Source organism: Micromonospora sp. SD12 (assembly GCF_052068495.1).
Classification (GTDB): domain Bacteria; phylum Actinomycetota; class Actinomycetes; order Mycobacteriales; family Micromonosporaceae; genus Micromonospora; species Micromonospora echinofusca.
The window spans coordinates 110,811-165,793 of sequence record NZ_JBQHDF010000013.1 but is presented as its reverse complement, the minus strand read 5'-3'; the positions used below and the strand labels follow the sequence as shown (position 1 = coordinate 165,793).

General features: G+C 73.2%; 40 protein-coding genes and 3 pseudogenes (1 of these 43 only partly in view). 25 read left to right on the top strand and 18 right to left on the bottom strand.

Annotated features, from left to right (window positions below; translation table 11 throughout):
* Positions 1-322: 322 nt before the first annotated feature.
* Positions 323-940 carry a DUF4126 domain-containing protein gene (locus tag ACTMS2_RS22275; RefSeq protein WP_441177110.1) on the bottom strand — a complete coding sequence of 206 codons (618 nt, stop codon included), beginning with the start codon at positions 938-940 and terminating at the stop codon, positions 323-325.
* Positions 941-1,011: 71 nt separating this feature from the next.
* On the opposite strand from ACTMS2_RS22275, the gene nucS reads away from it, so the two are divergent.
* The gene (gene nucS, locus ACTMS2_RS22270) at positions 1,012-1,671 is read left to right on the top strand and encodes an endonuclease NucS (protein ID WP_357723580.1); all 660 of its coding nucleotides are present in this window, start codon (positions 1,012-1,014) and stop codon (positions 1,669-1,671) included.
* A 44-nt stretch (positions 1,672-1,715) separates the two neighbouring features.
* On the opposite strand, the gene ACTMS2_RS22265 is transcribed toward nucS, so the two are convergent.
* Together ACTMS2_RS22265 and ACTMS2_RS22260 are read right to left on the bottom strand one after the other, a co-directional pair.
* Positions 1,716-2,393 (bottom strand): methyltransferase domain-containing protein, encoded by a 678-nt coding sequence (locus ACTMS2_RS22265; protein WP_441177109.1) that lies wholly within the window; start codon positions 2,391-2,393, stop codon positions 1,716-1,718.
* Positions 2,394-2,461: 68 nt separating this feature from the next.
* Positions 2,462-3,958, bottom strand: a complete 1,497-nt coding sequence (locus tag ACTMS2_RS22260) for an aldehyde dehydrogenase family protein (RefSeq protein WP_441177108.1) — start codon at positions 3,956-3,958, stop codon at positions 2,462-2,464.
* A 264-nt stretch (positions 3,959-4,222) separates the two neighbouring features.
* Here ACTMS2_RS22260 and ACTMS2_RS22255 point away from each other — a divergent pair, with 264 nt between their 5' ends.
* The 6 genes and pseudogenes from ACTMS2_RS22255 to ACTMS2_RS22230 all read left to right on the top strand — a co-directional run bounded on the left by ACTMS2_RS22255 (position 4,223) and on the right by ACTMS2_RS22230 (position 9,342).
* Positions 4,223-4,744: an FHA domain-containing protein gene (locus tag ACTMS2_RS22255; protein WP_441177107.1), complete on the top strand. Its 522-nt coding sequence runs from the start codon at positions 4,223-4,225 to the stop codon at positions 4,742-4,744.
* Positions 4,745-4,833: 89 nt separating this feature from the next.
* Positions 4,834-5,892, top strand: a complete 1,059-nt coding sequence (locus tag ACTMS2_RS22250; protein WP_441177106.1) for an alpha/beta fold hydrolase — start codon at positions 4,834-4,836, stop codon at positions 5,890-5,892.
* 167 nt (positions 5,893-6,059) lie between these two features.
* Positions 6,060-7,877 carry a 3-hydroxyacyl-CoA dehydrogenase family protein gene (locus tag ACTMS2_RS22245; RefSeq protein WP_441177105.1) on the top strand — a complete coding sequence of 606 codons (1,818 nt, stop codon included), beginning with the start codon at positions 6,060-6,062 and terminating at the stop codon, positions 7,875-7,877.
* A gap of 40 nt (positions 7,878-7,917) precedes the next feature.
* Positions 7,918-8,090, top strand: a pseudogene (locus ACTMS2_RS22240) (sigma factor); the annotation flags it as partial.
* Positions 8,091-8,139: 49 nt separating this feature from the next.
* On the top strand, positions 8,140-8,466 hold the full coding sequence (locus tag ACTMS2_RS22235) for a hypothetical protein (RefSeq protein ID WP_357870721.1): 327 nt from the start codon (positions 8,140-8,142) through the stop codon (positions 8,464-8,466).
* Between the two features lie 66 nt (positions 8,467-8,532).
* Positions 8,533-9,342 (top strand): alpha/beta hydrolase, encoded by an 810-nt coding sequence (locus tag ACTMS2_RS22230; RefSeq protein WP_441177104.1) that lies wholly within the window; start codon positions 8,533-8,535, stop codon positions 9,340-9,342.
* A gap of 93 nt (positions 9,343-9,435) precedes the next feature.
* On the opposite strand, the gene ACTMS2_RS22225 is transcribed toward ACTMS2_RS22230, so the two are convergent.
* From ACTMS2_RS22225 to mce, 5 genes are all read right to left on the bottom strand, one after another.
* On the bottom strand, positions 9,436-10,734 hold the full coding sequence (locus ACTMS2_RS22225) for an AI-2E family transporter (protein WP_441177103.1): 1,299 nt from the start codon (positions 10,732-10,734) through the stop codon (positions 9,436-9,438).
* Positions 10,735-11,007: 273 nt separating this feature from the next.
* A complete protein-coding gene (locus tag ACTMS2_RS22220) occupies positions 11,008-13,353 on the bottom strand; it encodes a hypothetical protein (protein WP_441177102.1) in 2,346 nt (781 codons plus the stop codon).
* A 185-nt stretch (positions 13,354-13,538) separates the two neighbouring features.
* Entirely contained in the window at positions 13,539-14,801 is a 1,263-nt protein-coding gene (locus ACTMS2_RS22215) for a cell division protein DivIVA (RefSeq protein ID WP_101412527.1), read from the bottom strand.
* Between the two features lie 310 nt (positions 14,802-15,111).
* Positions 15,112-16,467, bottom strand: coding sequence for a crotonyl-CoA carboxylase/reductase (ccrA, locus tag ACTMS2_RS22210; RefSeq protein ID WP_441177101.1), 1,356 nt, complete (start codon positions 16,465-16,467; stop codon positions 15,112-15,114).
* Between the two features lie 284 nt (positions 16,468-16,751).
* On the bottom strand, positions 16,752-17,225 hold the full coding sequence (mce, locus tag ACTMS2_RS22205; RefSeq protein ID WP_363899270.1) for a methylmalonyl-CoA epimerase: 474 nt from the start codon (positions 17,223-17,225) through the stop codon (positions 16,752-16,754).
* Positions 17,226-17,285: 60 nt separating this feature from the next.
* Between mce and ACTMS2_RS22200 the strand changes: the two genes are divergently transcribed.
* From ACTMS2_RS22200 to ACTMS2_RS22175, 6 genes and pseudogenes are all read left to right on the top strand, one after another.
* Complete coding sequence (locus ACTMS2_RS22200) at positions 17,286-18,485, top strand: acetyl-CoA C-acetyltransferase (RefSeq protein ID WP_441177100.1); 1,200 nt, start codon at positions 17,286-17,288, stop codon at positions 18,483-18,485.
* A gap of 102 nt (positions 18,486-18,587) precedes the next feature.
* A complete protein-coding gene (gene meaB, locus ACTMS2_RS22195; RefSeq protein ID WP_441177120.1) occupies positions 18,588-19,523 on the top strand; it encodes a methylmalonyl Co-A mutase-associated GTPase MeaB in 936 nt (311 codons plus the stop codon).
* Positions 19,524-19,616: 93 nt separating this feature from the next.
* Positions 19,617-20,030, top strand: coding sequence for an Asp23/Gls24 family envelope stress response protein (locus tag ACTMS2_RS22190; protein WP_441177099.1), 414 nt, complete (start codon positions 19,617-19,619; stop codon positions 20,028-20,030).
* Positions 20,031-20,138: 108 nt separating this feature from the next.
* Positions 20,139-21,827 (top strand): acyl-CoA mutase large subunit family protein, encoded by a 1,689-nt coding sequence (locus ACTMS2_RS22185; protein ID WP_357723613.1) that lies wholly within the window; start codon positions 20,139-20,141, stop codon positions 21,825-21,827.
* Between the two features lie 225 nt (positions 21,828-22,052).
* A complete protein-coding gene (locus ACTMS2_RS22180) occupies positions 22,053-22,970 on the top strand; it encodes a tetratricopeptide repeat protein (protein WP_441177098.1) in 918 nt (305 codons plus the stop codon).
* A gap of 110 nt (positions 22,971-23,080) precedes the next feature.
* A pseudogene (locus tag ACTMS2_RS22175) lies at positions 23,081-23,996 on the top strand (arginase family protein); the annotation flags it as partial.
* A gap of 1,396 nt (positions 23,997-25,392) precedes the next feature.
* Here the strand turns inward: ACTMS2_RS22175 and ACTMS2_RS22170 are convergent.
* Positions 25,393-27,354, bottom strand: a complete 1,962-nt coding sequence (locus ACTMS2_RS22170) for a penicillin-binding transpeptidase domain-containing protein (RefSeq protein WP_441177097.1) — start codon at positions 27,352-27,354, stop codon at positions 25,393-25,395.
* A 286-nt stretch (positions 27,355-27,640) separates the two neighbouring features.
* On the opposite strand from ACTMS2_RS22170, the gene ACTMS2_RS22165 reads away from it, so the two are divergent.
* Positions 27,641-32,707 (top strand): NAD-glutamate dehydrogenase, encoded by a 5,067-nt coding sequence (locus ACTMS2_RS22165; RefSeq protein ID WP_441177096.1) that lies wholly within the window; start codon positions 27,641-27,643, stop codon positions 32,705-32,707.
* An 86-nt stretch (positions 32,708-32,793) separates the two neighbouring features.
* Here ACTMS2_RS22165 and ACTMS2_RS22160 read toward each other — a convergent pair whose 3' ends face one another.
* Both ACTMS2_RS22160 and ACTMS2_RS22155 read right to left on the bottom strand, forming a co-directional pair.
* On the bottom strand, positions 32,794-33,510 hold the full coding sequence (locus tag ACTMS2_RS22160; RefSeq protein WP_441177095.1) for a class F sortase: 717 nt from the start codon (positions 33,508-33,510) through the stop codon (positions 32,794-32,796).
* Positions 33,494-34,582, bottom strand: coding sequence for a hypothetical protein (locus tag ACTMS2_RS22155; protein ID WP_441177094.1), 1,089 nt, complete (start codon positions 34,580-34,582; stop codon positions 33,494-33,496). The genes ACTMS2_RS22160 and ACTMS2_RS22155 overlap by 17 nt, the downstream gene beginning before the upstream one ends.
* Positions 34,583-35,151: 569 nt before the next feature.
* Between ACTMS2_RS22155 and ACTMS2_RS22150 the strand changes: the two genes are divergently transcribed.
* Positions 35,152-36,939 carry a glycoside hydrolase family 6 protein gene (locus ACTMS2_RS22150; RefSeq protein WP_441177093.1) on the top strand — a complete coding sequence of 596 codons (1,788 nt, stop codon included), beginning with the start codon at positions 35,152-35,154 and terminating at the stop codon, positions 36,937-36,939.
* Between the two features lie 112 nt (positions 36,940-37,051).
* Here ACTMS2_RS22150 and ACTMS2_RS22145 read toward each other — a convergent pair whose 3' ends face one another.
* From ACTMS2_RS22145 to ACTMS2_RS22125, 5 genes are all read right to left on the bottom strand, one after another.
* Positions 37,052-37,423, bottom strand: a complete 372-nt coding sequence (locus ACTMS2_RS22145; RefSeq protein WP_363899298.1) for a hypothetical protein — start codon at positions 37,421-37,423, stop codon at positions 37,052-37,054.
* Between the two features lie 93 nt (positions 37,424-37,516).
* Positions 37,517-37,825: a hypothetical protein gene (locus tag ACTMS2_RS22140; RefSeq protein ID WP_441177092.1), complete on the bottom strand. Its 309-nt coding sequence runs from the start codon at positions 37,823-37,825 to the stop codon at positions 37,517-37,519.
* Positions 37,826-37,840: 15 nt separating this feature from the next.
* Positions 37,841-39,499, bottom strand: coding sequence for a sodium:solute symporter family protein (locus ACTMS2_RS22135; RefSeq protein WP_441177091.1), 1,659 nt, complete (start codon positions 39,497-39,499; stop codon positions 37,841-37,843).
* 293 nt (positions 39,500-39,792) lie between these two features.
* Positions 39,793-40,758 carry a hypothetical protein gene (locus ACTMS2_RS22130; protein WP_441177090.1) on the bottom strand — a complete coding sequence of 322 codons (966 nt, stop codon included), beginning with the start codon at positions 40,756-40,758 and terminating at the stop codon, positions 39,793-39,795.
* A 10-nt stretch (positions 40,759-40,768) separates the two neighbouring features.
* Positions 40,769-41,362: a hypothetical protein gene (locus ACTMS2_RS22125; RefSeq protein ID WP_441177089.1), complete on the bottom strand. Its 594-nt coding sequence runs from the start codon at positions 41,360-41,362 to the stop codon at positions 40,769-40,771.
* Positions 41,363-41,536: 174 nt separating this feature from the next.
* Here ACTMS2_RS22125 and ACTMS2_RS22120 point away from each other — a divergent pair, with 174 nt between their 5' ends.
* The 9 genes and pseudogenes from ACTMS2_RS22120 to ACTMS2_RS22080 all read left to right on the top strand — a co-directional run bounded on the left by ACTMS2_RS22120 (position 41,537) and on the right by ACTMS2_RS22080 (position 52,523).
* Positions 41,537-41,956, top strand: coding sequence for a Fur family transcriptional regulator (locus tag ACTMS2_RS22120; RefSeq protein ID WP_441177088.1), 420 nt, complete (start codon positions 41,537-41,539; stop codon positions 41,954-41,956).
* Between the two features lie 32 nt (positions 41,957-41,988).
* Entirely contained in the window at positions 41,989-43,479 is a 1,491-nt protein-coding gene (locus ACTMS2_RS22115; RefSeq protein ID WP_441177087.1) for a catalase, read from the top strand.
* Positions 43,480-43,711: 232 nt separating this feature from the next.
* Positions 43,712-46,117: pseudogene (locus tag ACTMS2_RS22110) on the top strand (sensor histidine kinase); the annotation flags it as partial.
* Between the two features lie 254 nt (positions 46,118-46,371).
* The gene (locus ACTMS2_RS22105; protein WP_357723646.1) at positions 46,372-46,791 is read left to right on the top strand and encodes a roadblock/LC7 domain-containing protein; all 420 of its coding nucleotides are present in this window, start codon (positions 46,372-46,374) and stop codon (positions 46,789-46,791) included.
* Entirely contained in the window at positions 46,781-47,170 is a 390-nt protein-coding gene (locus ACTMS2_RS22100; RefSeq protein ID WP_363899319.1) for a DUF742 domain-containing protein, read from the top strand. The genes ACTMS2_RS22105 and ACTMS2_RS22100 overlap by 11 nt, the downstream gene beginning before the upstream one ends.
* Positions 47,151-47,753 (top strand): GTP-binding protein, encoded by a 603-nt coding sequence (locus ACTMS2_RS22095; protein WP_441177086.1) that lies wholly within the window; start codon positions 47,151-47,153, stop codon positions 47,751-47,753. Before ACTMS2_RS22100 ends, ACTMS2_RS22095 begins: the two co-directional genes overlap by 20 nt.
* A 134-nt stretch (positions 47,754-47,887) precedes the next feature.
* Positions 47,888-48,925, top strand: a complete 1,038-nt coding sequence (locus ACTMS2_RS22090) for a lactonase family protein (RefSeq protein WP_441177085.1) — start codon at positions 47,888-47,890, stop codon at positions 48,923-48,925.
* 142 nt (positions 48,926-49,067) lie between these two features.
* Positions 49,068-50,828, top strand: coding sequence for a substrate-binding domain-containing protein (locus tag ACTMS2_RS22085; protein ID WP_441177084.1), 1,761 nt, complete (start codon positions 49,068-49,070; stop codon positions 50,826-50,828).
* A gap of 213 nt (positions 50,829-51,041) precedes the next feature.
* Positions 51,042-52,523, top strand: a complete 1,482-nt coding sequence (locus tag ACTMS2_RS22080; RefSeq protein WP_441177083.1) for a sugar transferase — start codon at positions 51,042-51,044, stop codon at positions 52,521-52,523.
* Positions 52,524-52,529: 6 nt separating this feature from the next.
* Here ACTMS2_RS22080 and ACTMS2_RS22075 read toward each other — a convergent pair whose 3' ends face one another.
* Positions 52,530-53,660: a PP2C family protein-serine/threonine phosphatase gene (locus ACTMS2_RS22075; protein WP_441177082.1), complete on the bottom strand. Its 1,131-nt coding sequence runs from the start codon at positions 53,658-53,660 to the stop codon at positions 52,530-52,532.
* A 96-nt stretch (positions 53,661-53,756) separates the two neighbouring features.
* On the opposite strand from ACTMS2_RS22075, the gene ACTMS2_RS22070 reads away from it, so the two are divergent.
* The gene (locus ACTMS2_RS22070) at positions 53,757-54,290 is read left to right on the top strand and encodes a MarR family winged helix-turn-helix transcriptional regulator (RefSeq protein WP_441177081.1); all 534 of its coding nucleotides are present in this window, start codon (positions 53,757-53,759) and stop codon (positions 54,288-54,290) included.
* Between the two features lie 100 nt (positions 54,291-54,390).
* On the opposite strand, the gene ACTMS2_RS22065 is transcribed toward ACTMS2_RS22070, so the two are convergent.
* Positions 54,391-54,983: the end of a SpoIIE family protein phosphatase gene (locus ACTMS2_RS22065; RefSeq protein ID WP_441177080.1), read on the bottom strand. The gene runs 1,078 nt beyond the window's last position; 593 of the gene's 1,671 nt are visible here — the last part of the coding sequence; its start codon lies beyond the right edge, outside the window; its stop codon occupies positions 54,391-54,393.

Genomic DNA, 54,983 nt, shown 5'->3' with positions numbered 1-54,983 from the left:
GGCCTCAAGCAGGTCGACGGGTGGCAGGACATGCCCCTGACCAAGGCCGCGCAGACCGTGCAGGTGTCGGCCTACCCGGACCACTACGCCCAGTGGGAGCAGCAGGCCGCCGACCTGGTCGCCGAGTACTGGAACAGCTGACCACCACCACACCACAATTCGTGAGCAAGTGCGTCTGGCCGGCACCCGACTCGGGTGCCGGCCAGACGCATGTCCGGGACCGGGGCGGGCGTTCGGCGGGCCGTGGCCAGTTCGCCAACGTGCCGGGTGAAGAGCAGCACCGCGCCACCGGCGGGCAGGAGGCGGTCGGGGCGTACGCCGGTCAGACGCGGAAGCCGGCGGCCCGCGCCGCCTGACGTTCCCGGCGGCGTTCGGAGCGGCGGCGCAGGAACCAGAAGAGGAAGACGACCAGCCCGAGCAGGAACGCCAGCACCAGCACCGGCAGGATGATCGCCACCACCGACATGACGACGCTGGTGGCGTCCTCGGCGGTGCTGGCCACCGGCGCTCCGACGCCGGCCGTGGTCGCGTTGATGACCGGTCGCGCGGCGGACTTCAGCAGGTGCACGCCGAGGGCGATCAGCACACCGGTCACCACGGGGACCCACTCGCTGGACGAGAAGAAGCTGCCCGGGTCGCTCACCGTCACCGTCTCCGACGACGAGCCCGCGCCGAACGCCAGGCCGCCCGCCGTCGGCCGGACCACGGTCTGCACGACGTCGTTGACGTGGTCGACCACCGGGACCTTGTCGGCGACGACCTCGACGACCAGCAGCACCGCCAGGATCGCGATCACCCAGCCGTTGCCCAGCCACTGCCACCCGCCGGGCAGGTCGATCAGGCTGGTGTAGCGGGCCAGCAGGCCCATGGTGAGCAGGGGGATGTATGCGTTCAGCCCCGCCGAGGCGGCGAGACCCGTACCGGTGAGAACTTCGAGCACCGTCTCAGCATGGCACCGGCACGCCAGTGCCGCTCGCTGGCGTGGGTCGGGGTCTCGGCTACCCTCGTCGGGTGCGGTTGGTCATTGCGAAGTGCTCGGTGGACTACGTCGGACGGCTCTCGGCCCACCTGCCGCCGGCCACCCGGTTGCTCATGGTGAAGGCGGACGGGTCGGTGTCGATCCACGCCGACGACCGGGCGTACAAGCCGTTGAACTGGATGAGCCCGCCCTGCCGGCTGGAGGAGGCCCCCGGCGTCTGGCGGGTCGTCAACAAGGCGGGCGAGGAGCTGCGGATCACCCTGGAGGAGATCTTCCAGGACACCTCGTACGAGCTGGGCGTCGATCCGGGCCTGCGCAAGGACGGTGTGGAGGCGCACCTCCAGGAGTTGCTGGCGGCCAACCCGGAGACCCTCGGCGAGGGGTTCACGCTGATCCGCCGGGAGTACATGACGGCCATCGGCCCGGTCGACCTGCTCTGCCGGGACGCCGCGTCCGGCACCGTCGCCGTCGAGGTGAAGCGCCGGGGCGAGATCGACGGTGTGGAGCAGCTCACCCGCTACCTGGAACTGCTCAACCGCGACCCGCTGCTCGCGCCGGTCGCCGGGGTCTTCGCCGCGCAGGAGATCAAGCCGCAGGCCCGGGTGCTCGCGATGGACCGGGGCATCCGCTGCGTGGTCGTGAACTACGACAAGCTGCGCGGCATCGAACGCGACGAGCTGACCCTCTTCTGAAGGTCGCCCGCGGCGGGTGCCGCGGAGGCCGGAGACACGACCTGTCAGTGCGGCGGGGCCGAGGGGCCGTCCGCGCGGACCGCGATCAGCGACTTGGGCAGCCCGGCCACCCGCTCGACGAGGATCCGCGAGTCGGGGAAGTAGTGCCGCATCTGTGAGCGGTCGAGCAGCTCCGTCCAGAGCACCTGGTGGATGGCGGCCTCGTGGGTGCGGGTCGGCTTGTGCCCGAGCGGCCAGCGGCGGGCGAACGCCGTCCGCAGCCGTACGGGGAGGAACTGCATCCCCGGCGCGATCCAGTGCGGCTCGATGGGGAAGTAGCGGTAGGGCGTCTGCACCCAGTGCCGGTCGCCGAGCCCGCGCACGGCGTCGGCGAAGCGCAGCCGCCGCTCGTGGCCACCGACGTGCTCCAGCACGGAGTTGGAGAAGACCAGGTCGTAGCGGCGCGAGGTGATCCGGGCCGGCAGGTCGCAGGCGTCGGCCCGGTCGACCTGCGCCCAATCCGGGACGTCCGCGGGCGGCCGCTCCAGGTTGACCACGTGGACGCGTGCCGGCCGCACGTCGGCGCGGGTCCAGGTGCCGAGCCGGCCCCCGAGGTCGATGACGTGCATCTTCTCCAGGTCGGGAAAGGTGCGGGCCAGCCAGTCGGCGCGTCGACGTCGCTGCCGGGCACTCCACGACCGGTCACTGTCGACGAGGTGGAAGCGCAATCGATGGGGGCGCATTTAACGCAATGTACCGCTCCCACCACGTTGGACACACGTGGGGACCTTCATGATCGGTTATCCGACACTCACCTGCCGTACATGACCTTGATGGCCTTCACGAGCCGCGCGACGTCGGCCGGCGTCCGCTCGAAGGTCGTCGAGGGCAGCAGCGACCGGGCCCGCCGCCGCGTGACGGCCTTGGCGCGGCTGAACTCCCGAAGCCCGTCCTCGCCGTGGATGCGCCCGAAGCCGGAGTCGCCGACGCCGCCGAACGGCAGCGTGGACATCCCGGCGAAGGTCAGCGCCGAGTTCACCGACGCCATGCCCGAGCGCAGCCGCCGGGCGATCGCCACCGCGCGCCGCCGACCGAAGACCGAACCCCCCAGGCCGTACGACAGGGCATTGGCCCGGTCGACGGCCTCGTCGGCGTCGCGGACCCGGTTGATGGTCAGGGTCGGGCCGAACGTCTCCTCGCGTACGGCGGCGGAGTCCTCCGGGACGTCCACCAGCACGGTCGGCCGCACGTACGGCGGCTGCACGGCGTCCGCGCCGCCGAGCACGGCCCGACCGCCCCGCGACAGCGCGTCGTCGATGTGCCGGCGGATCACGTCGAGCTGGCTGGGCATGGTGATCGGGCCGATGTCCGCGTCGTCCGGGCCGACGGTCAGCCGGCCGGCCCGCTCGACGACCTTGCCGACGAAGGCGTCGAAGACCGGCTCGACCGCGTAGACCCGTTCGATGCCGATGCAGGTCTGCCCGGCGTTGGTCAGCGCGCCCCAGACGCACGCCTCGGCGGCGGCGTCCAGGTCGGCGTCGGAGTCGACGATCATCGCGTCCTTGCCGCCGGCCTCCAGCAGCACCGGCGTCAGCGACTCGGCGCAGGCCGCCATCACCTTGCGCGCCGTGGCCGACGAGCCGGTGAAGGCCACCTTGTCGGCCCCGGAGCGGCACAGCGCCGCCCCGACGTCGCCGAGCCCGTGCACCGCCGTGAACACCGGCTGCTCGGGCACGACCTCGGCGAAGGTGTCGACGAGCCACTGGCCGACGACGGGGGTGTATTCGCTGGGCTTCAGCACCACCGCGTTCCCCGCCGCCAGCGCGTACGCGGCGGAGCCGATCGGGGTGAAGACGGGGTAGTTCCACGGGCCGATCACGCCGACGACCCCGTACGGCTGGTATTCGAGGTGGGCGGAGAACTCGGCCAGGACGAGCCGCGAGCGGACGCGGCGGGGGCCCAGCACCCGGCGCGCGTTGCGGGCCGCCCAGTCGACGTGCTCGACGGCGGTGACGACCTCGACGACGGCGTCGGCGACCGGCTTGCCGCCCTCGGCGTGCACCAGCTCGGCGATCTCCTCGATCCGCCGGGCGAGCAGGCCGCGCCAGCGCAGCAGCCGTTCCCTGCGCCCGTCGAAGCCGAGCGCGGCCCACCACTCGCCGGCCCCGCGGGCCCGGTCCACGGCCCGCCCGACGTCCTCGGCGGTGGCGACCGGCAGGCGCCCGGCCTCCGCTCCGGTCGCGGGGCTCGTCGAGACCAGCCGACCGTCCTCGATGACCGGGGTGCCCGGGACATGCACAGCCGTCATGGCGGAAGTCTAGACCCGAGGATTACTCGCCGGTAGGGGCGCGGGCGGCGGTCCCGTCCGCCGGACCGGCCGCACAGGGCACGGAACGGGGTGGACGGCCCTCGGTCGGACTTGTGATGATTCTTGGGCCGATACGCGCCGAACCGCTGAACGCGGGGTGTCCGGCCGGGGGCGCGTAGGTGACCAGGCGGCGGTGGAGGGCGACTACCGTGTGCTGGCAGGCTGACGCACGGGGTGACCGTGCGGGGTGGAGGCTGACTGTCCATGGAGGAACATCCGGAACTGAGACCGTTGTTGACGGTGGCCGGCGGGGCGATGCGGGGACTGAGCTTCCGGGTGGGTCCTGAGCGGCAGGTCATCGGTCGGGCGCCGACCGTCGACGTCGTGGTGCACGACGCCCACCTGAGCCGCCGGCACGCCGAGGTGTGGCTGACGGGGGAGGGGGCGGCCCTGGCCGACCTGGGCTCCACCAACGGCACCTGGCTGAACGACCGGCGGATCACCGGCGTGGAGCGGCTGGCCGACGGGGACGTGATCCGGCTCGGCCGCACCGAACTGCGCGTCTACGACCCGGGTGTGGCGCGCACCGACCCCGTGGGCTTCAGCTTCAGCTTCAACCCGCCGCGCCGCGACCGTCGCCCGACCCTGCCGTTGCCGCTCGCGACCCCGGCCGTCGGCCCGGCGCCGCCGCCGGTGGTCCCGGCCGTCGACCCGGTGGCGGTGGCGGTCCCGGCCGTCGACCCGGCGCCGGGGGCGGTTCCGGCGGTGTCGTCCGCTCCGTCCTGACCGGGGCCGCCGGCACACACCGTACGGTGCCCGAAGGTGGCGGGCCGGCCCATGGACGCGTCCGGCGTCGCCGTGGCAGCATCCGGCGGATGGAGACCGGACAGCGGCTGGTGTCGGCGAACGGGGTCACCCAGGCGGTACGGGTGGCCGGGCCGCCGGACGGCGCTCCCGTACTGCTGATCCACGGCAACTGCTCGTCGGCGGCCTTCTGGGAGCCGCTGGTGCGGCGGCTGCCGGCGACCCTCCGGGTGGTCGCGCCCGACCTGCGCGGCTACGGGCTGAGCGACACCGTCGGGGTGGACGCGACCCGGGGGCTCAGCGACTTCGCCGACGACGTCGCGGCGCTGCTCGACGACCCGTCCCTCTTCCCGTCCGGCGCCAGGCCGGTGGTCGTGGGCCACTCGCTCGGCGGCGGGGTGGCCATGCGGCTGCTCGTCGACCACCCCGACCGGGTGGGCGCGCTGCTGCTCGCCGCTCCGGTCTCGCCGTACGGCTACGGCGGTACCCGGGACCTGACGGGCACGCCGACCACCCCCGACTTCGCCGGCACCGGCGGCGGCACCGGCAACCGTGACTTCGTCAAGCGGCTGGCGGCCGGCGACCGGGGCGTGGACGCCCCGACCAGCCCGCGCGCCGTGCTGCGGGCGACCTACGTGGCGGACCCTGCCTCGCTCGGCGACGACGAAGAACTGCTGCTGGACAGCCTCCTCTCCACCGCCACCGGCGACGACAACTACCCCGGTACGGCGGTGGCCTCGGCGAACTGGCCCGGCACCGCCCCCGGCCGGCGCGGCGTGCTCAACGCCCTCTCGCCGGCGTACTTCCGCGTCGCCGACGAGCTGGTCGCGGTGGCCGGCAAGCCGCCGATCACCTGGATCCACGGGGACGCCGACGTGATCGTCTCGGACACGGCGATGATGGACCTGGCCCACCTGGGCTCGCTGGGCGTGCTGCCCGGCTGGCCGGGGGAGGCGGCCTGCCCGGCGCAGCCGATGGTGGGGCAGACCCGGGCGGTGCTGGAGCGGTACGCGGCGGCCGGCGGGTCGTACCGTGAGGTGCTGCTGCCCGGCTGCGGGCACAGCCCGCACCTGGAACGGCCGGCCGAGTTCGTCGCCGAGCTGCTGAGGCTGACCAACCCGGCGGGCTGACCGACGCGGCGCGGGCTGACCGACGGCGCCGCCCGACCGGTGCGCAGGCCCGCTGGGCTCGTGAAATTTCCCACGGCGCCTCGACAACTCAGCGTCAGGTGGCAGACTCGCGCGCATAACCTTAATGGTCGTTCATGCGGCCGTGCGGAGCATCGAGGAGGCTGGCCGTGGCGCGCGATTTCACCAGCGTGGGCGTAGTGGGTCTGGGCACCATGGGTGCCGGCATCGTCGAGGTGTTCGCGCGCAACGGGGTGGACGTCGTCGCCGTGGAGGTCTCCGAGGACGCGCTCGAACGCGGGCGGGCCATCCTCACCGGGTCGACGGACCGGGCAGTGGCCAAGGGCAAGCTCGCCGAGGCCGACCGGGACGCGCTGCTGAGCCGCGTACGGTTCGCCGTCGGGCTGGACGCGCTGCACTCCGTGGACCTGGTCATCGAGGCGGTGCCCGAGCACCTGGACCTGAAGCAGCGGATCTTCGCCGAGCTGGACCGGGTCTGCAAGCCCGAGGCGATCCTCGCCACCAACACCTCGTCGCTCAGCGTCACCGAGATCTCCGTCGCCACCAGCCGGCCCAACCAGGTCATCGGCATCCACTTCTTCAACCCCGCCCCGGTGATGAAGCTGGTCGAGGTGGTGCGGACGGTGGTCACCTCCGCCGACGTGGTCGCCGACGTGGAGGGGCTGTGCAAGCGGCTCGGCAAGGTCGACGTCACCATCAGCGACCGGGCCGGCTTCATCGCCAACGCGCTGCTCTTCGGCTACCTCAACCACGCCGTCGGCATGTTCGAGTCGCACTACGCCACCCGCGAGGACATCGACGCCGCCATGAAGCTCGGCTGCGGCCTGCCGATGGGCCCGCTGGCGCTGATGGACCTGATCGGCGTGGACACCGCGTACGAGATCCTCGACACCATGTACCGGCGCGGCGGGCGGGACCGCCGGCACGCCCCGGTGCCGCTGATCAAGCAGATGGTCACCGCCGGGCTCCTCGGTCGCAAGTCCGGCCGGGGTTTCTACACCTACGAGCGGCCGGGCTCCCCGGTCGTCGTACCCGACGAGCAGACGCCGGTGACGGCGGACGCCGCGCTCGGCGACGGCACCCGCGCGGGGGGAGAGTCTGCCGGCCCCGCCGCCGTGAGCAAGATCGGTATCGTCGGCTCCGGGACGATGGCCACCGGCATCATCGAGGTCTTCGCGAAGGCCGGCTACGAGGTCGTCTCGGTGACCCGGGGTGCCGAGAAGTCCGCCAAGGTCTTCGAGGCCGTCAAGACCTCGCTCAACAAGGGCGTGGTGCGCGGCAAGCTCAGCGAGGCCGACCGCGACGCCGCGCTGGGCCGGATCAACTGGTCGGCCACCCTGGAGCACCTCGCCGACGTCGACCTCGTCGTCGAGGCCGTGGTCGAGGAGCTGAGCGTCAAGAAGGCCCTCTTCGCCAGCCTCGACGAGATCTGCAAGCCGGGCGTCGTGCTCGCCACCACCACCTCGTCGCTGCCGGTGATCGACGTCGCGATGGCCACCCAGCGGCCCGCCGACGTGGTCGGGCTGCACTTCTTCAACCCGGCGCCGCTCATGCCGCTGGTCGAGGTCGTGGAGACCATCCGCACCTCGGCGGAGACCACCGCCACCGCCCGCGCCGTCTGCGCCGCGCTGGGCAAGACGGGCGTGGTCTGCGGCGACCGGTCCGGCTTCATCGTCAACGCGCTGCTCTTCCCGTACCTCAACGACGCGGTGAAAATGCTGGAGGCGAGCTACTCGACGGCCGACGACATCGACCACGCCATGAAGCTGGGCTGCGGGTACCCGATGGGCCCGTTCGAGCTGCTCGACGTGGTCGGTCTGGACGTGGCGCTGGCCATCCAGCGGGAGCTCTACCTGGAGCTGCGCGAGCCGGGCTTCGCCCCCGCCCCGCTGCTGGAGCACCTGGTCACGGCCGGCTACCTGGGCCGCAAGAGCGGCCGGGGCTTCCGCGACCACACCCGCCGCTGACCGGGTCAGCGCCGCGCGCCGGTGACGGCGTCTGCATGGTGTGACCTTCGAGGAGTACGTCAGCAGCCGAGGCCCGCCCTGATGCGGTTGGCCCGGCTGCTGACGGGCGACGAGCACCGGGCCGAGGACCTCACCCAGGACGTGCCGGCCCGCGCGTACGTGCACTGGCGGAAGATCGCCCGGGTGGACCGGCCGGACGTGTACGTGCGCCGGTCCGCCCGCCCCGGGCCGCCCCCGCCGTCGGCCCGTACGCTTGGCAAGCGTGAGCCCCCGTCGCAACCGACCCCGCCGCGATGACGCCGCGCACCTCGACTCCGACCGGGTCCGCCAGGGCGTCGCCTCGGTGCAGCAGTGGCGCGACGGCGACTGGCAGGTACGCGGGATCAGCGGCGGCGCCTCCACCAAGACGTACCGCTGTCCGGGCTGCGACCAGGAGATCCGGCCCGGCGTGGCGCACCTGGTGGCGTGGCCGGCGGACGGGCGGGGCGACCTGACCGACCGGCGGCACTGGCACAGCGGGTGCTGGCGGGCCCGGGACCGGCGCGGGCCCGCCGTGCAGCGCGGTCGCGGCGCTCCCCGCTACGGCTGAGCGATCTGGATCACGCTGTTTCCGCCCCGCCCGGCGGTTCCCGGCCGTACCGGCGAGACTGGTGGGGTGAGCACACCGATCCGCGCGTCCTCCATCCTGCCCGGCCACCGCGAGGACATCGAGCTGCACACCGCCGACGGTCTGCGGCTGGTCGGCGAGCTGGCCCGGCCCCTGGACCGTGAGCCGGTGGGCACCCTCGTCTGCCTGCACCCGCTGCCGACGCACGGCGGGATGATGGACAGCCACGTGTTCCGCAAGGCGGCGTGGCGGCTGCCGGCCCTGGCCGACCTGGCGGTGCTCCGCTTCAACACCCGGGGCACCAGCAGCCTCCGCGGCACCAGCGAGGGGGCCTTCGACAACGCGGTCGGCGAGCGCTTCGACGTCGCCGCCGCCATCGAGTACGCCGAGTTCCACGAGCTGCCGAACATCTGGCTGCTGGGCTGGTCGTTCGGCACCGACCTGACCCTCAAGTACGGCTGCGACCCGGCCGTCGCCGGGGCGATCCTGCTCTCCCCGCCGCTGCGCTTCTCCGCGCCGGCGGACCTGGAGCACTGGGCGGGGTCCGGCAAGCCGCTGACCGCGCTGGTGCCCGAGTTCGACGACTACCTGCGCCCCGACGAGGCGCGGGAGCGTTTCGCGGCGGTGCCGCAGGCCGAGGTGGTCGGGGTGCCCGGCGCGAAGCACCTCTGGGTCGGCGACGCCGAGACCGTGCTGGACGAGGTGGTCCGCCGGGTCAACCCGGCCGCCGCCGTGCCGCTGCCGACGACCTGGGACGGCCCGATGGAGACCGGCGACGTCAGCGCGTACGCCGACCGCACGGTGGCCTCCTTCGCGGACCGCCCGGTGCCCGGCCCGCCCGCCGGCCAGGCCGGCTGACCGACCCTCCGCCCCGCGCTCCCGTCGCGGACCCGGCCGACCGGTGCACCGGAGCCCGACCTGTCCAGCGCTGGCCGGCCGGGCCGGGCGGGGTCAGCGGGACTCCTGCCGGGGCAGGACCACCTCCCGCAGGATGAGCTGGAGCGCGGCCACCGCCGGGATCGCGATGAGCGCGCCCACCACACCCAGCAGGGAGACGCCGAGCAGGGCGGCCACCAGGGCGGCCACCTCGTTGACCGACACCGACCGGCGCATGATCTTCGGGTAGATCAGGTAGTTCTCGACCTGCTGGTAGATCAGGAAGAACACCGCGCAGGCGATGCCGACCGGCAGGTCCGTGGCGAACCCGACCAGGCTGACGATCACCGCCCCCAGGGTCGCGCCGATCTGCGGGATCAGGTCCGTGACCGCGACCACCACGGCCAGCGCGAACGGGTACGGCAGCCCGACGATCAGCGCGAAGACGTACGTGGAGATCCCCGCCAGCACCGCGATGCTGAGCGCGCCCACCATGTAGGCCCCCACCTTGGTCAGGATCTCGTCCCCGATGAGCTGCACGCGCTCCCGGCGCGATCGGGGCACCAGCGAGTAGCCCAGGTCGCGCAGCCGGTCGAAGTAGGCCAGGAAGTAGATGGTCAGCACCAGCACGGTCAGCCCCCGGAAGACCGTGCCGAAGAGCAGTTGGGCGCCGCCGAGCACCCCGCCGAGGGCCTGCCCGACGGTGTCGGCGTTGGCCGCGTTCTGCAACCGTTCCATGAGGTCGTACCGGACCACCAGGTCGTTGACCGTCTCGTTGCGGCGCAACGCCTCCAGGTAGCTCGGTAGCTGCTCGATGAACTGCCCGCTCTGGGTGACGATCGGCGGCACCAGGGCGAACACGCCGCCGCAGAGCAGCAGCACGACCGTCAGCGCGACCACCGCCACGGCGATGCCGTGCGGCAACCCCCAGGAGCGCAACCGGACCACTGCGGGGTGCAGGCCGACCGCGAGGAAGAGCGCGATGACCACCAGGACCAGGATGCCGGCCGCGTTGCGCAGGCCCAGATAGAGGGCGTACGCCAGCAGCACCCCCGCCGCGCCGGTGAAGCCGACCAGGAAGCTGCTGCGCTTCAGCGGCCGCCCCGGCGTACCGAACCGGCTCGACCCGTTCGCCCCCGGCCTGCTCCGGTCCGTGGCGCCCGCCGCCGTCCCGCCGCCGTCCGTGGCACCGGTGGCCCGCTGGCCGTGGTCCGTGGCGCCCGCCGCCGTCCCGCCGCCGTCCGTGGTGCCCGACGGGCGGGTGCTGTGCTCGGGCGCGGTGGCGTGCTCCGGCTTCCGGCTCCCGTCGCCCGGTCCCGGGCTGCTGCCGGGCTCCGGGTTCCCGCTCGACGCCGTCGGTCCGTCGTCCGCCATCGGACCTCCCCTGATCGACTTCCGCCGGCGGCCCCACCACGGGTTCGCGTCGACGGATCCCACCCGGGAGCGTACGCCGCAGGCCCGACCCGCCCCCGCAGCCCGCCCGACCCACTTGGCCGGCCGACCCACTCTGGCCCGCCCACACACCCCGCTGGGGTGTGGGGCAGGCCCGGATCTTGAGATCTTGGTAGGAACGGGCCCCTCCGGGGGCCGCTTCGTACCAAGATCCGCCCGACGACCCAGGCCGTCGGGCGGTGCCGTGCGCAGGGGTCAGTCCTTGTCGACGACCACCTTGCTCGGCTTGGCGCTGCGTTCGTCGGTGGTCGGCTTGGCCGGGCGCTTGCCGTTCTCGCCCGTGCTGGTGATCTTCGTCGGGGTCGCGCCCCGGCCGCCCTCGCCGGGTACCGCCGCCACGGTCGGCTCTCCGTCCACGCCGGCACTGGCCGTGCCCCCGTCGACGGTGGTCACGGTGGCGACCTTGCCGTTGGTCGGCTGCCCGGTGTCCGCCGGCTCGATCCGGCCCTTGGCCGGCTGCCCGGCGTCCTCGGGCTCCACCTTGCCGGCAGCGGGCTTCTCACCCGAGGAGGCCGCGCCCTCCGCGGCGCCTGTCGTCCCGACGCCCGCGCCGCCCGGGGCCTTGTCCGCCGCGCCCACGCCCGCCGGAGCCTTGTCCGCGCCGACCGGGGCCTTGTCCGCGCCCGCCGGAGCCTTGTCCGCGCCGACCGGGGCCTTGTCCGTGCCGACCGGGGCCTTGTCCGCCGTGCCCGCCTTGGCCTTGTCCGCGCCGACCGGGACAGCGCCCGCGTCGACCGTGGCCTTGTCGGCGGCGTTCCCGCCGGCCGGGGCCGCGTCCGCCGGGGTCTTGGCCGCGTCGGGACGGGGCTTGCTGCCGTTCGCCGTGGCCGGCGCGGGCTTGCCGCCCGCCACGACCGGGGCGACGACGCCGTCCGCTCCGCCCGGCCGGTCGGCCGCGCCGAGTACGCCCAACCGCAGCTCCGCCACCTGGCGCTGGAGCTCGTCGGACTCCTGCCGGGACTTCCAGGTCTCCTGCCGCAGGTCGGCCAGCTCCTGCTGGGCCTGGGCGATCTCCAGCATCACCTGGGCGAGCTGCTGGCGGCTCGCGGCGGCCTCCTGCTGGGTGGCGGCGAGATGCTGCTGGGTGGTGGCCAGGTGCTGCTGAGTCGTGGCCGCGTACTCCTCGAACTGCCGGCGCGACGTCGCCACGTGCTCGTCGGCCCTGCGGCGCTTCTCGGCCGCCTCCGACTCGGCCCGGCCGAGCAGCGCCGCGGCCTCCTCCTCGGCCCGCTGGCGCATCGTCAGGGCGTCCTGCTCGGCGGCCTTGCGGACGGCGGTGGCACTCTGCTCGATCTCGTTCCGGCGGGCGGTGTACTCCGTCTCCAGGGCGGTGCGGCGCGCCTCGAACTCCGACTCCAGCTCGTCGTGCCGGCTCGTGTGCTGCTCGTCCAGCTCGGCGAGGCGGGTCTTGTACTGCTTCTCCAACTCGTCGCGGCGCGCGGTGAACTCCTGCTCGGCCTTCGCGCGGCGCTGGGTCAGCTCGCGGTCCGCGGCCTCGCGCCGGTTGTTGACCTCCTGCTCCACCCCGGCCCGCCAGGCGCCCAGCTCCTGCTGCGTCTGGGCCCGGGCGTGCTGCACGTACGCCTCGGTCTCGGTGCGCATCCGCTGCACGTACGCCTCGGTCTCGGCGCGGTTGCGCTTGGCGGTCTCGGCCGCCTGAGTGGTGAGCCGCTCCGCCTCCTGGCGGGCCTTCTCCCGGGTGGCCCGCCCGGCGCCGGCGGCGTCGTCGATGATCTGCTTGGCGTCGCGCTGCGCCTTGGCGTGGGTGGCCCGGCCGGCCTCGGTGGCCTGGTCGACCAGGCGCTTGGCCTCCTGCTGGGCCTTGGTGTGCACCTCCTTGGCGGCCTCACGCAGCTGGGTGGCCTCCTGCTGGGCCTTGGCGTGCACCTCCTTGGCCGCCTCGCGCAGCTTGGTCGCCTCCTGCTGGGCCCGCTGGTGGATCTCCTTCGCCGCGTCCCGCAGCTGGGTGGCCTCCTGCTGGGCCTTGGCCAGCGCGTCCTGGGCGGCCTTGCGCAGCCGGGTGGACTCCTCCTTGGCCGCCCTGACCGCGGCGTCCGCCTCGGCCCTGCGGGCGGCGCTGTGCCGCTCCTCCTCCGTCCGGCGGGCGGCCAGCGCGATCTCGAAGTCCTTGAGGGCGGTGGCGGCCTGCTCGCGGGCCTCGTCCACGATGTGCTCGGCGGCGGCCCGGCGAGCTTCGATCTCCTCGTTGGCGGCGGCCAGGATCGCGTCGGCCTGCTCCTCGGCGATGGTGAGGATCTGCTCGACCCGCGGGCCCAGGTGCCGGTAGGAGACGTTCTCCAACGCCCCGGACGACCTGCGGGCCTGGGCGAGGTCGCGTTGGAGCACCTCGACCTGGCCGGCCAGCTTGTGGATCTGTGTGTAGGCCTGTTCCCGCTCGGCCGCCAGGGCCGCGATCTCGTGCTCCGCGCGAGCGACGTACCGGTCGACCTGTCGTTTCTCGTACCCCCGCAGAGCGGACTCGAAGCTGGGCTCCGTGGTCACGTCCCCGCCGAGAGCGAACAGTTCCTCGCCGTGCGACATGCCCCCATCCTCACACGCCTCCAGTCCGGCTGGGGCGATACGGACGCCCCGGATAGGACCTACTTCACTGCCGACACGCCCGGGCAATTCGTCCGGCGCGAAAAAGCGTACGGCGCGGGGCGCACCGGTCACCCGGTGTCACCCCGCGCCGTCGATCATGCCCCGGTCGGGTGGGTCGGTCTGGGTCAGTTGGACGTCTCGGCGGTCACCCGCTCGTCGGTGCTGTCGGCCTTCTTCGCCTCCGGCTTGGGTTGCGCGGCGGGCGGCGTGGCGGGCACGCCCGGCACGATGCCGGCGAGACCGGAGAGCATCTGGCCGAGCTGCGAGGTGACGGCGTCCTTCTGCCGGGTGAGGTCCTCGACCTCGCGGCGGGCCGCCTGGGTGGTCAGCTCGGCCTCGGTGCGCGCCTCGGTGAGCAGGCGCTTCGCCTCGGCCTTCGCCTCGGTGAGCGTCTTGTCGGCCAGCGCCTTGGCCTTGTCGACCGTCTCGTTGGCGGTGCGCTCGGACTCGACCCGGCGGGCCTCGGCGCGCTGCTCGATCTCCTTGGCCCGCTCCTGCGCGGCGTGGGCGCGCTGCTCGGCCTCGCTGACCAGCTTCTGGGTCTGGGCGACCTGCGCGGCGTGCCGCTCGGACTCCTCGCGCTCGGCCTTCTCCCGGCGCTCGGCGAGCTGGAGCTCGAGGGCCTGGAGGTCCTTGTCGCGCTTGTCGCGGGCGTCGGTGAGCAGCTTGGTCGCCTCGGCGCGCTTCTCCTCGGCCTCGCGGGCGGCCTTCGCCCGCTGCTGGGTGATCTCCCGCTCGGCGGTGGCCCGCAGGGTGGCGACCTCACGCTCGACGGTGGACTTCAGCTCGGCGACCTCGTGCGCGGTCACCGTACGCAGCTGCTTGGTCTCCCGGTCGGCGTCGGCGCGCAGCGTGTCGGCCTCGCGACGGGCCTGGACGCGGACCTCGGCGGCCTCGCGCTCGGCGGCGGTGCGGACGCTGCCGGCCTCCCGCTCGGCGTTGGCCTTCATGGCCGCCGCCTCGGCGCGCGCCTTGTCGGTGATCTCGCGCGCCTCGAGGCGCGCGGCGGAGAGGATGCCCTCCGACTCCCGCTTGGCCTCGTTGCGGTGGTCGTTGGCCTGCTCCTCGGCCAGCCGGAGGATCTGCTCGACGCGGGTGCCGAGGCCCGAGAGGGTGGGTCGGCTGTTCTCCTCGAGCTGCTTGTTGGTGTCGGCGAGCTTCTGCTCCAGCGCGCTCATGCGCTGCTCGGCCTGGCGCAGGCGGCGCTGGGCGTCGTTCATCCGCTGCTCGGCCTCGGCGCGGGCCTGCTCGGACTGGGTAAGCGCGGCCGTCATCCGGCCGATGAAGTCATCGACCTGGTGGGTGTTGTAGCCGCGCAGGCCAACGGTGAAATCGGGCTGCGAGTTCGCGTTATCGAAGAACGCAAGAGGGGAGGACTGCTGGGGCATTGGGACATACTCGCAGACCCCCCAGGGTGCTTCGCAAGAGCGGTCCCGAGCTTTCGTGTCCTCTTTACATGGTCAACTACAGCTCCGTCCACGGCGGGACGGATCGCCGATCTTGGCAGGTCCCGGGCGGGTCGGACGGCACGGAGAGTGACAGGGGAGAGGGCACGGAGCGTGACATGGAAAAGGGCCGCGGGAGTACCCCGCGGCCCTTTGTCGCGCCATGGTCGGCATCACTCGAATGAGTGTCCGACACCCGGCGGAAAGGCAATCGCCGTTCACCGCAATGGTCGGCCCCGCCTCATCCGCCGGGTCAGTGGCCCCGGAACCGGTTGATCGCGTCCTCGTGCCGGGAGCGGAGCTCGCGGTCGCGTACGCCGAGGCCGTCCGACGGGGCGAGGCAGCGCACGCCGACCTTGCCCTGGTGCGCGTTGCGGTGCACCTCGTACGCGGCCTGGCCGGTCTGCTCCAGCGCGTAGGTCCTCGACACGGTGGGGTGGACCTTGCCCAACGCCACCAGGCGGTTGGCCTCCCACGCCTCCCGGTAGTTGGCGAAGTGGCTGCCGATGATCCGCTTCAGGTGCATCCAGAGGTAGCGGTTGTCGTACTGGTGCAGGAAGCCGCTGGTGGAGGCGCAGGTGACGATGGTGCCGCCCTTCTTGGCCACGTAGACGCTGGCGCCGAAGGTCTCCCGGCCGGGGTGCTCGAAGACGATGTCCGGGTCCTCGCCGCCGGTCAGCTCGCGGATGCGCTCGCCGAAGCGGCGCCACTCGTCCTGGTCCTGGGTCTGCTCGTCCTTCCAGAAGCGGAAGCCCTCGGCGGTGCGGTCGATCACCAGCTCGGCGCCCATCTTCCGGCACAGCTCCGCCTTCTCGGGCGAGGAGACCACGCAGACCGGGATCGCGCCGCCGTTGAGCGCCATCTGGGTGGCGTAGCCGCCCAGGCCGCCGGAGGCGCCCCAGATCAGCACCACGTCGCCCTGCTTCATGTTCGCCCCGTGGTGCGACACCAGCTGCCGGTACGCCGTCGAGTTGACCAGCCCCGGGCTGGCCGCCTCCTCCCAGCTCAGGTGGCGCGGCTTGGGCATCAGCTGGTTGGCCTTGACCACGCACAGCTCGGCCAGGCCGCCGAAGTTGGTCTCGAAGCCCCAGATCCGCTGCTGCGGATCCAGCATGGTGTCGTCGTGCCCGGCCGCGTCCTCCAGCTCCACGGAGAGGCAGTGCGCGACGACCTCGTCGCCGGCCTTCCACTTCGTCACCCCGGGCCCGGTGCGCAGCACCACGCCGGCGGCGTCGGAGCCCACCACGTGGTACGGCAGGTCGTGCCGGCGGGTCAGCTCGGAGAGCCGGCCGTAGCGCTGGAGGAACTTGAAGGTCGGCAGCGGCTCGAAGATGCTGGTCCAGACCGTGTTGTAGTTGATCGCGCTGGCCATCACCGCCACCAGCGCCTCGCCCGGCCCCAGCTCCGGCGTCGGCACCTCCTGCACGTGCAGCGCCTTGCGCGGGTCCTTGTCCCGGGTGGCCAGGCCGTCGAACATCCGGGTCTCGTCGGCGCGCACCACCACGCCGCGGTACGTCTCGGGTACCGGCAGGCCGGCGATCCCGGCGAGTTCCCGTGCGGGTTGGTCGGATCCCTCCGCCGCCATGATCGCTTCGAGGATGTCCTGCACGTCGACCTCCCGTTCGTCCGCACCCCGCCCACGCGGGCCTGGGTGCTGCCATCGTCGGCGCCGGTGCGGCCGACCGCCATGTCGGTGTCCGACACAACCGGCACCGGCCGCGCTCCTGTGGGCCGGGACGTTACTGAACAGTAGGTAGGGCCGGAAGTCCTCTGTGAAAAACTGCATTGGCCGATGAGTGGAGGTGTCCGGGCGGTGGTGGAACCGCGCAGCGGCGCGCTCGGCGGGGCGGTGGGCGCCGGCCCCCGCGCAGGTGACGGGGGCCGGCGGTGGGGTCAGTGCCCGGCGGCGGGCTCGACGAGTTCGACCAGCACCCCGCCGGCGTCCTTCGGGTGGACGAAGTTGACGCGCGAGTTGGCGGTGCCGCGCTTCGGGGTGTCGTAGAGCAGCTTCACGCCCCGCTCGCGCAGCTTCGCGCAGGCGACGTCGATGTCCGCCACGGTGTACGCCACCTGCTGCACGCCCGGGCCCTTCTTGTCGAGGAACTTGGCGATGGTCGATTCCGGGCTCAGCGGGGCGAGCAGTTGCACGCAGCCGCCCTCGGCGTCCGGGCCCACGGCCAGCATCGCCTCGCGTACGCCCTGCTCGTCGTTCACCTCGGTGTGCACGCAGCGCATCCCGAAGGTGCGCTGGTAGAAGTCGATCGCGGCGTCCAGGTCGGCGACGGCGACCCCGACGTGGTCGATGCGGCGCAGGCCGATGTCTGTGACATAGTCGGCAGCGGTCTCGACGGGGGAGTTCTCAGCCATGGCGCTAGTCTGACCGAACAATCGTTAAGGCGTACAGGTCGGCACCCCTCGGAGGCAGGCATGGCTTCGGTGATCGTCAGCGGCGCGCGGACCCCGATGGGGCGCCTGCTGGGCAACCTCAAGGACCTCCCGGCGACCAGGCTCGGTGGCGTCGCGATCAAGGCGGCGCTCGAGCGGGCCGGCGTCGCCCCCGAGCAGGTCCAGTACGTGATCATGGGGCAGGTGCTCCAGGCCGGCGCCGGGCAGATCCCGGCCCGCCAGGCGGCGGTCGAGGCCGGCATCCCGATGTCCGTACCGGCGCTGACCGTCAACAAGGTCTGCCTCTCCGGCCTGGACGCGATCGCCCTGGCCGACCAGCTGATCCGCGCCGGCGAGTTCGACATCGTCGTCGCCGGCGGCATGGAGTCCATGACCAACGCCCCGCACCTGCTGCTGGGCCAGCGCGGCGGCTACAAGTACGGCGACGTGGTGGTCAAGGACCACATGGCGCTCGACGGGCTCACCGACGCCTGGGACAGCTGCGCCATGGGGGAGTCCACCGAGCGGCACAACGGCCGGCACGGCATCACCCGCGAGGAGCAGGACGCGTTCGCCGCGACCAGCCACCAGCGGGCCGCCGCCGCGCAGAAGAACGGCCACTTCTCCGAGGAGATCACCCCGGTCGTCATCCCGCAGCGCAAGGGTGACCCCCTGGTGATCAGCGAGGACGAGGGGATCCGGCCGGACACCACCGCCGAGTCGCTGGCGAAGCTGCGCCCGGCGTTCGCCAAGGACGGCACGATCACCGCCGGCAGCTCCTCGCCGATCTCCGACGGCGCCGCCGCCGTGGTCGTCATGAGCAAGGCCAAGGCCAAGGAGCTGGGGCTGACCTGGCTGGCCGAGATCGGCGCGCACGGCAACGTCGCGGGCCCGGACAACTCCCTGCACTCGCAGCCGTCCAACGCGATCCAGCACGCGCTCAAGAAGGGCGGGCTCGGCATCGAGGACCTGGACCTGATCGAGATCAACGAGGCGTTCGCCCAGGTCGGCATCCAGTCCACCCGTGACCTCGGGGTCAGCCCGGACAAGGTCAACGTCAACGGCGGGGCGATCGCGCTGGGCCACCCGATCGGCATGTCCGGCGCCCGGCTGGTGCTCACCCTCGCCCTGGAGCTCAAGCGCCGGGGCGGCGGCACGGGCGCGGCGGCGCTCTGCGGCGGCGGCGGCCAGGGCGACGCCCTGATCATCCACGTCCCGGCCCCCGGCGAGAGCGGTCACTGACCGCGGTCCGGCCGACCCCGTAGAGGCAGCACAGTGAGCGAGATCGTCGACGACGTCCCGGCGGCGGGCGCACCCCCGGTGCGCCGCAGCCGGGACGTGCCGATGCTGGTCGAGCGGGCCCGGGCGGGCGATCCGCGCGCGGTGGCCCGGCTGATCACCCTGGTCGAGTCGGGCGACGAGACGCTGCCGCGCATCGCGGCGGCGCTCGCCCCGTACGCCGGTCAGGCCCAGGTGGTCGGGCTGACCGGCTCGCCCGGGGTGGGCAAGTCGACCACCACCAACGAGCTGGTCCGGGCGCTGCGTGCCCGCGGCCACCGGGTGGGCGTGCTGGCCATCGACCCGTCCAGCCCGTTCACGGGCGGGGCGATCCTCGGCGACCGGGTCCGCATGCAGGACCACGCCACCGACCCGGGCGTCTACATCCGGTCGATGTCCAGCCGGGGCCACCTCGGCGGGCTGTCGGCGGCGACGCCGCAGGCCGTGCGGGTGCTGGAGGGCGCCGGCTGCGACGTCGTGCTGGTGGAGACCGTGGGCGTCGGGCAGGCCGAGGTGGAGGTGGCCTCGCTGGCCGACACCACGCTGGTGCTGCTCGCCCCGGGCATGGGCGACGCGATCCAGGCGGTCAAGGCCGGCATCCTGGAGATCGCCGACGTCTTCGTGGTCAACAAGGCCGACCGGGACGGTGCCGACGCCACCTACCGCGACATCCAGGGCATGATCGCCCTGGGCGAGCGGGGTCCGGGCGACTGGCGGCCGCAGGTGGTGCGCGCGATCGCCTCCCGGGGCGAGGGCATCGACGACATCGCCGCCGCCATCGACAAGCACCGTGCCTGGCTGGTCGAGCACGGCGAACTGCGCCGCCGCCAGGAGGCGCGGGCCGCCGCCGAGGTCGAGGCCATCGCGCTGGGCGCCCTCCGCGCCCGGATCGGTTCCCTGCGCGACGGTACGGAGCTGCCGGCGCTCGCCGCGAAGGTGGCCGAGGGCTCTCTCGACCCGTACGCGGCGGCCGACGAACTGCTCGCCCAGATCGCCTCCTGAGCCGATCGCGCGTCCACTGCGGACGGCGTCCGCCTAGTACGCTCGCACCGCCTCGCCCCGACGGCGCGGGGCGGTGCGACGTATGGGGAGATCATGGCTGACGAGGCGACGCAGGAGCTGTCGGTGGCACCGGGCGCGGTGGCGGGCGGCAGCACGCACGTGTCCGACGAGGTGGTCGAGAAGATTGCCGTGGCCGCCGCGCGGTCCGTGCCCGGGGTGGTCGAGCTGGGCGGGGACGTGGCCCGGTTCTTCAACGCGGTGCTCGACAAGGTCGGGCTCGACCAGGTCGGCGACGCCCGCCGCGGCTGCTCGGCCCACGTCACCAACGGCGCGGCGGTGGTCAACCTGGTCATCGTGATCGAGGCCGGCCGCGCGGTGCCGCAGGTGACCGGCGAGGTCCGCGCGCAGGTGACGGAGGCGGTCGAGGCGTACGGGTTGCGGGTCGACGAGATCAACATCAGGGTCGACGACGTGGCCCTGGGCGGTCCGGCGGCACCTGTCGCGTGAGGCGTCGGGCGGTCCAGGTTACCTGCCGGTACGAACTTACTTAGCGATCGTTCAGGTCGGGGCTCTACACTCGCAGTGCAGTCGAGGACTCGAGGAGGAGCCCCGCGGATGAACGCCGACGAGATCGCCGCCGGACGGGCACGCTGGCAGGCCCGCTACGACGCCGCGCGCAAGCGGGACGCCGACTTCACCACGCTCTCCGGGATGCCCGTCGACCCGGTCTACGGGCCGCCGGAGGGTGTCGCCTACCCGGGCTTCGAGCGGATCGGCTGGCCGGGCGAGTACCCGTACACCCGGGGCCTGCACCCGACCGGCTACCGCGGGCGGACCTGGACGATCCGGCAGTTCGCCGGGTTCGGCAACGCCCAGCAGACCAACGAGCGTTACAAGATGATCCTGGGCGCCGGCGGCGGCGGCCTCTCCGTCGCCTTCGACATGCCCACGCTGATGGGCCGGGACTCCGACGACCCGCAGGCGCTCGGCGAGGTGGGCCACTGCGGCGTCGCCATCGACACCGCCGCCGACATGGAGGCGCTCTTCGACGGCATCGACCTGGCCGGGGTCACCACGTCGATGACCATCTCCGGGCCGGCGGTGCCGGTGTTCTGCATGTACCTGGTGGCCGCCGAGCGGCAGGGCGCCGACCTGTCCAAGCTGGACGGCACCCTGCAGACGGACATCTTCAAGGAGTACATCGCGCAGAAGGAGTGGCTCTTCGACCCCGAGCCGCACCTGCGCCTGATCGGCGACCTGATGGAGTACTGCGCCCGGGAGATCCCGCGCTACAAGCCGCTCTCGGTCTCCGGCTACCACATCCGCGAGGCCGGCTCGACCGCCGCGCAGGAACTGGCGTACACCCTCGCCGACGGCTTCGGCTACGTCGAGCTGGGCCTCTCCCGGGGACTGGACGTCAACGTCTTCGCGCCCGGCCTGAGCTTCTTCTTCGACTCCCACGTCGACTTCTTCGAGGAGATCGCGAAGTTCCGGGCCGCCCGCCGGATCTGGGCCCGCTGGCTGCGCGACGTCTACGGCGCGACCAGCGAGAAGGCCCTCTGGCTGCGGTTCCACACGCAGACCGCCGGGGTGTCGCTGACCGCCCAGCAGCCGGTCAACAACGTGGTGCGGACGGCCGTCGAGGCACTCGCGGCGGTGCTCGGCGGCACCAACTCGCTGCACACCAACGCCCTGGACGAGACCCTGGCGCTGCCCACCGACGAGTCCGCCGAGATCGCCCTGCGTACCCAGCAGGTGCTGATGGAGGAGACCGGGGTGACCAACGTGGCGGACCCGCTGGGCGGATCCTGGTACGTCGAGGCGCTCACCGACAAGATCGAGGCCGAGGCGGAGGAGATCTTCGCCCGGATCCGGCAGCTCGGCGGGGAGGGGCCGCACCAGATCGGGCCGATGACCTCCGGCATCCTGCGCGGCATCGAGGACGGCTGGTTCACCGGCCACATCGCCGAGTCCGCCTTCGTCTACCAGCAGGCGCTGGAGAAGGGCGACAAGCGGATCGTCGGCGTCAACTGCCACACCGGCACGGTCGCCAAGGACCTGGAGATCCTGCGCATCTCGCACGAGGTGGAGCTGGAGCAGCGCCGGGTGCTGGCCGAGCGGAAGGCCGGCCGCGACGAGGCCACCGTCAAGGCCGCGATCGAGCGGATGGTCGCCGTCGGCCGGACCGACGGCAACATGATCCCGGCCATGCTGGACGCCGTGCGCGCCGAGGCCACCCTCGGCGAGATCTGCGACGCCCTGCGCGCCGAGTGGGGCGTCTACCGCGAACCGGCCCGCTTCTGACCCATCCCGTTCCCGGCCCCGTCCCTCCGTCAGCCGCACACTGCGACCCCTGTCTCCCGCGCCCCCGCCAGTACCGCGCAGTCCGCGTGCCGGGGGCGCGGGCGCACGGTCGCGGCAGTGCCGGCCGGGAGGGCGGGGCAGGGGGCGGGAGCAGCCGTGACAGTCGCAACTGTCGCCGTCGCGGTTGATCTGAGTTCGGCGGGTCGCGTGCGAGACTAGGTAACCATGAGCGACCCACGGATCACCTCGTCGATCTTCACCCGCGGCGCGGTCGACCTCAGCGCGCTGCGCACCCCCGCACCGGCCCCCGCCCGCCCCGCCACCCCGGCCCAGTCCGCCCCCTCCGCCGACTTCCCCGGCGCCGCCGGTGGCGGCGTCGCCGTCATCGACGTGAGCGAGGCGACATTCCAGTCCGAGGTTCTCGAGCGCTCGCTCACCACACCGGTGATCGTGGACTTCTGGGCCGAGTGGTGCGAGCCGTGCAAGCAGCTGAGCCCCGTGCTGGAGCGGCTGGCCGCGGAGGGCGGCGGCGCCTGGGTGCTCGCCAAGGTCGACGTGGACGCCAACCCCCGGATCGCCCAGATGTTCCGGGTGCAGGGCATCCCGATGGTCTACGCGGTCGTCGGCGGCCAGCCGATCGACGCCTTCTCCGGGGTGGTGCCCGAGGCGCAGCTGCGGCAGTGGATCCAGGCGGTGCTCAAGGCCGGTGGCGTGAGCGTCGAGGAGCCGGAGGACCCGCGCCTCGACGAGGCGGACGACGCCCTGATGAGCGGCGACCTCGACGCGGCCGAGCGGGCGTACCGCAAGATCCTCGCCGAGTCGCCGGCGGACGCCGCGGCGGAGGCGGGCCTCGCCCAGGTCGGGCTCGCCCGCCGGGTGGCCGGGGCCGACCCGGGCGCGGCCATCGCCGCCGCCCAGGCCAACCCCGACGACGTCGAGGCCCAGCTCCTGGCCGCCGACATCGAGGTGCTCAGCGGTCAGGCCGAGGCGGCGTACGCCCGCCTGGTGGGCCTGGTCCGCCGCACCGCCGGCGACGAGCGGGAGAGGGTACGCCAGCACCTGGTCGGCCTCTTCACGGTCGCCGGGCCGGAGGATCCCGCGGTCGCCTCGGCGCGCCGGGCCCTGGCCAGCGCCCTGTTCTGAGCACCCTTGTTCCGGGCCCGCCCTGTTCCTGAGCGCGCCCGGAACCTGTAGCACGCCAGCGCGGGCCGGCGTTCCGGCCGGCCCGCCCGACACATCGAGGACGGGAGCCCATGATGCGCCGGATCGCCGTCCTCGACGCGCCCAGCAACCTCGGCCTGCGCCCACCCACGTCCACCTCGGTCCCCGGCTGTGGGAAGGCCCCGGGCGCGCTGCGCGACCAGGGGCTGCTCGCCCGGCTGCGCGCCCGCGACGCCGGCTGCCTCACCGCGCCCCGCTACGACCCCGGCGACTGGCGACCGGGTGACGGCGTGTGCCACGCCCGGGAGATCGCCGACTACTCGGTGGCGCTCGCGGAGCGGATCGGCGCCATCATCGACCGCAGCGAGTTCCCGCTGGTGCTCGGCGGCGACTGCTCCATCCTGCTCGGCTCGGCGCTGGCCATGCACCGGCTCGGCGAGGCGGTCGGCGGGCGCATCGGGCTGGTCTTCGTCGACGGGCACTCCGACTTCCGGCACCCCGGCAACGCGTCCTACGTGGGCGCGGCAGCCGGCGAGGACCTCGCCCTGGTCACCGGGCGGGGGCAGGCCGACCTGGCCGCCATCGAGGGCCGTCGGCCGTACTTCCGGGACATCGACGTGGTGGTGCTCGGCATCCGGGCGCAGGACGAGTACCGCCTGGACCTCCAGGCCGCCGGGATCACCACCCGGCCGGTGCCGGCGCTGCGCGCCGAGGGCGCCGCGCGTACGGCGCAGTGGGCGCACGAGCAGCTCGCCGACTGCGCCGGCTACTGGGTGCACATCGACGTGGACGTGCTGGACCCCGCCGTGATGCCGGCCGTCGACGCCCCCGACCCGGGCGGGATCGCCTTCGCCGAGCTGGAGATCCTGCTCGCCGGCCTGGTCGACACTCCGCACTGCCTCGGCGTCGAGCTGACCGTCTTCGACCCCGACTACGACCCCGACGGCTCGTACGCGGCCGAGATCGTCAACACCGTGGTCGCCGGGCTGCGTCCGGTCTCCGCGCCGGCGGCGGCGCCACCCCGACTGCTGCCGGGCCCGTCGACATCCGCCCGCTCGGCCGGCCCGTCGTCTGTCGCCCCGGCCGGCCGTTCGTCCGTTGCCCCGGCTGGCCCCTCGTCGGATCCGTCGGTGGGCCGATCGTCTGCCGCCTCGGCCGGGCCTTCCTATCCCGCCCTCGCCGGCCCTTCCTCTGCCGCCTCGTCCGGCGGCCCTTCGTCGGTCCCCTCGGCTGGCCCCTCGTCTGCCGTCTCGGCCGGTTTGTCGTCGGTCCCCTCGGCGCGGCGGGGCAATGGCCGTCCAGAGGTCCCCATGCCCCCGTCCGTCGCCGGCCCGTCCGTCGCTGGCGCGTCCGCCGCCGACCCGGTCGTCGTCCCCGGTCCGGAGCGCGACGGCGACCGTGGCGCGGGCGGGGCCGAGGAGGTCCCGTCAGCTCCGCCGGGGGCGGTCGGATCGCTCGGGGCGGTGGTGCCGCTCGGGCCGATCGGTGCGGACGGGTCGGGCACTCCGGTGCCCGCGGCTGCCGCTTCCGACGACCCGGCCGCGCCGGAACCCGTCGGCCCGCCCGCCTCCGCCGGACCGGGCCTGCTGCGTCGGACGCCGCTCGCGGACCTCGACCCGGACGACCCGCTGCCCGCGCCCGAGGACGGCACCTCGCCGTCCGCCGCCGGCATCGCCTGACCGCCGGACCTCCCTCCGGACCGGACCAGTCGGCCGCAGTCGTCCTCCGTCGGGCGGGATCTGCCGGAAGCCGCCCATGCGGCGGGGCGTCGGGGACCGTGCGTCGAGGCCGTGATCGGTCCCGACCGGCTGGTGCCCATGCGGCGGGGTGTCGGGGACCGTTCGTCGAGGCCGGGTCCCGGGCGCTGGTGGCGTGCAGCCGTCCCGGCCGTCTCCTGCCGTGGCGCCGCTGGTGCCTGCCCGCGCCCAGTCGGGATGACGTCCGGCGTACGTGGGTCATGGGTGGAACGCCAGGGGTGTCACCGACGGGCTTTGACACCCCTGAGGTTCCACCCATGGCTGCCGGACGAGGGGCACCGTGCGGCTCAGCCACAGCGACCTGCGCCAGCAGACGCGTCGCGGCCCGGTCGGTGTGTGTGCCCCGTCCGTAGGGGCAGCTCGACAGCGTCACACGGGCAGGGCAGTCACGGCCCTCGCCCTCGATGACGAGGCCAACGAGGACCCGGCTCGGCTACCGTCCAGGCAGACGCCGCCGACGGCCCCGGGCGGGCACGGCGTCGGGTGAGGCCAGTGCCGGGCGAACACGGTGCCGGGCGAACACGGTGCCGGGTGCCGACGGCGTCAGGTGAAGACGGTGCCGGGTGCGGCTGCGTGCGGTGGGTGGCGGAGGGCGGGGGCCGTCCGGCCAAGGACCGGTGGGCGTCCGGCCAGGGACCGGTGGGCTGTCAGCGGCCGAGGGCGCGGAGGAAGCGTTCGGCGGCGGGGACGGCGGTGGCGGTGCTGGCGCCGCCCTTCTCCACGAAGACCGCGAACGCGACGTCGCCCTGCCAGCCGACGAACCAGGCGTGGGTATGGGCCGGGTTGTCGTCGTACTCGGCGGTGCCCGTCTTGCCGTGCACCGGCGCGCCCGGCACGTCCCGCAGCGCGCTGCCGGTGCCGGCCGTGACCACCTCCCGCATCATCGCCCGTACGGCCTGCACCGACTCCGGCTTGAGCTGCGGGCCGGGGGCGGCGGGCTGGGCCGGAGCCGGGTCGAGCACCAGCTTGGGCTGCTCGAAGCCGCCCCGGGCGACCGCCGCGGTGGCCGACGCCATGGCGAGCGGGCTGACCAGCGTCGTGCCCTGGCCGATGGCGGCGGCGGCCTGCTCGGTCGCGCCGCCGTTCGCCGAGACCTTGCCGGTGAAGGCGTCCAGGCCGACGTCCCACTGCCCCTCCAGCCCGAGGGAGCGGCCGGTCACGGCCAGCCCGTCGGCGCCGAGCTTCGGTGCCAGCGCGGCGAACGCGGTGTTGCAGGACTTGGCGAAGTCGGTGCGGAACGGCACCGCGCCCAGCACGAAGTTGTCGGAGTTCTTGAACGGCCGGCCGTCGACGGTGAACGTCTTCGGGCACCCCACCGTCGCGTCGGGCGTGACCGCGCCCCGGTCGAGCAGGCCGAGCGCGCTGACCATCTTGAAGGTGGAGCCCGGCGGAACCTGGGCGGTGAAGGCCAGGTTCTCCCCGGCCGCCCCGGGGCCGTTGGCCGCGGCGAGCACCGCGCCGTCGCTGATCCGTACCGCCACCAATGCCGCCCGGCGCTTCTCGGCCCGCAGGGCGGCGTCGGCCGCGTTCTGGGTGGGCACGTCGAGAGTGGTCTTCACCGGCTGCCCCGGCTTCGGCTCGCTGCGGAACACCTCGGTGCCGGTGGGCACCAACGTGCCGTCCGGGCCGGGACGCTGCGTGATCACGGTCAGCCCCGCCGCGCCGCGGAGCCGCTCGTCGTGGCGGCCCTGGAGGCCCCCGTGGCCGACGAGGTCGCCGGCCTCGTAGCGGTCGGGGTGCCGGGCGAGGTCGTCGGCCTGCGCCGGGTCGACGGAGCCGAGCACCGCCCGGGCGAACTCGCGGGTGGGGGCCAGGTCGAGCTTGTCGCTGCGGAACTTCGTGCCCGGCAGGTCGTAGATGCGCGCCTTGATCTGCCGGTACGCCTCCTCCCGCAGGGTCACCACCTCGACGAACGCGCCGGGATCCGCGTCGGCGAGCCGCTCAGGCAGGTCGGTGAGGTCCACCGGCGGGGTGATCGCGGGCCGGATCGCCCGGAACGCCGCGTCCAGCCTGCGCGTCAGGCTCGCCGCGTCGGTGACCTCGCTCGGTTGGAGCCCGACGCGCACCACGGGCCGGGGCGCCACGATCGGCTGACCGGCGGCGTCGAGCACCGCGGCCCGGGTGGCGGTGTCGCGGCGCAGCCCCAGCCGGTCGCCCCGGGTGAGCTGCTCCTGCACCAGCTGCGGCTCCCAGATCACCCGCCACTCGTCGCCGCCGCGGGTGAGCCGCACCGGGCGCTCGTACGCCCAACGGGTCCCGCCCGGGAGGGCCCAGTCGACCTTGACCACCGCGGTCGCGACGTCCTTGGTCACCTTCGCCTCGCCCCGGCGCGTCAGCGTGGGCGGCGTGGCCGCCAGCTCGCCGGAGAGCTCCTTGAGCTCGCGGACGACGTCGGCCGCCGGCACCTTGGCGCCGGTCGGGTCGACGAAGCCGACGGCCTGGAGGTCGCCCGAGCGCCAGCCGGCGAGGAACGCGTCGACCTCGCGCTCCGGGCCGTCACCGCCCGAGCACGCGGTGAGGGCGCCGCCCGCGAGCGCGGTCGCGGCGAGCAGGGCCAGCGCCGGGCGGAGCCGGTTGCGGCGGGGGCGGCGAGGGTACGACAGGCGCATGGAACGGATCTCCGATCTCGGAACTGCCCTGCACGCTAGTACGGCGGCGCCGTCCGCACCGTCCCCCCGCACCGGGACGTGCGGAAAGAGAGGTCGGTGACGGGTGATGAACGACTGGAGGCGGGGTACTCCCGAACCGGCCAACCTCGTACCCGCAACGGGTGAAAGGACGAAGTCCGGAACCGGACGTCCGCACTGAGGTCCGCCGAGCAAGGGGCGGAACGGCAGGGCCTAGGCTGGGCGGCAGAGTGACCCACAACGCGGTGGGTCGAGGGGAGTGGCACCGATGGACCGGCGTCCGGCGATCAAACCGGGACCCGACCTCCGGCAGGATGACACCAGCCGGGACGACAGCTTCGATTCGGCGACCGACGGGGACGGCTTCGGCCGGCTCGACACAGGAGTGACCGGGATGACCGGTTCGAGTATCGACACCCTCTACGACCTGGGTCTGCCCGCCAACGCGCTGGCCGACGACGTGGAGGACAACGAGCTCGACGAGCCCGTTCCCAACGTGGAGCGCCTGGTCGCCCAGGCGGTCGCGCTGGCCGGCGACGACCACGACGCGGCGACCCTGGTCAGCCGCTTCTGGCGGTTCGCGCCGGACGAGGAGCTGATCGGCTTCACCGCCGAGGAGATGCTGGAGGCGGCCCGCGCGCACCGCGACCTCGCCCAGCAGCGGGTACCGGGCGAGCTGAAGCTGCGCATCCACGAGCCCGACGCCGACCAGCACCACACCGTCATCGAGATCGTCACCGACGACATGCCGTTCCTGGTCGACTCGGTGACCGCCCTGCTCAACTCGCACCACCTGGACGTGCACCTGCTGGTCCACCCGCTGGTGGTGGTCCGGCGCGAGCCGCTGGGCCGGCTGGTCGAGGTCTCCGCCGACGTCGAGCCCGACGACGCCATCGCCGGCGACATCGTCGAGAGCTGGATGCACATCGAGGTCGACCCGGTACGCGACGCCGCCGAGCGGGACCGGCTGCGCCGAGAACTCCAGCGGGTGCTCACCGACGTGCGGGAGGCGGTGGAGGACTGGCCGAAGATGCGCCAGCGGGCCCTCGCCCTCGCCGACGAGCTGGCCGCCGCGCGTACGTCGGACAACCGCCCACCGGTGCCGGAGAAGGACATCACGGACTCGGTGGAGCTGCTCCGCTGGCTCGCTCACGACCACTTCACGTTCCTCGGCTACCGGGAGTACCGGCTGGTCGACACCGCCGGGGACGGGGAGCGGGGCAGCGGTCAGGCGCTGGAGGCGGTGCTCGGCACCGGGCTGGGCATCCTGCGTCAGGACTCGCCGGAGGCCCGGCCGCTGTCGTCGATGACGCCCGAGGCGCACGACAAGGTCACCGAGAAGCGCCTGCTGATCATCACGAAGGCGAACTCGCGGGCCACCGTGCACCGCTCCGCCTACCTCGACTACATCGGCTTCAAGGTCTTCAACGAGGCCGGCGAGGTGGTCGGCGAGCGCCGCTTCCTCGGCCTGTTCTCCACGGCCGCGTACCGGACCAGCGTGCAGGAGCTGCCGGTGGTGCGCCGCAAGGTGGCCGAGGTGCTGGACCGCTCCGGCCTCAGCCAGCGCAGCCACTCCGGCAAGGACCTGCTCCAGATCCTGGAGACCTATCCGCGCGACGAGCTGTTCCAGATCAAGACGGAGGACCTCTACCACGCGGTGATCGGCGTGCTGCGGATGGCCGGCCGCCGGCAGCTGCGGGTGTTCCTGCGCCGCGACGCGTACGGGCGGTTCATCTCCTGCCTGATCTACCTGCCCCGGGACCGGTTCACCACGCAGAACCGGCTGCGGATGCAGGACATCCTGCTGCGCGAGCTGAACGGCGTCGGGGTCGACTACACGACCCGGGTCACCGAGTCGATGCTCGCCCGGGTGCACTTCATCGTCCGGACCGACCCGACGAAGGTCCCCGGCGACATCGATGCCGACCTGCTGGCCGAGGAGTTGGCCGACGCCACCCGGCTCTGGGACGACGACTACCGGCTGGTGCTGGAGCGCAAGCTCGGCGACGAGCAGGCCAAGCACCTGTTCACCCGCTACGCCGACGCCTTCCCCGAGGGCTACAAGGACGGCCACACGCCGTACGAGGCGATGAAGGACCTGGCGAAGCTGGAGCTGCTGGAGGAGCCCGGCCAGCTGGAGATGCACCTGTTCCGCAAGCAGCTCGCGCCGCGGGCCGGCGGGCGGGGGCCGGACGTCGACGAGGCGATGGACGTCCGCTTCAAGGTCTACCGCTACGGCGAGCCGATGATGCTCTCCGCCGTGCTGCCGGTGCTGCACTCGCTCGGCGTCAAGGTCGTCGACGAGCACCCGCACGAGGTGGACCGGATCGACGGTCGGGTCTACCTCTACGACTTCGGGTTGCGGCTGCCCGAGGGGCACCAGGAGCTGGCCGAGGTGCGCCCGCACGTGGAGAACGCCTTCGCGGCGGCGTGGCGGGGCGAGGCCGAGGTGGACGGCTTCAACGAGCTGGTGCTGCGCGCCGGTCTCACCTGGCGGCAGGTGGTGGTGCTGCGGGCGTACGCGAAGTACCTGCGCCAGGCCGGCACGGTCTTCTCCCAGGAGTACATGGAGCAGACCTTCATCGCGTACCCGAGGATCGCCGCCCTGCTGGTGGAGCTGTTCGAGGTGCGGTTCGCGCCCGGCGAGGACGGCCACGAGCGGCGCCAGCAGCGCAGCGCCGAGCTGGTGGGCGACATCCGGGCCGCGCTGGACGACGTCGCCAGCCTCGACCAGGACCGGATCCTGCGCGCCTACCTGACGATGATCCAGGCCACCCTGCGCACCAGCTTCTACCAGAAGCGCTCCGACGGGCGGCCGAAGTCGTACGTGGCGCTCAAGCTGGACCCGCAGGCGATCCCGGACCTGCCGGCGCCGCGGCCGAAGTTCGAGATCTTCGTCTACTCGCCGCGTTTCGAGGGCGTGCACCTGCGGTTCGGGCCGGTGGCCCGGGGCGGGCTGCGCTGGTCCGACCGCCGCGAGGACTTCCGCACCGAGGTGCTCGGCCTGGTCAAGGCGCAGATGGTGAAGAACGCCGTGATCGTGCCGGTGGGCGCGAAGGGCGGCTTCGTGCTCAAGCAGAAGCCGGGGGACCGCGACGAGGCGGTGATCTGCTACAAGGAGTTCATCTCCGCCCTGCTCGACGTCACGGACAACATCGTCAGCGGCGAGATCGTGCCGCCGGAGGACGTGGTCCGCCACGACGGCGACGACCCGTACATGGTGGTCGCGGCGGACAAGGGCACGGCGACGTTCTCGGACATCGCCAACGAGATCTCCACGGCGCACAACTTCTGGCTCGGCGACGCGTTCGCCTCCGGCGGCTCCGCCGGCTACGACCACAAGAAGATGGGCATCACCGCCCGGGGCGCCTGGGAGTCGGTGAAGCGGCACTTCCGCGAGATGGGCCACGACACCCAGACCCAGGACTTCACCGTGGTCGGCGTCGGTGACATGTCCGGTGACGTGTTCGGCAACGGGATGCTGCTGTCGGAGCACATCCGGCTGGTGGCCGCGTTCGACCACCGGCACATCTTCCTGGACCCGGACCCGGACGCCGCGTCCTCGTACGCCGAGCGGAAGCGGCTGTTCGACCTGCCCCGCTCGTCGTGGGAGGACTACGACCGGGAGCTGATCTCGGCCGGCGGCGGGGTGTACCCGCGTACGGCCAAGTCGGTGCCGATCTCGGCGCAGGTCCGGGAGCGGCTCGGCCTGGACGCCGACACCGAGCAGCTCTCCCCGCAGGAGCTGATGAAGGCGATCCTGACCGCGCCGGTCGACCTGTTCTGGAACGGCGGCATCGGCACGTACGTGAAGGCGTCCAGCCAGACCAACGCGGAGGTGGGCGACAAGTCCAACGACGCCATCCGGGTGGACGGCCGGAACGTGCGCTGCCGGGTGGTGGGCGAGGGCGGCAACCTGGGCTGGACCCAGCTCGGGCGCATCGAGTACGCCCAGACCGGCGGGCGGATCTACACGGACTTCATCGACAACGCGGCCGGGGTGGACTGCTCCGACCACGAGGTGAACATCAAGATCCTGCTGAACACGGCGGTCGCGGACGGAGCGCTGGACCTGCCCGAGCGCGACGAGCTGCTCGCGGGGATGACCGACGAGGTCGCCGAGCTGGTGCTGCGGGACAACTACGACCAGGCCCGGGCGATCAACAACGCGCAGGCGCAGGCCGCCTCGCTGCTGCCGGTGCATCGGCGGATGATCACGGATCTGGAGCGTTCCGGCGCGCTGGACCGGTCCCTGGAGGCGCTGCCGCCGGACGACGAGCTGGCGGTGCGGACCGAGTCCGGGCTGACCGCGCCGGAGTTCGCGGTGCTGCTCGCGTACGTCAAGATCGTCCTTGAGACGGAGATCCTGGCCGAGGGGCTCGCGGACGAGGAGTGGACGACCGACGTCCTGGTCAACTACTTCCCGACGCCGATGCGGGAGCGGTTCGCCGACCGGATGGGCCAGCACCGCCTGCGCCGGGACATCGTGACGACGGTGCTCGTCAACGAGGCGATCAACCGGGGCGGCATCTCGTTCGTCTTCCGGGTGGTCGAGGAGACGGCGGCCTCGGCGGCGGACGTCATCCGGGCGTACGTGGTGGTCCGCGAGGTGTTCGGGCTGCGCGCGCTCTGGGACGCGGTGGAGGACCTGGACAACAAGGTCGACCCCGAGTTGCAGACCAGCGTCTACCTGGACACCCGGCGCCTGCTCGACCGCGCGGTGCGGTGGCTGGTGACCAACCGCCGTTCGCCGATCGACGTGCCGGCGGAGATCGCCCGGCTGCGCGACGGGGTGGCCCGACTTCTGCCCGACCTGGAGGAGCGCTTCCACGGCAGCGAGCGGGAGTCCCTCGCGGCGCACATCGACTCGCTCACCGAGCGGGGGCTGCCGCGCGACCTGGCCGAGCTGGCGACCCGGCTGATGTACAGCTTCGGCCTGCTCGACGTGGTGGAGACGGCGGCGAGCAGCGGGCGGGACGTCGGCGAGGTGGCCTCGGTCTACTTCGTGCTCTCCGACCGCTTCCGGGTCGACTCGCTGCTGTCGAAGATCTCGCTGCTGCCGCGTGAGGACCGCTGGCAGACGCTGGCCCGGATGGCGTTGCGCTACGACCTGTACGCCGCGCTGGCCGCGCTGACCGTGGAGGTTCTCGACTCCACCCCGGGCGCCCTGTCGCCGCAGGAGCGGGTGTCGCAGTGGGAGCAGTCGAACGCCACCTCGATCCACCGCGCCGAGCGGGCGATGGGGGAGTTCGACGAGTCCCGGGCGGACCTCGCCGCGCTGTCGGTGCTGCTGCGCCAGATCCGCACCCTGGTGCGGACCTCCGCCGCCGCCTGACGCGTACGGCGGACGGCCCGGCCGGTCGGTGTCCCGACCGGCCGGGCCGCGCCGTGCCGGGCGGTGGCCTCCGCACGGCCGCCGGCTCACACCGGCATGGAGGCGAAGACGACCACGTTGTCCGGGTAGCTGCCGGCGGCCTTGTCGAAGGTGCCGCCGCAGGTGACCACGCGCAGGCCGGGTCGGTCGCTGGGACCGTAGACCTGCTCGGTCGGGAACTGCGTCTTCGGGTACGCCTTGACCGACTCGACGGTGAAGGTGGCCTGTTGGCCGTCCTCGCGGGTGACGGTGATGGTGTCGCCCGGTTGCAGGGCGCCGAGGGAGAAGAAGACCGCCGGCCCGATCTCCGCCGAGTCGACGTGCCCGACGATGACCGCGTTGCCGATCTCACCCGGGCTGGGCCCCGGCTCGTACCAGCCGGCCAGCTGCGCCCGTTCGAGCGGGGGCACCTGGACGGTGCCGTCCGGGTTGGTGCCGAGCGGCATGATCGAGGCGTCGACCCCGATCCGGGGGATGGTGATCGTGGTGGGGGCGGAGCGGGCCAGGCCGGTGCCGTTGCCGTTGCCGGTGTCGAGGTCCGGGTCCGCGTCGGGGGCGGGCACGTCGGCGACCGCCGGCCCGGTGCTGACGGGCGCGGCCAGCGGCTGCGGGGGCAGGGGAGCGGGCGCGGTCTTGAGCGAGGCGCCGATCAGGCCCGCGCCGACCATGGCGACCACGACGACGACGGCCGCGCCGGCGGCGCGCCACGGTCTCCCGTGACGGCCGCCGGCCGGTGTCGCCGTCGTGTCAGACGAAGGACTCATCGGTCCGACGCCGGCGCATCAGCACGAGGCCGCCCAGGGCGGCAGCGCCGATCAGGCTCGCCCCACCGGCGGCCAGGCCCCGGTCGGTGCCGGCGGCGGCGCCACCGTCACCACCGTCGACCCCGCCGCGCGGCAGCACGACCAGTTCGCCCTCGCCGCACGAGCCCTTGAGCTCGTAGCGGCCCGGCTTGGCGTGCTCGGACACCTCGGCCTCGCCGTAGTAGACGAAGTCCCGCTTGTGCTTCCAGCGGTCCTCGCCCTTGCCGTTGCCCTCGGACTCCTCGTCCGACCAGCCCTTGTGGTGGCCCTTGCGGTCGTACTCGTCCGACCAGCCCTTGCGGTCCTCGCGGTCGTACTCGTCCGAGCCGTAGCTGTTCGAGCCGTACTCGTGCTCGCGACCCTCGCGGTCGCCCCTGTCGTGGCCCTTGTCGCCGCGGTCGCCCCCGGCGTCCTGGCCGTGCTCGTGGCCCTTGTCGCCGCGGTCGCCCTCGGCGTCCTGGCCGTGCTCGTAGCCCTTCCAGTCGCGCTCGCCCTCGTCGCCGGCGGCGTCGGCGGCGCCACCACCCTGGCCGTTGGCGGGCGGCTGTCCACCGTTGGCGGGCGGCTGGCCACCGTTGGCCGGGGGCTGACCGCCGTTGGCCGGCGGCTGCGGCCTCGGGGTCTCGTCCTTGCCGTCCCCACCCTTGTCGTGGTCGCGGCCCTTGTCGTGGTCGCGGCCCTTGTCGTGGTCCTTGCCCTTGTCGTGGTCGCGGCCCTTGTCCTCGTGGTCGCGGCCCTTGTCGCGGTCGCGGGAGTCCTCGTCGCCGCCACGCCAGTGACCCCGGCCCTCAGCCGGCTTGAGCTTCACCTTGCCGGTGACCTTCGACCAGACGTAGGCGTGCTCCTGCGGCTCGGGGCAGACCTCGAGCAGCTTGACCGTGTCGCCCGCCTTGACGACGTGCGGCTTGGCGTAGACCTTGCCCTCGTCCTCGTGGTGGCCGTCCGCCAACGCGATCCCCGGCGTGAACACGAGCAGGGAAGCGCCACCGAGGGCAGCGCCCGCAACGACCTTCCCGAGCATCTTGTTTGCCATGACCTGCGTCACTCCATCCCTGTTGTCCTGGGCTCGGTGACAACCGAGCTACCGATGACGTTAGACCGTTTCATGAGCTATGAAGGGAAAGATTCGTGTTTTTGCAGCTTCGTGGGGCTAAGCCCCCTAGGGCCGCTACGCCGCTTTAGTCGGCCGCCGCGCGGGCCGGGCGGTTCGCCACCGCGGGCGTGCCCCGGTGCTCCTCGGGCGGCGTGACGCCAGCCCGGCCGGATCGTCCCGTCCCGCCCGCCCCGCCGGATGTCGGCGGCCCCGGGGGCCTCGGCCGTTTCATCGAGCCATTGCCATGGAAGCGCTCCCATGCAAGAATCGCTGCACGCGGTTCGGGGAGCCACACCGCGCAGGCAGGAGTCGAGGGCACCGGTTCGCCGGACGACGTCCCGCCTCCCGGCCGGCACGTCGTTGCCGGTCGGACCACCACCAACACGCCCGTCCGGGTCGGGCACCCCCCGAAGAAACCCGTGGCACCGGCGGTCGTCCACGCAGGACGCCCATCGGGCCGTAACGCCGGGCCGTTCGCGGATCCGGTCTCGCCCAAGGAGATCAGTGGCATGAATGTGTGGAGAAGGCTGTCCGGCCCCCGCCGGGCCCTCGCGCTCGGCGGCGCGGGCGCCCTGGTCGCGGGCGGGCTGGTGACCCTGCCGGTCACCGTGGCGCACGCCGCCACCCAGTGCGACGTGTCGTACACGACCAGCGACTGGCAGGGCGGTTTCACCGCCACCGTCAACATCAAGAACATCGGCGACGCCCTCAACGGCTGGACGCTGGGCTTCACCTTCCCCGACGGCAACCAGCGGGTGCAGCAGGGCTGGTCGGCCCGCTGGTCCCAGAGCGGCCAGAACGTCACCGCGCAGAACGAGTCCTACAACGGCGCGGTGGCCAGCGGCGCCACGGTGAGCATCGGCTTCAACGGCGCCTGGAGCGGCAGCAACCCGAAGCCCACCTCGTTCACCCTCAACGGCGTGACCTGCAACGGCGGCACCCCGCCCACCACCACCCCGCCCACCACGGCCCCGCCGACGACGCCGCCCCCCACGACGCCGCCGCCGACCACCCCGCCGCCCACCACCCCGCCGCCCGGGCAGCGGGTGGACAACCCGTACCTGAACGCCAAGGGGTACGTGAACCCGGAGTGGAAGGCCAAGGCCGAGTCGGTGCCCGGCGGCAACCGAGTGTCGAACAACCCGACCGCCGTCTGGATCGACCGGATCGCCGCCATCAACGGCACCCCGGACAGCAGCTCCAACGGCGCGATGGGTGTCCGTGACCACCTGAACAAGGCGCTCGAGCAGGGGGCGAACTACATCCAGTTCGTCATCTACAACCTGCCCGGCCGCGACTGCGCCGCGCTGGCGTCCAACGGTGAGCTGCGGGCCGACGAGCTGCCGCGCTACAAGGCCGAGTACATCGACCCGATCGCCGCGATCCAGGGCGACCCGAAGTACGCCAGCCTGCGGATCGTCAACATCATCGAGATCGACTCGCTGCCGAACCTGGTGACCAACACCTCCGGCAACCCCGGCGGCACCGCGATGTGCGACACGGTGAAGGCCAACGGCGCCTACGTCAACGGGGTCGGCTACGCCCTGTCGAAGCTGGGCGCGATCGGCAACGTCTACAACTACATCGACGCCGCCCACCACGGCTGGATCGGCTGGGACAGCAACTTCGGCCCGACCGCGCAGATCCTGAAGGACGCCGCCGTCGCCTCCGGTAGCACGGTGAGCAACGTGCACGGCTTCATCGTCAACACCGCCAACTACTCGGCGCTGCGTGAGCCGTACATCAAGATCACCGACAACGTCAACGGCACCAGCGTGCGGCAGTCCAAGTGGATCGACTGGAACTTCTACGTGGACGAGCTCTCGTTCGCCCAGGCGTTCCGCAACGAGCTGGTGGCCAAGGGCTTCGACTCGAAGATCGGCATGCTGATCGACACCTCCCGCAACGGCTGGGGCGGCACCGCCCGGCCCACCGGCCCGGGCGCGACGACCAGTGTCGACACCTACGTCAACGGCGGCCGGGTGGACCGTCGGATCCACGCCGGCAACTGGTGCAACCAGGCCGGGGCCGGCCTGGGCGAGCGGCCGAAGGCCGCGCCGGAGCCGGGCATCGACGCCTACGTCTGGGTGAAGCCCCCGGGCGAGTCGGACGGCTCGAGCAAGGAGATCCCGAACAACGAGGGCAAGGGCTTCGACCGGATGTGCGACCCGACCTACACCGGTAACGCCCGCAACGGCAACAGCATGAGCGGCGCCCTGCCGGACGCCCCGATCTCGGGCGCCTGGTTCCCCGCGCAGTTCACGCAGCTCATGCAGAACGCGTACCCGGCGCTCTGAGACCGGAGCCCACCCGCCGCTGGCAGTAGGTGAGGCGCTCCAGCGGCAGGTTCCCCGGGCCCCCGGCCCGACCGTCCGACGGTCGGGTCGGGGGCCCCCTCGCGTACGCCGGTCAGGGCACCGTCTTCTCGATCGCGGCGCGACCCAGTTCGGCCAGGTCCCGGCGGGCCCGTTCGACGTTCTCCGGCGTGATGTCCTGCCCCCGGGCCGCCACCAGGTCCTCCGGCTCCCAGGGCTGCTCCGCCCCGGTGCGGATGTCGTCCGGGGCCGCGCCCGTGCCGGTGCCCGTCGCGCCGGTGCCGGCGGCGTACGGGTCGCCGATCAACTCGTCGCCACCCGCCTCGTCCCCGGGCCCGGTGAACGACGGAGTGTCGCGATCGGCGCCGCCCCCGGTCATCAGCTGCGCGATGCCGGTGTCGTCCTCGGCCGCCGCGGCCATCTCCGGGCTCTCCTCCAGCGGCCGGTCACGGTCACGATCCGTCATGTCGCTGCCCTCCCGTCACCAGGTGGTGTCTCCTGATCCCGCTCGCGTACCCGGCGTGGCGGTGCCCATGCCGGATACCGGCGGCGGGACGGCTCAGCGCTCCTCCCCGGAGGTCTCCGGCGGCTCGACCGGGTTGCGCCACTGCCAGAGCAGCATCAGCACGCCGAAGACGAGCATGCCGAGGCCCGCCCAGAGGTTGATCCGGACGCCCTGGGCCTTCTGCAGGGCGGAATCGCCGTCGAAGATCCCGATCAGGGTGACGATCGCCCCGTACGCGGTGAAAAGGCCACCGATCACCCGGCGGATGTCGAACAGCCGGGCGGCGGCCGAGCGGCGGCGGGCCTCCTCGGTGGCCCTGACCGACCGGTCGTGCCCGTGCGGGTTGAGGTTGTCCATGCTCATGGCGAGGACCCCTTCCTAGAAGAACGGCACGTAGAGCAGGAGGGAGAGCGCGACCGCGATCAGGCCGAGCAGCACCGGCGAGCGCCACCAGACCGCGTCCCCGGTCAGCACGTCGCCCTTCACGTCGACGGCGCCCATGCCGTAGACCAGCCCGCGCAGGTCCTCGTCGCGCTTCTTCGTGGTGAACGGCGTGACCACCGCCGCGACGACGGCCGCCGTGACGAACGCGATGCCGGCGCCCCAGAAGCTCTCCTCCAGGTCCGAGTTGAAGTGCACCACCCCGGCCTTGTAGAGCAGGTAGGTCGCCAGCGCCGCCAGGGTGCCCAGGAGCAGGGAGAGGAAGCCGGCCGCCGCGCTCATCCGGCGCCAGAACATGCCGATGATGAAGGTGGCGAACAGCGGCGCGTTGAACAGCGAGAAGAGTGCCTGGATGTAGTTCATGATGTTGCTGAACCCGGCGGCGATGAACGCGGTGCCGATGCCGACCAGCACGCCGCCGACCGTCGCCCACCGGCCGATGCGGATGTAGTAGTCGTCGGGGCGGTCCCGGCGCACGTACTGCTGCCAGATGTCGTAGGTGAACACGGTGTTGAAGCCGCTCACGTTCGCCGCCATGCCGGCCATGAACGACGCGACCAGGCCGGTCACCGCGATGCCGAGCACGCCGTTGGGGAGCAGGTCGCGCATCAGCAGGGGGATGGCGTTGTTGTAGACCAGGTCGCCGCTCTCCGCGCCGAGGCCCTGCACCGTCACCAGGGCGACCAGGCCGGGGATGACCGTGACCACCGGGATGAGCAGCTTCGGGTACGCGGCGATGATCGGCGTACGCCGCGCGGCACTCATGTTCTTGGCCGACAGCGCGCGCTGCACCTCGGCGAAGTTGGTGGTCCAGTAGCCGAAGGAGAGCACGAAGCCGAGGCCGAAGACGATGCCGATCCAGTGCGCGCCGAGCGGGTTGTCGGTGCCGCCGGTGTCCTGCCAGGTGTGCAGCCCCGCCTCGCCCAGCCTCGACTCGCGCACCGCGTCCATCAGGCCGGCGACGCCGCCCACCTTGACCAGTCCCAGGATCGTGATCGGCAGCAGGCCCGCGATGATCACGAAGAACTGGAGCACCTCGTTGTAGATCGCCCCGGAGAGCCCGCCCACGGTGATGTACGCCAGCACGATCAGCGCGCCGATCACGATGGCGACCCAGAGCGGCCAGCCGAGCAGCGCCTGCATGATCAGTGCCAGGGCGTAGAGGTTCACCCCGGCGATGAGCACCTGGGCGACGGCGAAGCTGAGCGCGTTCAGCAGGTGGGTGGGGCGGTTGAAGCGCAGCCGCAGGTACTCGGGCACGCTGCGGACCTTGGAGCCGTAGTAGAACGGCATCATCACGATGCCGAGGAAGGCCATCGCCGGCACGGCGCCGATCCAGTAGTAGTGCAAGGTCATCGCGCCGTACTGGGCGCCGTTGGCGGCCATACCGATGATCTCCAACGCGCCGAGGTTGGCGGAGACGAAGGCCAGTCCGGTCACCCAGGCGGGCAGGGAGCGCCCGGAGAGGAAGAAGTCGACGCTGGTCTTGATGGCCCGCCGGGCGGCGAAGCCGACACCGAGCACCGTGACGAAGTAGAGCGCCAGGATGCCGTAGTCCAGGACGTTCATGTTCAGCCGCAGGCCATCGCCGTCCATCCCGGTAACCCTTCGTCAACCGTCCGTGCCCGTTAGTGCGCGCGCCCAATTACCCCGAATGCGCACTTTCACGCCTGCGGCGGTCAAAAGTCCGCCGCGGGCCTCCCCGGCCCGGCCGGCCACGGCACCCTCCGGACCGTCACCGGGACCCGTCGACGCGGCGGCGCCCCACCGGGCCGGATCACCGGGCGCTGCGCGCCGTGCACACGAGGCACCCCGGCGGCGGCGTCCCGGGCCGTGGACGCGACGACGCCCCCGGCCGGTCGGCCGGGGGCGCCTTGTGGGAACCGGGGTCAGCGCCCGAGGACCCGGTCCAGGAAGTCGCGGTAGTGGCGGACGGCCATCCGGAGCTGCTCGGTGTCGGACGAACCGGCGTCCTGCCAGCCGCCCAGCTTGTTCTTCTGCGCGGACAGCGCCGAGGAGAGCGCCTGGATGGCCTCGTCGACCAGCGACTGGGCCTCCCCGGCCGCCGCGCGGGGGTCGTCCACGAAGCGGAGCTGGACGTCCCGCCAGCGGTCCCGGAAGCCCTGCGCCATCGCGGGGTCGAAGAGGCTGGCCGGTTCGGCGGCCACCGTGGCGCCCGCCGGCCGGTCCAGACCGGCGGCCTCCAGCTTTCCGGCGCCCGCACGTCCGGCCGGCGCGTGCTCGGCGTCCGGGTCGACCATCGCCGGCGTGGCGCTGCCGTACCCGGCCGCACCCGCCTTCGCATCGTCGGTCAGGTCGGCCCGGCGCTCGGGGCGGCCGTCGACGGCGTCCGGGGGCAGCACCTCCGCGTCGCCCCGGCGGGGCTGCCGCTCGTCGGGACGGGCGTCGCCGAGCCCGACGGAGCGGTGGAACTCCGCGGTCGGGTCCGCCCGGCGGCCCTCCCGGGGGCCGCCCGCGGCGCCGTCGCCCGGCCGCGCGGTCGACTCCGTACGCGGGTCGGGTTCGTCCTCGGGAAGCGGGCTGGCCAGGGCGGACGCGGCGACCGCGCCGCCGACGCTGGTGGCGCCGAAGGCGGTCGGCACCGGCCCCGGCTCGTGGAACTCGGCGCGGTCGCCGTCGGCGTCCCGCCCGTCCGTGCGGGTCCTGCCGGTGCCCCGGCCGTGCGACGACTCGTCGCCGGCGACCGCCGGGTCGTCGAAGGTGCCCCGGTCGTCGAGGGCGTCCTCGGGTACGTCGGCGCGGCCGGCCCGGTCGCCCGGAGGCGGCACCGGCACCGGCTCGGACCGGACGGCCTCGGGGTGCTCGTTGCCCACCCGCTGCTCTTCCTGGCGCATGGTGATCCTCCTAGCGGCTCGTGGCGTCGTGCTGGCTGTCCGGGTTGCGCTGCTCTGCCGGTCGGGCCGCGACCGGCTCCTCGCCGAGCAGGTCGGCGAAGAGGGCGCGGTAGTGGACGACGGCCTGGCGCAGTTCCTCGGTGCTCGCCTCGCCCCGGGAGTTGCGCAGGTGGATCTCGTGGGCGTCGCGGTAGTGGCCCAGCGTGCGGGCGTGCTCCACGGAGAGGTGGGCGATCTGGTCGGCGAACTCACCGGTGGGGTAGCCCCGTTCCGCGATGAGCCGGGTGACCAGTTCGTCCGCGTCACCCACGGTCTCGGCGGGGGAGTCGACGAAGCGGACCTGGAGCTCCTCCCACGCGGCGGCGTAGCGGGCCCGGGACTCGGGGGCGAGCGGGGTGAGCGTGAGATCCGCGTGGCGACGCTCCCGCTCCCGCAGTTCCCGCTCGGCGGCGGTCCGGCTGTCCTGCTCGGCGACGGCGCGGTCGTACTCGGGCCCGAAACGCGACCGCAGCGCGCGGCGGCGGGCGTACGACCGGGCGGCCACGGCCACGGCCGCGATCACCAGCACGACGAGAACTATGACGATTACCTGCGTGGGCGACATGGCTCCTCCTTCGTGGGTGGTATTCCCTCCGCTCGGTGATCGCCAATCCCGTTCCGGCGCACTTTCCTGACGAACCCGGCGGTGGCCCCTTCCCCGGCCGGGCATGACGAGTCACACAGCGTGATCGGGAGCCTAAAACTTGACTCGTTCCAGAAAACGAGCTTGGGTGGGGTGATGCCGGTCGGATCCGATGTCGAACGCCTGCGAGCTGCGGGGCTGCGTGTCACGCGGCCCCGGCTCGCGGTGCTCGCGGCGGTGCGCGACCGGCCGCACCTGGATGCTGACACGATCACCCGAATCGCCCGGATCCGCCTCGGGCGGATCTCCCACCAGGCGGTCTACGACGTTCTGCACGCGCTCACCAACGCGGGACTGCTGCGCCGGTTCGCCCCGGCCGGCGGGCCGGCCCGGTACGAGCTGGGCGGCGACGACCACGACCACCTGGTCTGCCGGGACTGCGGCGCGATCGTCGACACCCGGCGCAAGCGGGCCCCCGGGCCCTGCCTCGACCCCGGGGCCTCCGCCTTCGCGGTGGAGTCCACCGAGGTCACGTACTGGGGCCGGTGCCCCGCATGCCAGCCGCGACACGGCTGACGCCAGCCGCCACACCGATCTGGAGGAGAGCCATGAGCGACCCGCAGGCCAGCAGGCCGATCCTCACCACCCGTCAGGGTCACCCCGTGCACAACAACCAGCAGCAGCGGACGGTCGGCTCGCGCGGCCCGGCGACGCTGGAGAACTACCACTTCCTGGAGAAGATCAGCCACTTCGACCGGGAGCGGATCCCGGAGCGGGTGGTGCACGCCCGCGGCTTCGTCGCGCACGGCGAGTTCGAGGCGTACGGGACGATCGGCGACCAGCCGGCGTCGACGTACACCCGGGCCAAGCTGTTCCAGACCAAGGGCAGGAAGACCCCGGTCACCATCCGCTTCTCCACCGTCATCGGCGGGCGGGACTCCTCCGAGGCGGCCCGCGACCCGCGTGGCTTCGCCGTGAAGTTCCGCACCGAGGACGGCAACTGGGACATGGTGGGCAACAACCTCCAGGTCTTCTTCATCCGCGACGCCATCAAGTTCCCCGACGTGATCCACTCGCTGAAGCCGGACCCGGTCACCTTCCGCCAGGAGCCGAACCGGATCTTCGACTTCATGTCGAACACGCCCGAGTCGATGCACATGCTGACCTGGCTCTTCTCCCCGTACGGCATCCCGAGGAACTACCGGACGATGCGCGGTTCCGGGGTGAACACCTACCGCCTTGTCAACGCCGAGGGCGAGGGCGTGCTGGTCAAGTTCCACTGGCTGTCCCAGCAGGGCGAGCACAACCTCACCCAGGCCGAGGCGGACGCCATCCAGGCCACCGACCTGGGTCACGCCTCGAAGGACATCTACGAGGCGATCGAGCGCGGCGACCACCCGAAGTGGGAGCTCAACGTCCAGGTCATGAGCGACGACGAGCACCCGGAGCTGGACTTCGACCCGCTCGACGACACCAAGATCTGGCCGGAGGAGGACTTCCCCTACCTGCCGGTCGGCATGATGACGCTCAACCGCAACATCACCGACCACCACGACGAGAACGAGCAGATCGCCTTCGGCACCGGCGTGCTGGTCGACGGCATCGACTTCTCCGACGACAAGATGCTGGTCGGCCGGACGTTCTCCTACTCGGACACCCAGCGCTACCGGGTCGGCCCGAACTACCTCCAGTTGCCGATCAACCGGCCGCGCGAGGACGTCCGGGTCAGCACCAACCAGGGCGGCGGCCAGATGTCGTACGGGGTGGACAACCGTGGTGCCAACCCGCACATCAACTTCGAGCCGTCCTCGGTCGCGGGCCTCCAGGAGGCCGACGAGTCCTACCGGGAGTACCGTCCGTTCGTCTCGGGCCAGATCATGAAGGCCCCGATCGAGCGGCAGAACAACTACTCCCAGGCCGGTCGGCGCTACCGCGAGATGGACGACTGGGAGCGCGACGACCTGATCCTCAACCTCACCACCCTGCTGTCGCAGTGCGACAAGCACATCCAGGAGAAGATGGTCTGGCACTTCAGTCAGTGCGACTCCGACTACGGTCGCCGGGTCGCCGAGGGCCTCGGCATCGCCGTCGACGCCTGACCCGTACCGCCCACGAACGCCCCGCCGGCCCCCGGCGGGGCGTTCGTCGACTGTGGACGATCGGGCCGGTGGGCCCGACGCGACGGACGGTAGTGCATCGGGCGAGGATTACGTATCCTGCCCAAGGCGTCCGCCGGACCTGCCCGGCAACCGCGGGCCGGAACGGTCCGACCGCGACGCTGCCCGGCCGGCGCCGGCGCCCCCGCAGCCACACCTTCCGGGCGAGGTCTGATTGAACACCCGCGACTGGCCGATCCGCTCGAAGCTGACCGCACTGGTCGTCGTGCCGGTGACCGCGCTGCTGGCGCTCTGGATCTTCGCCACGACGCTGACCTTCGGGCCCGCCCTCGACCTGCTCGCCGCCCGCACCCTCCTCTACGACCTCGGCCGTCCCGGCGAGACCGTGGTGGCCGAGCTGCAACGGGAGCGCCGGCTGTCGGTGGTGCAGTTGGCGGGCGACGGGGACGCACCGGGGCTCGCCGAGCAGCGGCAGCGGACCGACCGGGCGATCGCCGAGCTGCGCCGCCGGGTCGGCGGGGAGGACCTGCGCGACGCCGCCGACGACATCCTCGACGCCCGGCTCGACCAGCTGGCCACCGCCCTGGAGGCGCTGCCGGCCGGGCGGGGCTTCATCGACCGGCGCGCGGTGGACCGGGCCGGCGCGGTCGGGCTCTACAGCGGCATGATCAATTCGGCCTTCCAGGCGTTCTCCGCGATGGCCAACCTGCCGGACCGCGACCTCAACCGGCAGGCCCTCGCCGTCACCGCGCTCGGCCGGTCGCGGGAGCTGCTCGGGCAGACCGACGCCCTGCTCGCCGGGGCGTTCACCGCCGGCCGGTTCGCCGACGGCGAGCACCTCCAGCTCGTGCAGACCATCGGCAACCAGCGGTTCCTCGCCGAGACGGCGGTCGCCGACCTGCCGGACGCCGAGCGCGCCGCGTTCCAGCGGTTGACCGAGGGGGAGGCCTTCGGTCGGCTGCGGTCGATGCAGGACACGCTGGTCGACGCCGGGTCCACCACGCGGCCGGCGGTGGACCCGGTGGCCTGGCAGGAGAGCTACCAGGCGGTGCACGAGGCGCTGCGGGAGTTCGAGCTGGCGCAGGCCGACGGGCTCGCCGAGCGGTCGGTGCCGTCGGCCGTACGCATCCTGGTCCGGCTCGGCGCCGCCGGCGTGCTGGGGCTGGCCGCCGTCGTGGTCTCGGTCCTCGTGGCGCTGCGGGTCGGTCGTAACCTCGCGCACCGGCTCACCGGCGTACGCACGGCGGCGCTGGAGACGGCCGAGCGCCGGCTGCCCGACGTGGTGGCCCGGCTGCGCCGGGGCGAGCAGGTCGACGTCGCGCGGGAGGCGCCCCCGCTGGAGTACGGCGGCGACGAGATCGGCCAGGTGGCGCGGGCGTTCACCGAGGTGCAGCGCACCGCGGTCCAGTCGGCCGTCGACGAGGTGACCCTGCGGCGCGGCCTCAACGAGGTGTTCCTGAACATCGCGCGGCGCAGCCAGGGGCTGGTGCACCGGCAGCTCGCGCTGCTGGACCGGATGGAGCGGCACACCGAGGACCCGGACGAGCTGGCGGAGCTGTTCCGCGTCGACCACCTCGCCACCCGGCTGCGGCGGCACGCCGAGGACCTGGTCATCCTGGCCGGGGCGGCCCCGGGTCGGGGCTGGCGCAACCCGGTGGCGACGGTCGACCTCGTCCGGGGTGCGATCTCCGAGGTCGAGTCGTACGACCGGGTCGACATCACCGCCGTGGCGCCCGCCGGCGTGCTGGGTCGGGCCGTCGGCGACGTGATCCACCTGCTCGCCGAGCTGATCGAGAACGCCACCGCGTTCTCGCGGCCGCAGACCCGGGTCGAGGTCGCCGGGCAGCACGTGGCGAACGGCTACGCGATCGAGATCACCGACCGGGGCCTGGGCATGTCCGCCGCCGCGCTGGAGGACACCAACCGGCGGCTGGCCCGCTCGCCCGACTTCGAGCCGACCGAGACCGCCCGCCTCGGGCACTTCGTGGTGGCCCGGCTGGCGGCCCGGCACGGCGTCCGGGTGCGGCTGCGCCCGTCCGACGGTGGCGGGCTGACCGCCGTGGTGCTCATCCCCGCCGACCTGGTCACCGACGAGCCCGCCCTGGCCCCGACCGGCGGCCCGCCGGTGACGCGCCCGGCCACGGGGACCCCGGAGGAGCGGCGGCTCGCCCGGGCGAGCCGGCTGAGCACGCTGCCGCGCCCGGCCCGCTCCGCCGAGCCCGCCACGGCGGCTCCGGCCCCCGCGCGGCCGGCCGAGTCGTCCAAAGGTGCCGCAGCGCGCGGCGCGGCTCCCGGCGGTCCGGTCCCGGGCGACGCGGCTGTCGGCGGTCCGGTCCTGAACGGCGCGGCTTCCGGCGGCCCGGCCCCCGTCGAGGCGGTCGGGGAGATCGACGGGCTGCCGCGGCGGGTGCGCCGGCGGCCGGCGGCGGTCCGGCCCCGGGCGGCGGCCCCGGGCGGAGGGCAACCGACCGCAGGGGACGGCCCGGGACGCGGGTCCGCGCTGGACGGCCCGACGCTGCGGCAACCGGTGATCGAGAGTCCCGCCCCGCGCAGCCCGGAGGAGGCACGGCGAGCCATGTCCGCCCTCCAGGCCGGCACCGCCCGAGGCCGCGCGGCGGCCACCGGCGCGGCTCCGGAGGGGGCCTCCGCCGCGGCGGCCACCGCACCCGCGTCGGAGCGGGCCGCCTCCGCCGTGGCGGCCACCGGCCCGGCTTCCGGGCAGGCCGCCCCGCACGCCACCGTGGCGGCCGTCGGCGCGGCTCCCGGGCAGGCCACCGCCGACGGGCCGGGCCGGCCACGCGAGGACCCGAGCGCGACGCCGGCCGAGCGGCCGGTGGACCCCGAACCGATGACCGCGACTGAGAGGGACGCCTGATGCATCCGACGAGGCAGAGCGCCGATCTCGACTGGTTGCTCGACGAACTGGTGGAACGGGTGCCGCCCGCCCGGCAGGCGGTGGTGCTCTCGGCGGACGGGCTGCTGATCGGCTCCTCCGCCGGCATGGACCGCGCCGACGCCGAGCACCTCTCCGCGCTGGCCTCCGGCTTCTCCAGCCTGGCGCGGGGCGCGAGCCGGCAGGTGGCCGGCGGCGCGGTCCGGCAGACCGTGGTGGAGATGGAGTCCGCGTACCTCTTCGTCACCGCCGCCGGGCAGGGCGCCTGCCTGGCCGTCGTCAGCGACGCGGACGCGGACATCGGCCTGGTGGCGTACGAGATGGCGATGCTCGTCACCCGGGTCGGGGAGAACCTGAGCGCGCCCGCCCGGTCGACGGCGGGGGTCGCCGATGCGGGCTGAGTCGCCCGGGCCGCAGCACGAGTGGCTGGACGACGACGCCGGCCCGGTCGTGCGGCCCTACACCCTCACCGGCGGCCGGGTGCGCTCCGCCGCCGACGGGTTCGACCTGGTCGCGTACGTGCTGGCCGAGGCGGCCGCCGACCCGACCGTCCACCCCGAGCTGCACCCCGAGCACCGGCGCCTGGTGGAGTTGGCCGCCCGGCCGGTCCCCGTCGCGGAACTCGCGGCCGACCTCGACCTCGCGGTGGGCGTGGTCCGCGTACTCCTCGGCGACCTGCTGGCGCGGGGCCTGGTCGCGGTACACCAGCCGACAGCCGCCACGTACCTGCCCGACGACGACATCCTCAAGGCGGTGGTCAGTGGACTCCGTGCGCTATGACCGAACCGGATCCGGCTCCCGGATCCCGCTCGCGCTCAAGATCCTGATCGCCGGGGGGTTCGGCGCCGGCAAGACGACGCTGGTGAGCGCGCTCAGCGAGGTCCGGCCGTTGCAGACCGAGGAGGTGCTGACCGGCGCCAGCATCGGCACCGACGACCTCTCCGGCGTCGAGGCGAAGTCGACCACGACGGTGGCGATGGACTTCGGCCGGATCACGATCAACGAGGATCTCCAGGTCTACCTCTTCGGCACCCCGGGACAGGACCGGTTCTGGTTCCTCTGGGACGAGCTGGCGTTCGGGGCGCTCGGCGCGGTGGTGCTCGCCGACACCCGTCGGCTGGCCGACTGCTTCCCGTCGATCGACTACTTCGAGCAGCGGGGCGTCCCCTTCGTGGTGGGGGTGAACTGCTTCGACGGCGCCCGGAAGTTCAGCCTGGAGTCCGTACGCCAGGCGCTGGACCTCGACCCCGACGTGCCGCTGGTGCTCTGCGACGCGCGGGACCGGCAGTCCGGCAAGGAGGTGCTGATCGAGCTGGTTGAGCACGTGGCCCGGCAGCGCGGCGAGCCCGTGCCGACGGCCTGACCGCCCGCGGCGGCGGTCCCGGCGGGCGTCAGCCCGGCCGGCCGCCGCGATTCGGCGGGGTTTTCGGGGCTAAGCGGGCGGCCCAGCGGGAAGGCTGGTGGGATCGGTACGGGAATTGACGGAGGGCGGATCCGGTGACAGGTCAGGGCGAGATCGTCCACATCGGCGGCTACACGGCGCACAGCGGGGGGCGGGGCACCGGCATCGTCGCGGCGCGGCGGGACCCCGCCTCGGGTGAGCTGACCCTGCTCGGCACCGTCGCGACGACCCCCTCGCCGTCGTTCCTCGCCCGGCACCCGCGGCTGCCCGTGCTGTACGCCGTGAACGAGCTGCCCGACGGGCAGGTGAGCGCCTTCCGGGTCGGCGCCGACGGCGACCTCACCCCGCTCGGCACCCGGCCCACCGGGGGCGCGGAGCCCTGCCACCTGGCGGTCGTGCCGGGCGGCGACCACCTCGTCGTGGCCAACTACGGCGGCGGCAGCGTGACGGTGTTCCCGCTCGATCCCGACGGGGTACCCGGCGAGCGCAGCGACCTGGTGGAGCACGAGGGGCACGGGCCGGACCCGGAACGCCAGGACCGGGCGCACGCCCACATGGTGAACCCGGCTCCGGGCCGGGGCCCGCTGCTCGCCGTCGACCTCGGCACCGACTCGATCTACCGCTACGACCTGGATCCCGCCACCGGCCGGCTGGTGCCCCGGGCGCCCCGGGTGCGTACGGCCGCCGGCCTCGGTCCCCGGCACCTGGCCCGGCACCCCGACGGGCGGCGCTGCTGGGTGGCTGGGGAGCTGGACGGCTCGGTCACCGCCTACGAGCTGACCGACGACGGGGCGCTGCACCAGCGGGGCCGGGTCGAGGCCAGCGACCGGCCCGGGCACGTCCAGCCGTCGGAGATCGCGGTCGGCCCGGACGGGCGGCACCTCTACGTCGCCAACCGGGGGGTCGGCACCGTCGCGGTCTTCGCCGTCTCCGGTGAGCTGCCGGAGCTCGTCGCCGAGGTGGACACGGGCGGCGAGTGGCCGCGGCACTTCGCCCGGGCCGGGGAGCACCTCTACGTCGCCGACGAGCGGGCCGACATGGTCCGGGTCTTCCGGGTGGACGCGGCCACCGGCGTACCGGCTCCGGTCGGGGAGCCCGTGGCGGTGCCGAGCCCGACCTGCGTGCTGCCCTGACCAGCCACGACGCCCACGACGTCACTCCGGCGGGGCGGCGCCGTCACGTAAAGTGACGATTTGGCGATCAACTATTTCTCCTGCGTAACTTTCGTCCGAACGGCCGTGGCAGTTGTCCCGACAGGTCCGCAAGATGGTCAGCGTGTCAGCAGGCCGCCATCGCATGCGTACGAACCTCCACGCAGCCACCGCAGCCGCCGCCGTGGGCGTCCTCGCCGTCACGGCCGGCGGCTGGTTCGGCTACCAGCAGCTGGCGCAACCCGACTGCTCGGGGCGGCTCGAACTCTCCGTCGCGGTGGCGGCCGAACTCGCGCCGGCGGTCGATGACGCCGCCGCGCAGTGGGTGAAGGACGGTGCCGCGGTGGGCGACACCTGCATCGCGGTGAACGTCACGGCGTCCGATCCCGTCGACGTGGCCGCGACGGTCGCCGCCAAGCACGGCGTCACCCTGGCCGGCGTGGGGCAGGCCAGCGGTACGTCGGTCAGCCCGGATGTCTGGGTGCCCGACTCCTCCACGTGGCTGCTCCGGCTCAAGACCGGCGGCGCCACCGCCTTCGAGCCCGGCAACGGGGCGTCCATCGCGCGCAGCCCGGTGGTCGTGGCGATGCCGGAGCCGGTCGCGACCCGGCTGGGCTGGCCGCAGAAGAAGTTCAGCTGGACCCAGCTCCTGCAACAGGTGCAGAGCGACAAGCCGTTGCGCACCGGGATCGTCGAGCCGACCCGCGACGCCGCCGGCCTGTCCGGCCTGCTCTCGCTGACGGCCGCCGCCAGCGCCTCCGGCGGCCCCGACGCCGAGAAGGAGAAGGTCGCCGCGCTGCGGGCGCTGGCCACCGACCGCTCGGCGCTGCGGCCGGACCTGCTCGCCCGGTTCCCCACCGCCTCGGACCCGACGACGATCGCGAGCAGCCTGGGTGCGGCGGCGCTCTCGGAAGAGGACGTGATCCAGTACAACAGCAAGAAGCCGCCGGTGCGGCTGGCCGCGCTCTACCTGGAGCCGGCGCCCGCGGCGCTGGACTACCCGTACGCGGTGCTGCCCGGCATCGAGCCGGCCAAGGCGTCGGCGGCGCGGGTGCTCTACGAGGTGCTCAGCAGCGACAGCTTCCGTGACCGGCTGGCGAGCCGGTCGTTGCGCGCGCCGGACGGCAACTGGGGTGCGGGCTTCGACGCGCCGCAGGGCGCGCCCAGCCCGGCCGGTGGCGCGCCGGCCCCGCCGACCAACGGTGGCGGCTCGGCTGCCGGCGGGCTCGACCCGCAGGCCATGGACCGGGCGGTCTCCAGCTGGTCGATCGCCACCCAGTCCGGCCGGATGCTCGCCGTCATCGACGTCTCCGGCTCGATGAAGGAGAAGGTGGCCAACGCCGGCAACGCGACCCGGCAGCAGGTCACCGTCGAGGCGGCCCGTCGAGGGCTGAACCTCTTCGACGACTCCTGGTCGATCGGTCTCTGGACGTTCTCCACGCAGCTGGTGGGCGCCCGCGACCACCGGGAGCTGCTGCCCATCGGGCCGTTGTCCCGCCAGCGCGGGAAGCTGGAGCAAGCCCTCGGCTCGATCCGCTCCTCGACCGGCAACACCGGCCTCTACGACACGGTGCTGGCGGCCTACCAGAAGGTGCAGGACAACTGGGAGCCCGGCCGGGTGAACTCGATCGTGCTCTTCACCGACGGCAAGAACGAGGACTCCGCCGGCATCACGCAGCAGAAGCTGCTGGGCGAACTCAACAAGATCAAGGATCCGGAGCGGCCCGTGCAGGTCGTGATCATCGGTATCGGCAGCGACGTGAGCAAGGCCGAGCTGAAGTCGATCACCGACGTCACCGGCGGCGGGGCGTTCGTCACCGAGGACCCGACCAAGATCGGCGACATCTTCCTCAAGGCGATCGCCTTGCGCAAGGCTCCGGCCTGAGCCGCCACGCAGCGCGGAGCGGGTCCGGCGTGCGGGACCGGGTGCCGTGGGCCCTTTCCCCGAAAGGGGTTCCTCGGGGAAAGTAGTGACGGTAATGCGTCCGAAGCAATCGGCGACCATGGTTGCCGGGGCAGGATGTCCTGGTGCCCCCGTGACGGGCCCGCGACCCGGGCCCGGCCGGCGGGCCGTCGGCGACCGAAGTGGGGAGGGCCGGTGACCTCAGCGACGCTGTTGACCCCCGCCAGCACGTCGTCGAGACCGGACGAACCACGACCAGGGCCGGCCCGCACCCGCGAGCGCGCCTACGTCCGCTCCCTGGTGGTGCTGGACACCACCGTCCTGACCGTCGCCGTGCTCGTCGGCTACGTCGCCCGGTTCGGCGACGACGCCCCCGGCGGCTCGAAGATCCCCTACGTCCTGGTAGCCCCGGGGCTGGTGCTCGCCTGGCTGGTCTCGCTGCGGGTGCTGCGCTGCTACGACGACCGCGTCCTCGGCTACGGCGCCGACGAGTACCGGCGGGTCGGCACCGCCAGCCTGCGCCTCGCCGGCGGCATCGCGATCGCCGGCTACATCGCCGACGTGGGCGTCTCCCGGGGATTCCTCGGCATCTCGTTCGCCGTCGGGATGCTCGGCCTGGAGGTGGCCCGGTTCGCCGCCCGCAAGCGGTTGCACCGGGCGCGGTCCGAGGGCGCCGGCTGGTCGCGCAAGGTGCTGGTGGTCGGCGACACCGCGCACGTGCTGGAGCTGGTGCACACGCTGCGCCGCGAGCCGTACGCGGGCTACCAGGTGGTCGGCGCGTGCATCCCGGACGCGCTGCTCGCCCCGGTGGCCCAGCGGCTGGGCGACGTGCCGGTGGTCGGTTCGTTCCGGGGCATCCCCGAGGCGGCCACCGCCATCGGCGCGGACACCGTCGCGGTGACCGCCTCCGGCGAGCTGACCGCCACCCGGCTGCGGCGCCTGGGTTGGCAGCTGGAGGGCACCGGCATCGACCTGGTGGTGGCCCCGGCGCTGACCGACGTCGCCGGCCCGCGCATCCACACCCGGCCGGTCGCCGGGCTGCCGCTGATCCACGTCGAGGCGCCGGAGTTCCGGGGGGCCCGCAAGCTGGTCAAGGGCTTCGTTGACCGGGCCGTCTCCTCAGTGGCCCTGACGCTGCTGCTGCCGTTGCTGGCCGCCGTCGCGCTGGCCATCAAGATCGACAGCCGGGGCCCGGTACTGTTCCGGCAGACCCGCGTCGGGCAGGGCGGGCGGGAGTTCGGCGTCTACAAGTTCCGCACCATGGTGGTCAACGCCGACGCCCTGCTGGCCGCGCTGGCCGCCCGCAACGAGACCGACGGCCTGATGTTCAAGATGCGCGACGACCCGCGGGTGACCCGGATCGGGCGGCTGCTGCGCAAGTGGTCGCTGGACGAGCTGCCACAGCTGGTCAACGTCCTGCTCGGGCACATGAGCCTGGTCGGTCCCCGTCCGCCGCTGCCCTCGGAGGTGGCCCGCTACGACGGCGACGTGGCCCGCCGCCTGCTGGTCAAGCCGGGCATGACGGGGCTCTGGCAGGTCAGCGGCCGGTCCGACCTGAGCTGGGAGGACGGCATCCGGCTCGACCTCTACTACGTGGAGAACTGGTCGCTCGCGGCCGACCTGACGATCCTGTGGAAGACCTTCGGCGCGGTGGTCAACAGTCGCGGGGCGTACTGAGCCCGCTCAGTCCTGCGGGCCCGTCCAGTCGAGGCAGACCACCACCGCGTCGTCGATCAGGTCGCCGGCGACGAACGCACGCAGGTCGCCGATCAGCGAGCGGACGGCGTCCAGCGGCTCCATCGGCCCGGTCCGGCGCAGGAACCGGTCCAGCGCGCTCTCGCCGTACCGGACGCTCTGCCCGGTGGCGTCGATGACGCCGTCGCTGACCACGAAGAGCCGGTCGTCGCGGCACAACTCGAAGCACTGCTCCTGGTAGTCGGTGGCCTCGAACATGCCGAGCGGGAACTGCGCCTCCAACGGCAGCTCCCGCACGTCCCCGTCGCGCAGCAGCACCAGGCGGGGCGACCCGGCGTCGACGACGGTGAGCCGCCCCGAGCGCAGGTCGAGCTCCATCAGCAGCGCCGCGATGTGCCGGTCGCCCCGGTGCAGGTCGTAGACGGCCTGGTCGGCGAGGGCGGCCTGGTCGGCGAGGCCGAGCCCGGACCGGCGGGCGTTGCGCAGCGCGTGGGTGGCGAGCGAGGTGAGCATCGCGGCGGCCACCCCCTCGCCCGTGCCGTTGATGGTCGACAACCAGACCCGGGTGCCGTCGTCGGACCAGTCGAAGCTGTCGCCGCGTACCGCGTACGCCGGTTCCAGCTGCCCGGCGAGGCGGAACGACGGGCGGGTCCGGCTGCGGCCGGGGAGCAGCTCCCACTGCATCTCGGCGGCGAGGGTGAGCCGCCTGCTGCGGCTTGCCATCCGGTACACGTCCGTGCCCTCGGTGACGGCGGCGATCTCGTGGGCGAGCGCGGTCGCGATCTCCGTCAGCTCGTCGAGCGCGCCCGGTCGCGTCGGCACGGGGGCCACCACCAGTACGCCCCGGCGTTCACCGCGCATCGACACGGGGAGGTAGCCGGTGTCGTCGGCGACGATCGGGGTCTGGTGGTCGAAGCAGCGCCAGGCGGGATGCCCTGGTGCGGTGACGGGCTCGTCCCCGAGCAGCGGCAGCAGGGCGGCCAGCCGGTAGTCGACCTGGAGCAGCTCCACCCGGGTCGTCCCGTAGCCCGCGGCCAGGACGTCGGCGATCCGGTCCAGCAGGAGATCGGCGGGCGCCTCGTTGAGGACGTGCCGTGCCCGGTTGACCGGTTCGCTCATCATCGCTCCTTCATCACGAGCCCAGACCAGTGGATTCGGAGTAGTCTCGGGCCCACCATGGCGGAAGTACACGGTCCCTACGGACCCGAGACGAGTATGGCCGTCGAGCTCGACGCGGTGGCCGGTGCCCTGCTGACGGTCTGGGAGGCCGCGCGCGAGCGCACGACCAGCCGGGTCTCGGGCGCGCAGTTGCGCGCGATCATGCTCGTCGAGCAGCACGAGGGAATCAACCTGCGCCGCCTGGCCACCGGGCTCGACATGCTGCTCTCCTCCGCCAGCCGACTCTGCGACCGCCTCGTGGCGGCGGGCATGCTGGAACGCGAGCCCGGCCGGTTCGACCGGCGGGAGATCGCGCTGCACCTCACCCCGGAGGCGCGCCGGCTCCTCGCGGAGCTGCGGGACGACCGGCGCCAGCAGCTCGCGGCGATCCTCGCCGACATGACCCCCGAGGGGCGGCAGGCCCTGCTGCGGGGCATGCGGGAGTTCGACGAGGCGGCGCGCCACCGCGACGCGTCCGTGGAGTCCGTCGAGGAGACCGGCCCCTGGCCGGGCGTGCCGAGGGAGCGCCCGGCAAGCCTGCCGACGCAGGAGCGGTCCGAAAACGGGCCGCGGGTGGCCAGGACGGCCTGACCCGGGCGCCCACGACCAGGCCGTCACGTTTCCGGCAGCACGGCGGCCGACGTGGTCCTGCCCAGCACCGTCGGGCGCTGCAGCTCGGCACGAGGGCGGGTCAGGCCGGCGCCGCCGCGACGACCAGCATCGCGATGTCGTCCTGGCTCTGCCCGTCGAGCCACTCGTCGAGGGCTTCCAGCAGCCGGTCGACCAGCTCCGCCGGCGTCGACCCGGCGGCCGCGGCCAGCGCCGCGTGCAGCCGTTCCTCACCGAACATCTCCTGACCGTCGGGGCCGCCCCGCGCCTCGATCACCCCGTCGGTGTAGGCGAAGAGCAGCTCACCGGGGGCGAGGCGGAACTCGGCCTCGGCGAAGCGGGCGGCGGCGAGCGCGCCCACCGGCATCCCGCCGACCGCGACGGGGCTGACCCCGCCGTCGGCGCGTACGCGCAGCGGGGACGGGTGGCCGCCGCCGGCGATCCGGACGGTGAACCCGCCGTCGGCCGCGCCGTCGAGGGTGCCGAGCAGCAGGGTGGTGAACTGGCTGCGGCGGGCGGCGTCCGGGGCGTCGAGGAGCGCCTGGTTGAGCAGCCGCATCAGCTCCAGGGGCCGCTGCTCGACCAGGCGCAGGGTCCGCAGGGACTGGCGGACCCGACCGGTGAGCACGGCCGCGCCGACGCCCTTGCCGGCCACGTCGCCGAGCGCGAAGATCG

Bases quoted from the DNA above. Each gene is read 5' to 3' on its own strand.
- ACTMS2_RS22265 (WP_441177109.1), bottom strand. From the start codon at position 2,393: ATGCGCCCCCATCGATTGCGCTTCCACCTCGTCGACAGTGACCGGTCG.
- ACTMS2_RS22260 (WP_441177108.1), bottom strand. From the start codon at position 3,958: ATGACGGCTGTGCATGTCCCGGGCACCCCGGTCATCGAGGACGGTCGG.
- ACTMS2_RS22255 (WP_441177107.1), top strand. From the start codon at position 4,223: ATGGAGGAACATCCGGAACTGAGACCGTTGTTGACGGTGGCCGGCGGG.
- ACTMS2_RS22250 (WP_441177106.1), top strand. From the start codon at position 4,834: ATGGAGACCGGACAGCGGCTGGTGTCGGCGAACGGGGTCACCCAGGCG.
- ACTMS2_RS22225 (WP_441177103.1), bottom strand. From the start codon at position 10,734: ATGGCGGACGACGGACCGACGGCGTCGAGCGGGAACCCGGAGCCCGGC.
- ACTMS2_RS22220 (WP_441177102.1), bottom strand. From the start codon at position 13,353: ATGTCGCACGGCGAGGAACTGTTCGCTCTCGGCGGGGACGTGACCACG.
- ACTMS2_RS22215 (WP_101412527.1), bottom strand. From the start codon at position 14,801: ATGCCCCAGCAGTCCTCCCCTCTTGCGTTCTTCGATAACGCGAACTCG.
- mce (WP_363899270.1), bottom strand. From the start codon at position 17,225: ATGGCTGAGAACTCCCCCGTCGAGACCGCTGCCGACTATGTCACAGAC.
- ACTMS2_RS22200 (WP_441177100.1), top strand. From the start codon at position 17,286: ATGGCTTCGGTGATCGTCAGCGGCGCGCGGACCCCGATGGGGCGCCTG.
- meaB (WP_441177120.1), top strand. From the start codon at position 18,588: ATGCTGGTCGAGCGGGCCCGGGCGGGCGATCCGCGCGCGGTGGCCCGG.
- ACTMS2_RS22190 (WP_441177099.1), top strand. From the start codon at position 19,617: ATGGCTGACGAGGCGACGCAGGAGCTGTCGGTGGCACCGGGCGCGGTG.
- ACTMS2_RS22185 (WP_357723613.1), top strand. From the start codon at position 20,139: ATGAACGCCGACGAGATCGCCGCCGGACGGGCACGCTGGCAGGCCCGC.
- ACTMS2_RS22180 (WP_441177098.1), top strand. From the start codon at position 22,053: ATGAGCGACCCACGGATCACCTCGTCGATCTTCACCCGCGGCGCGGTC.
- ACTMS2_RS22170 (WP_441177097.1), bottom strand. From the start codon at position 27,354: ATGCGCCTGTCGTACCCTCGCCGCCCCCGCCGCAACCGGCTCCGCCCG.
- ACTMS2_RS22165 (WP_441177096.1), top strand. From the start codon at position 27,641: ATGGACCGGCGTCCGGCGATCAAACCGGGACCCGACCTCCGGCAGGAT.
- ACTMS2_RS22160 (WP_441177095.1), bottom strand. From the start codon at position 33,510: ATGAGTCCTTCGTCTGACACGACGGCGACACCGGCCGGCGGCCGTCAC.
- ACTMS2_RS22155 (WP_441177094.1), bottom strand. From the start codon at position 34,582: ATGGCAAACAAGATGCTCGGGAAGGTCGTTGCGGGCGCTGCCCTCGGT.
- ACTMS2_RS22150 (WP_441177093.1), top strand. From the start codon at position 35,152: ATGAATGTGTGGAGAAGGCTGTCCGGCCCCCGCCGGGCCCTCGCGCTC.
- ACTMS2_RS22145 (WP_363899298.1), bottom strand. From the start codon at position 37,423: ATGACGGATCGTGACCGTGACCGGCCGCTGGAGGAGAGCCCGGAGATG.
- ACTMS2_RS22140 (WP_441177092.1), bottom strand. From the start codon at position 37,825: ATGAGCATGGACAACCTCAACCCGCACGGGCACGACCGGTCGGTCAGG.
- ACTMS2_RS22135 (WP_441177091.1), bottom strand. From the start codon at position 39,499: ATGGACGGCGATGGCCTGCGGCTGAACATGAACGTCCTGGACTACGGC.
- ACTMS2_RS22130 (WP_441177090.1), bottom strand. From the start codon at position 40,758: ATGCGCCAGGAAGAGCAGCGGGTGGGCAACGAGCACCCCGAGGCCGTC.
- ACTMS2_RS22125 (WP_441177089.1), bottom strand. From the start codon at position 41,362: ATGTCGCCCACGCAGGTAATCGTCATAGTTCTCGTCGTGCTGGTGATC.
- ACTMS2_RS22120 (WP_441177088.1), top strand. From the start codon at position 41,537: ATGCCGGTCGGATCCGATGTCGAACGCCTGCGAGCTGCGGGGCTGCGT.
- ACTMS2_RS22115 (WP_441177087.1), top strand. From the start codon at position 41,989: ATGAGCGACCCGCAGGCCAGCAGGCCGATCCTCACCACCCGTCAGGGT.
- ACTMS2_RS22105 (WP_357723646.1), top strand. From the start codon at position 46,372: ATGCATCCGACGAGGCAGAGCGCCGATCTCGACTGGTTGCTCGACGAA.
- ACTMS2_RS22100 (WP_363899319.1), top strand. From the start codon at position 46,781: ATGCGGGCTGAGTCGCCCGGGCCGCAGCACGAGTGGCTGGACGACGAC.
- ACTMS2_RS22075 (WP_441177082.1), bottom strand. From the start codon at position 53,660: ATGAGCGAACCGGTCAACCGGGCACGGCACGTCCTCAACGAGGCGCCC.
- ACTMS2_RS22070 (WP_441177081.1), top strand. From the start codon at position 53,757: ATGGCCGTCGAGCTCGACGCGGTGGCCGGTGCCCTGCTGACGGTCTGG.